The sequence below is a fragment of the Gracilimonas sp. B-17 genome, from assembly GCF_056857935.1.
Window position 1 is genome coordinate 288358 of sequence record NZ_JBSXOA010000010.1, and the last position, 57671, is coordinate 346028.

The window sequence follows — 57671 nt, forward strand, 5'->3', positions numbered from 1 at the left end:
GTCGGAAGAATTCAACGTTTCCGGAAATGTCAGCTTGGAAGTGCGGACGGCGGGAGGAAGCATCAAAGCAATTGGATCCAATGATGATAAGGTCAGAGTTGAGATGTATGTTAGAAAAAGAGGTCGTTATATCGAGCCCGGTGAAGCAGATCTGAGTAAGTATGATATTGAGATAACTCAAAGTGGAAACACCATTAATGCTTTGGCAGAGCGAAAAGGCAATAGCTGGAATAACAGAGATTCCTATTCTATCTCCTTTATTGTCTATACTCCCAACGAAACCCGCACAAGGCTCAGAACATCCGGAGGAAGTGTTTCTGCGAGTAATCTTACCGGAACACAAGAACTGAGAACTAGTGGCGGTAGTGTTTCGGCTGAAGGGATCAATGGCGACATGGTTTTACGCACATCGGGTGGCAGTATTAGCATTACTGATGCCCAGGGTGAAGTTGAGGCAAACACAAGTGGAGGAACCATTCGTGTACGCCAACTTACGGGTAAGCTGGACGCAAGAACCAGCGGTGGCAGTATCAGACTAGAGCAAATTGCCGGAAATGTTGAAGCAAGGACAAGCGGCGGTTCCATCGATGCAGAGATCATCAGCCCTTCTGACCTGATAGATCTTAGAACCAGCGGAGGGAGTATAACTATAAAAGTACCCAAGGAGAATGGTTACGATCTTGACCTGGATGCCAACAGAGTATACGCTGAGCTGATAAATTTTAATGGAAGAGCAGAAAAAGACAGAATAGTTGGAGATTTTAACGGAGGAGGAACCAAGGTCAATGCAAAAACGAGTGGAGGGTCCGTACGTATCGAATATTTATAGTCAGAAAGGGTACAGGTTAAGATAAGTACAGAGGAGCCGGGCCATTTGCCCGGCTTTTTTGTTTTAGGATATATTTAGAATAATTGATCGGCAAAGCACGAGCAGAAATAATTTGTCTGTATACGGATAGTTAATGCCTGATATTTTGTTGGAACCTAATGTCGGTTTGCCGCCGTTAAATCCTTATATTCAAGGTTCGAAAAATTCAGGAAAGATCATACATGTCCAAAACTAAAACGGCCTCTAAAGAAGCAAAAAAGCAGGAAGAAGAACGCCCCATTATTATAAAGGGTGCCCGGACCCATAATCTTAAGAATATCGATGTTGAGATCCCTCGCGGTAGGCTCACAGTAGTTACTGGAGTGTCAGGGTCGGGAAAATCAAGTTTAGCTTTTGATACGATCTATGCTGAAGGTCAGCGCCGTTATGTTGAGAGCCTTTCAAGTTATGCGCGTCAATTCCTGGAGCGAATGGACAAGCCGGATGTGGATTTCATGCAGGGTATTTCGCCGGCAATGGCCATTCAGCAGAAAACGACCTCCAATAACCCTAGGTCAACGGTTGGTACCACCACAGAGATATATGATTATGTTAGGCTGCTTTTTGCACGTATAGGTAAGACGATCTCTCCCATTTCAGGTGAACGGGTCAAAAAAGACTCTCCAAGAACGGCCATAAAAAAACTGTATGACACTCAAGAAGATAGCGATCGTTTTTATGTTGTTCATCCGATCCCTCATCATGACAAGAAAAAGTTGGATGAGGAACTAAAAGTATTGAAAGAAAAAGGATTGACCCGCTTACTTAATATTGATGATGAAAGCCTGATCGATCTGACAACCGATGAGGTCAACCTTAAAAAATTCAAAGCAGATAAGCACAGAGTACTGATCGATCGTCTGGTTTTAAAGGATGATGAGGCAACAAGAACCCGGATCGCAGATTCACTTGAAACAGCATTTCAAGAAGGTGCGGGGAGGTGCTCTATTAAGATGCGCGATGGGGAAGAGCTACATTTCAGTGAGCGATTTGAGATGGATGGCATGGAATTTCATGAACCAACGCCTCAAATGTTTTCATTCAACAACCCATTTGGAGCCTGTGACAAATGTGAGGGGTTTGGAAAAGTAGCAGGCATTGATGAAGACCTCGTTATTCCGGATCATCAAAAAACCATTCGAAACGGTACCATTGCTCCATTTACCTCTCAGAAGTTTAGCATGCATCTGCGTGATCTGATCAAGGTATGTGCCCGTGAAAAGATATCTATTGACACTCCTTATGCAGACCTTCCCAAAGAAGTGAAAGACATCATCTGGAAAGGGAAAGATGAATACATCGGTATTTGGAAGTTCTTCGATGAAATCAAAAATCAGTCATATAAAGTTCATATGCGGGTGTTGTATTCTCGATATAGAGGATATAGTCGTTGCCCGGACTGTGAGGGATATCGTGTTAGAAAGGATGCCTTATATGTGAAGGTAGGGGATCTGCATATAGGGGAAGTTTCTGAGCTGACAATTGGCCATGCCAGAGAATATTTTGATAAACTGGAACTCACTGAGTTTGAAGAAGGTGTTGCTGGGCAGATCTTGTATGAGATCAGAAAACGTTTGAAATATCTGGATGAGGTTGGACTTGATTATCTTACCCTGGACCGACTTGCTAATACTTTGAGTGGAGGGGAGTCTCAACGAATCAGCCTGGCCAATGCTTTGGGGAGCTCCCTGATCGGCAGCTTGTATGTATTGGATGAGCCGACGATTGGATTACATCCACGTGATAATGATCGACTGATCAAGATACTCGAGTCACTGCGGGATATAGGTAACACTGTTTTGGTAGTTGAACATGACCCTGAAATGATCAAAGCTGCTGATAATGTGATCGATATAGGTCCATTTGCCGGAGTACATGGTGGAGAAGTCGTTTTTCAGGGGACTGTGGATAAGTTATTAAAGTCAGATACATTGACCGGAAAATTTCTGAGTGGTAGAAAGGAAATCCCGGTTCCTAAGAAACGAAGAAAAGGAAATGGAAAAACTATTTCACTGGAAGGGGCCTCAGAACACAACCTGAAGAATATCGATGTGGATTTTCCTCTTGGCATGATGACTGTTGTGACAGGAGTATCAGGATCAGGAAAGTCAACGCTGGTGCATGATACCTTGTATGCCGGGATTCAAAAACATATTGGGTCATATAATGATAAAGTCGGTCGTTTTTCTGACCTGTCAGGCATGTCAGGGGTTCATGGGGTGGAGATGGTGGATCAAAGTCCGATCGGAAGATCTTCAAGATCAAACCCGGCTACCTATACCAAAGCATTTGATGGAGTCCGCGACCTTTTTGCAAATACGAAGCAGGCTAAGATCATGGGATACACTCCCGGACATTTTTCTTTCAATGTACCGGGTGGACGATGCGAGAATTGTCAGGGGGAAGGTGTTCAGCGTATAGAAATGCAGTTCATGGCAGACATAGAGCTCACTTGTGAAGTGTGTAACGGGACACGGTTCAGAAAAGATGTCCTTAATGTGAAGTATCGTGGAAAGAATATACATGATGTTTTAGAAATGCCGGTTTCTGAGGCTATTGAGTTCTTTGTGGATGAAACGACGATCGTGAATAAATTGCAGCCTTTGGAAGACGTGGGACTTGGATACCTGCAGTTAGGACAAAGTGCGACCACACTTTCCGGAGGTGAGGCACAACGGGTTAAATTGGCCCGGTTCCTTTCAAAAACATCCACTGATCACACCCTATATTTTTTCGATGAACCAACAACGGGCCTACATTTTGAGGATGTTGCCAAACTTTTGGACTCTTTCAATGAATTGGTGGAAAAGGGGCATTCAGTGATCATTATTGAACACAACCTTGATATCATAAAATGTGCCGACTGGGTCATAGATCTTGGCCCGGAAGGTGGTTTTGGCGGCGGACAGGTAATAGCAGAGGGTACACCAGAAGACATCATGAAATTGGATAAGAGTCATACCGGTCATTTCCTTAAAGATTACTTAGGAACATAACCTAAATGAAAGGTGTAACAGTAGACTAAATAGTATTGTGAATAGGTTCCAATTTCGTTAAAATGACCAGTTGAGGTTACAGCGGTAAAAAAAGCTAAATAACAATAAAAACAAGGGTCAAAATGAAAAATAAAATTACAGTTCTAAGTATAATCACGGGATTAGTTCTCCTGTTTAGCGCTACAGCACAAGCTCAGGTGCTACCAAAGTTCGGTGTTAAAGCCGGCCTTAACTACTCCACATTCAACAATGCTGACGGTGTCGAGTATAAAGCCGGTTTTTTAGGGGGAGTGTATGCTAAATTTAATATACCTGCTTCCCCTGCTGCAATTCAGCCTGAGATACTTTATGCTCAGTATGGAGCAAAAGATGAAGGTTCAGATGCCAAATTCTCAGCGGACTACATTCAAATTCCCGTTTTAGCAAAGTTTGGTTTTGGGGCCCCTGGCGTACCGGTCAAACCTGAAGTATTCTTTGGGCCATATGCAGGCTTTAATATTAATTCAGAGATAGAGGATAGCAACCTAAGTGTTGATGCTGATGAGTTTTTCAAAAACACTGATTTTGGTGTTGTAGTCGGCGCCGGTGTGCAGGTCTCTAAGCTTAATTTTGAGATAAGATACACTGCGGGATTAACCGATGTTTTCGAAGATGACTTTGCTGATGGAGAAAAGAACGGTGCGTTTGCCCTGGCAGTCGGTATTAACTTTTAGATCACCGGTAGAACATTTATGAAATTAAAGGCAATGAGAGATCATTGCCTTTTTTTATTCACCATAAAAACGAATGGGAATATCGACTTGAACAAGGCCCCATTTAAGTGACATGGTGGTTGTACTGTATTGAGCTTTAGAAAATTCTATGGTGAAGGCTTCCACAGGGTCATCAAGATCTGTCACAGGAAACTTCATACGCTTATAATCTCTTTCAGGATTATAATTAAATGCCCCCCATTGACCGAGTTCGTGGTTTAAAATTACAGTAAAGGAATCAGGCTCAGGGATGGTAAATAGTGCATATGTCCCGGGAGAAATGGCTTCCACACCCATGAGGACAGGCTCAGTAATAGTGATCTCAGTGGCTTCATTAGCTCCGGTTCTCCAAACCTCTCCCCATTGTTCAAGGTCTCCGAATATGGTTCGCCCGCGTCTGTAAGGCTGTCCATAAACAACTTTTATATAGGTACTGTTGCTTTTAATGGATGCAATAGCAATGGGACTTTTTCTCGTTTCTACAGTCTCTTCACCACCAGCAGTATTTCTGTTCCCACATCCGAAGATCATAGATGAAGAAAATAGTATTGCAACAATGATAAGTGCGTTATTGTTAAAGGAGCTTTTCATTAAAACTGACCAAATATGAGTTGAGTACGGTTTCTCGTAGGTTCGTATGCAAGACCAACGCCGAAGTCGAACAGGACGTTCGAAACTTTAAATTGTAAGTGAAGACCTCCTCCGAAAATACTCCGACTGGAATCCAATAGATCGTTTGATTCCATATCCGTCAAAGTGTGAGAAAATGCAGTTAAATAAATACTGCTTAAATAAAACGGAACAGTAAGTCCTCCATTGTCAGGGTAAAATAATGGAATAGTATAACGTGTACTAAAACGCCCAATGTGACTGAATCCTTCACCGGAGGTTAAGTCAAAATTTGGGAATTCTTCAACATCAAAACCCAGTGGAACAATAGTATCGTTACTGTATATAGGAGAATCACTTTGTTGCAGAAATTGCAGGTCTAAACGCAAAGACTGATTCCACCTTCGAAGTGGAGATATATAACCAAAGGTGCCGTAATAGGCAGACCATTGATCTGTAAAAAACCGGTTGGCAGGTCCACCCGGAAATTGAATAACAGCCGTTGGTTCATTCAGGGTTTTTTCATAGATCCCGAAGAAAGAAATACCGGATGATGGTTGTATGTCTCTTGAAAGATTTAGAATACCCAGACTTAATTGTGCGAAAACTTCTGCACTATAGCGAGTAGAGAAGTCAGATAACCCATTGGCATTCAGATCGTAATACTTGAACTGTTCGGCATTTATACCAGGGTAAAAACTCAATGAGCTGAAACGGGTATCTCCCCGGAAGGTATAATTAAAGGGTAGTGTAAGTCCAAACCCACGATCTTGTCTCATAATAGAAACTGTATCGTCAACATTGGGATTAGGGTCAGGGATGGCAAAGAATTCAGGATCGCTGTACGCAGATAGCTCAAATCCGGGATAGAACATTTTGTTCATATATGTGGCATCGTACCAAAGTCGGTTTTGGATTCCCGAAACTTCAACGGAGTAGGCTTGTGAGGAAAGTGGGTCAATACTTGAAATTACCGCCCCAACCTGAGCTGTACCTGATTTCTCCTCGTAGGAAGGTAAAATAGTTCGTGGTTTCAGCCAGCTGAAATTACCGCGGTAACTGGTCTTTTCGATAGTTTTGATCTCATCAATGATCTCATTTCCTAATAGTGGTCGGTTAAGTTCTTGGTCTAAATCGTTACCTACCAGAAGTGAAGTGGTTGGCAAAGGTTGGCCGTAAAAGTTGTTTCTATCAAGCAATGCGAGTTTACGTTCGCTATTCTCCTGTACAATGTAGGCGATACGATCACCATCGGGGGAATAGGAGCCTTCAAAAGCGTTGAACAGGGAACTGGTAACCTGAGTAATACTTTTAGTATCGAGATCATACTCATAGATATTCATAGCCGGTGCACCATCCAGTGTGAACATGAGTCTGTTTTCTGTAGGATGCCATTCAGGGTCATGCACCGATGCATCTTTAAAGGCTAGGGTAGGTTCTTCATCGAGGTCCTTTGAGAGGTTATTCTGTTTAGCGATCCATAAGGCCTGTACGCCACGTCTGTTAACAATTACGGCAAGCTGATCAGGTTCTTTAGGGTTGAATTCAAGACTGATCGGATTAGCATTAGTAAACTCCTTAACCACTTCTATTTCACCAGATTCCAACACCTCAACGATCCTACCATTTGTTCCATCCGTTTGAAGTGCCAGTGTGGTTTCACCGTTTGTAGTTGGAGCAAAGGTTCTCTTATTCTGAGTGACCTTATGGTTTTTTTTGGATGACAGGTCTAGCCTGTTTACGTCAGATATGTAGGTGCGTGGGAATAACGGATCTCTTTGGTAGCTGCTATAAAAAAGGATGCCATTATCGAGCTCATAATTATAATCGGATACGCCAAAGGTTTCTTTCAGTAGCTTAAAATCCCCGGTATTTAGATCATATTGGTAAAACCCAACACGACCGTTGTAAAAGGAACCGTAGAATAGAAAGGAATTATCGTCTATCCATTTTGGCGAATGGGTTTCTTCCCCCTTAAAAGGCGTGTCAATGATATCAGACCGTTCAGTGGTATTTACGGGTATATTTGAAATGCGTTTTTCTTCTTCAGCTTCCAGGTCGGATTCGTACATATCATAAAGTTCACCCGGCCAATCTCCGGTTTTCATACGTAAGGCAAAACCATATCCAAGAAAGAAGTTATGATAGTGGTAGCGAATGGCATTTTTTGAAACTTCATCCCCGTATTTGTTTTGCATCCAGTCCACAAAGGCATATCCGGAAATATAGTGTCGGTTGAAGGGCTGCGAATAATCAGATGGAATAAGAGTTTGTCCCATATTCCATCGGTTCGGTCCGGCAAAATTCGAATTGAACCGGTTCATGGTAAACGTGTAGTTTCCACGTCCACCCATAGGAGCCACAGATTCGGTTTCGTAGTAAACGGCAAGTCCTTCATGTAAACCATATGGGGGAAAGCCATGAATAGTACGAGCCAGGTCTGGTGAAAAGAGACTTATGAAGTTGGAAAGGCTGACTTTTTTCTCTTTCAATGGCATTTGAATATTAAAATGAGCAGCATGTACCAATTCATGAGGTAATACGGTCTCAAGCCAATCACCTGACTGTGGGTTCATGCCTTTTCCCCTGATAGAGGGAAGTTCGATCTCAGACCGAAAGTTTATGGATGTTACATAACCGTTTGAGAGGTCGTTATAGTTGTTGAGGATAACGGGAAAGTTCTTGAGTGTACCACCTGTCAGTTCTGAGGTTTTGGCGTAATGACTTTCAAGAATGGCAGCAGACCGATAGGCAAGGGAATCTTCTCCATTGGGAAAGATGATCCTAAAATGTTCGGTTTTTATCTCCTGCCAATCAAGACCACCGGGCCGGTTAACGGTAAGCGGCACATATAATTGAGAGAATGCCATGGATGGAAAGAGGAGTAAAGCAGTCAGAACTGCAGCCTTATATAACTTCATCATGCAGTAAATTTAAATTCAGGCAAATAGTAATAGATCGCCCAATAATGGGAAAAAGCCCCGCCCATTACAAATAAATGCCAGATCTCATGGAAACCAAATGCAGTTGGGATAGGATTGGGTTTTCTGATTGCATATATAATAGCTCCGGCGGTATAAAACAACCCACCCAAAGCGATCCAATAAATAAAGGCCGGTGGAAGGATCTTCCAGATCTGGGGAAGGATGATCACGGAAACCCAACCCATTAAGAGATAGAGTGCCGTTGAAAGCCAACGAGGGGCATTCAACCAAAGTGTTTTTTTGAGAATACCGGCGAGGGCAAAGGTCCAGATACCGATCAGCATACCCCACTGCCATGCTCCCTGAAGGGCAATAACACACATAGGGGTATAGCTGCCTGCAATAACTACATAGATCATGATGTGATCAAAAAGGCGAAATAACTCTTCTGTTTTATTTTGAACGTTCAGAGTATGATAGATACCACTTGAAAGGAACATGAGGATCACAGAGATCCCATATACCAAAAATGACACTTGGTGGGAAAGAGGACTGTTGGAACCGGCTTTCATTAAAAAGATAAGCCAGATGGCTGACATCAAAGCACCTAAGTAATGGGAATATGCATTAAAAGGCTCTCTTGGAGGGTATAGCTGCTGCAAAACAAAAAACGCTGATTTTAAAGTATTACATATCAATATATGATTTCTGGGTCATATATAAATGAATGTAATGATAAGTTTAAAAAACGGCTTATATAAAAAATCGCCAGTAGAAAAATATGAGGGCAAATGCTGTCAGGAACAACATTCCGGCCCAGCTAAGGTATATAAGCCAGTTTTGAGGTTGGTACTGTTCCGTAACCTGTTTCGAGGTTATGAGCTTGTAATTGATGTAGGCGAGTGCCGGCGCTGTCAAAAAAGATAATGAAGTAGCAAGGTCTATGATCTGGGTGAACTGACTTCCCGTAATATAAAGCAGGCCAATTGATATCAATGAGATCAGGATCATAAGGTTTTTGTAAGACAAAACTTTTGAAACCATCACTGAATTTGGGTTTAGCACCCTGATGATCTCACGAGTCACTCTCGGATAGGAATCTGTAACCGTAAGCGTGGTGCTGAACATGGTAGTAAAGGCACAAATAATGATGATCCAGTGTGCCCATTCTCCTAATGTTTGAGTGTAGAGGTCGATGAGTTGTCCGGCAAAGGCTGCTCCGGACGATGAAAAACTTACTCCGGTTCCAAACATGACCATGGCTCCCAGTCCCAGGAAGATCAAAGCCAGTATGGCTGAACCGATATATCCGATGTTGAAATCCAGCAGGCTTTCCCTGAGTGTTGACCGGTGATTGGTCTGCTTGCTGCGCTCGAGGGTCCACAGGGAATGCCAGGCCGCGGCATCGATGGGAATTGGCATCCAACCCATCAAGGCGATCAGGAAGGTGATGCCGGCTACATTCCAGATATATGGGGCTTCGGTGATCGTTGGGGTATGGCCATCAAAAAAGGCAACGGCATAGGCGATCAATGTAGAAAGGCTTAGCACGACCATCACTACTTTGATGAGGGAATCTAAAGCAGAATACTGTCCCTTTATCAATACAGCGATACAGATTGCCAGGATGATCGCACACCAGGCTAAAAGTGGTAAGTCGATTCCGGTTAGCTCAATGGCCAGGCTTGCGGTGACGATGGTCACGGCTGCCTGAATGGCAAACATGGTTCCAACCGTAAAAATAATGTAGATCCATAATGACCAGCCACCCATTCTTTCATAACCTTCGATCAGGCTCTTTTCAGTGGCTGCCGCAAAACGGGGACCAAACTCCAGAAAGGGATACTTCATGAGGCTGGCCAGAATGACCGCCCAAACCAGGGTGAATCCATAGTCCGCACCGGCGCGGGTAGATTGCACCAGGTGAGAAACCCCGACAGCCGCAGCCGCGAGAATGAGTCCGGGCCCAAAGGCGTATTTGAAGGTTGAACTGATCTTGTTCAAAAGAGGAATTAATGGGTTTTAAAGAAGTTTGATGATACATAATCCAAACCAGTCACACTAAATCATTTTAAAAACATTTTTCATTTTGAAGTAGTACCATACTATTCGTAATTAAAGACCTAAACACCAATCTAATTTAAAGTTCATGAAAGCTATATTTACAGCTATTTTTTCGTTGCTATTTGGGGTGATGGCTCACGCACAGGTTTTGAATCCTGAGCCCGTCACGCTCGATTATTTCCTTCCCGATGATGTCACCTACAACCAAAGTATCCCAACACCTGCAGAAATATTAGGCGCGGAATTGGGAGAGTGGCATGTTCGCCATGATCAGCTCGTGAATTATATGTATGCTGTGGCAGAAGCCTCTGATCGTGTGACCATTACAGAATATGGCAGAACGTATGAAAATCGGCCGCTACTTATGCTAACGTTCACCTCACCGCAAAACCACCGAAACATCGAACAGCTCAAGGAAGAGCACCTTAAACTGACGGATGCCTCTGTATCAGACGACCTGGATCTGTCGCAGATGCCTGCGGTTGTGACTATGAGCTATAGCGTTCATGGTAATGAGCCAAGTGGATCAAACGCCTCGCTTGCTGTGGTGTATTACCTGGCAGCAGCACAAGGATCTGATGTCAATAATATGTTGAATAATACGATCATAAACGTAGATCCAAGTATCAACCCGGATGGATTAGATCGATTTGCACACTGGGCAAATACCAATAAAAGTTTAAATGTGTTGGTGACCGATCCACAGAGCCGTGAGTTTGATGAAACCTGGCCCGGTGGCCGTACCAATCACTATTGGTTTGACCTGAACCGCGATTGGATGCCTATGATACATCCGGAATCGCAAGGCCGCGTAGCCAAATTTCATGAGTGGGTGCCACAGGTGTTGACCGACCATCACGAGATGGGAACCAATTCCACCTTCTTTTTCCAGCCCGGAATACCATCCCGAACACATCCTTTAACGCCAGAGCGTAATCAGGCACTGACCGGCGCGATTGCAGAATACCACGCCGAAGCTTTGGACGATATCCAATCCCTGTATTATTCTAAGGAGAGCTTTGATGACTTCTACTACGGTAAAGGTTCGACCTATCCGGATGTAAATGGGTCACTCGGTATTCTGTTTGAACAGGGAAGTTCACGCGGACATGCACAGGAAAGTATTCATGGTATTCTGGAATTTCCGTTCACCATACGCAATCAGTTTGTGACGTCACTTTCTACATTAGAGGCGGTACAGGGACTAAAAGAAGAATTACTGGCTAATACCCGTGAGTTCTATCAGGAAGCAGCAGAAGAAGCTGAAAATGCTCCGATCAAAGCCTATGTATTTGGGGAAGAAGCGGATCAGGCTCGTGGGATGCACTTAGCTGAGATGCTGGAACGCAATCAGATCGATGTGTACGAGCTGGGCAGAGATTATAATGATTTCAAAGCCGGTAAAGCTTACATCGTACCGACGAATCAAAAGCAGTACAAGCTGCTGAAGGCCATGTTTGAGCGCAGAACCGAGTTTACGGATAGTCTGTTTTACGATGTATCTACGTGGACCATGCCGTATGCCTTCAATCTGCCGTTTGCCGAGCTGAACCGTGACTACAACTCCAATATGTTGGGTGCTGATTTTACTCTTGAAGATGTTGAATTGAATGGAGAGCTGGTTGGTGGAAAAGCTGAATATGCCTACGCCTTTGAGTGGGATGAATATTACGCTCCGAGAGCAGTTTATCGCCTGCTTGCAAATGGAGCCAGGGTAAAAGTAGCGGCAAGGCAATTTCAGTCTGTGATACCCAATGGTGCCAAGCAATTTGACTACGGTACCATCCTGGTATCAATGGGGACACAGGATGATCCCGAGAAAGTACATGAGCTGATAAATACTATTGTAGAAGAAGACGGTATCACGGTTTATGAATTGCCAACGGGACTGACCCCATCCGGTATGGACCTGGGTAGCCGTAATTTTGAAAATTTAGAGGAACCCAAGGTGGCAATGATCGGTGGGCAGGGCAGTAGCTCCAGTGAAGTGGGAGAGGCATGGCACTTATTGGATCAGCGCTATCATATGCCATTGTCGATTTTGAAGAACGAAGATATGGACCGCATGGATCTTAGCCGATATAATGTGATCATTGCAAGTACTTACAGTATCTCTGACGGTGCTGCAGAAAACCTGAAGAATTGGGTCCGGGATGGAGGAACCTTACTTGTATTTAAGAATGCTATTCGGTGGGCAAAATCGCATGGACTTGCCAATGTTGAATATGTAGAGCGTGAGGAAGACGAGGACTCTACCGTGACCGTTCGACCGTATGTTAAAGCCGGTGAGGATCGCGGTGCCGGTGTAATTGGAGGAAGTATCTTCAATGCAAAACTCGACCTGACTCATCCAATGGCATATGGTTATAACCGTGAGGATATCACTCTGTTTCGCAACAACACGTTGTTTATTCAAAAGGGAGAGAATCCATACTCAACCCCAGTTTATTACTCTGAAGACGATCCGCTTGCCAGTGGGTATAGCAATGAGGAAAACCTGGAGCTGATCAAAGGTTCCGGTGCGGTTGTAGTTAGTGATTTCGGTGGAGGTAATGTGATCGCAATGACGGATAACCCCAATTTCCGTGCATTCTGGTATGGTACCAATAAGCTGTTTGCCAATGCCATATTCTTTGGAAATACAATAAGCGGAGCAACTACGAACTGATAGGTAATTCCAGTTAATTTATTGGGATAGATAAAAGCCTTGTACATAAAAAATGTGCAAGGCTTTTTTTATTGGGCAACCATACGTCTTAGCGAGCCGTGATACGTACATCGGCTAAGTAGAAAGATAGAGGAAGGAAGCTTGTTTATTCAATCCCGGTATTTAACCGATCTGAATTTTCCATCTTTATCCACAAGATTAGTGTCAGCGCCCGGTATGATATCGGTATTATGGGCAGATTCACAGATCCATTTATCGGTTAATTTCTTAACCACAAAACTGAATATATTTTGTCTGATCGATGTAGGCCCATCATTTTTGTTGGGCGTTTGGTTCTTGAGTCTCATACGTGCATGAACAACGGCTATATCCTCTTTCAGGTATTTTATAGACGTTTCCATTAGCCTCAGGTTTGAGTTCCCAAAGATCTTATCAAACCCAAAGGCGTGTGCCTTTCTTATATCTTCCCTGTTATGCCACCAAAGGCCTACCACATTCACGAATTCAGCTTCTTCGGAAAAGAGGGAAGCCAGGTAATTAGGATCTCTTTCCATCCATGCTTCAACAAAAAGAGCCGGAATTTCATCCGGCTCTGTTGCTACTTTATATGATGTACTCATATGTATGTTTAAGTATCATTTCACTTTTTCACCGTTTATTATCACACCGGTGACATTCGTAACATATTCAAGTGGGTCACCGTTGAACATCACAATATCTGCATCTTTACCTCTTTCAAGAGATCCGACACGATCGTCGATATCCAGAAGCTTTGCGGCATCAATGGTCAGCACTTTGAGTGCATTTTCCTTACCTAAACCGTTGGCGGCAGCCACTCCTGCTTCGTAATGAACCACACGGGTCTTAGGAACATATCCTTCAAAACCACTTTGAAAAGCGATCGGAATGCCCGCTTCGTAAAGTTTGGCAGCTGTTTCCATGGAGGCATTTTTAGCATCTCCACCCGGACGTATCATAGATGGGTGAATGGTCACAGAATAACCACGAGACTTGATCTCATCGATGACCATATAGGCTTCGGCAACACCATCAAGGATCATTGGAAATCCGAATTCTTCCTGAAGGCGAATGGCAGACATGATATCGTTGGCTTTGTGAACCGTAACCAAAGCTGTTTTCTTACCCTCAAGTAAGTCGGCTAAGGCTTCCATTCCCAGGTCTTTACTGTGATCTTCTTCACTGTTTCTCTTTTCGAGATAGGACTGAGCCTTGATCAGCTCTTGCCTTAGCATAGCAATCCCTTTAGCTCTTGTGCCTGGCTTACTAAATGCTCGGCTTAGGTTGTCACCCAAGGTAAAGGCAAGCATTTTAGAGGATTCAATCAGGTTGTCTTCTACAGTACTACCTGTTGTTTTTATGATCATGGTTTGACCACTGATAAGGGCACCTGGTCCATGACCGGTATGAACAGTGGTTACTCCCTGATCACGTAGAAAACTAACAAGTGCTTCCTGAGCATTATAGGCGTCTATGGCTCTTAGCTCAGGCTGTATAGGGTTTGAGGTCTCCAGTTGATCCTGGTCAGCATCAACATTCAAGTGACCGGCCAGGCCAACTACAGAATGAGCGTCAATGAAGCCGGGGGTTACAACCTTGGCCTCATAAACCTTGTAATTGGAAGGTATATTTATACCTGAACCAACCCGTTCAATTTTTCCATCCTTAATAAGGACTATGCCATTAGAAATGGGTTGACCAGCCATGGTATAAACCGTTTCACCTTTAACGGCGATCTGCGCTTTTGCATTAAAGTTAAATGCGAGTAATAATGCCGGTAGCAGTATTAGTTGTTTCAAAAATCTCATTTCAAACCTCCTTTACCATGGTGTGTATGAATGGTACCGGGATAGATCTGATATCCGCCGGTTGCATATTTTTTATCTTCTTCGTTACTGCGATCCCAGACTTTCTGCCCTTCGATCCAGGTTTCCTGAACATGGGTATATACGCTGAAGGGATCACCGTCAAGAATGATGAAGTCGGCATCTTTGCCTTTTTCAAGGGAACCAACCCGGTCTTGAATGTCCATCATAATGGCATTGGCGATCGTTACCGCTCTTAGAGCCTCTTCACGGCTCATGCCTTCCTTAATTCCAAGTGCTGCATGGCGCAGAAACATTCTGGAATCAGTAATGCCATCATCGGTATGAAAACCAACAAGAGCACCGGCTTCTTCCAGCACCTTTCCATTCGAGTTCTTGATCTCGGCAGCTTCAACTTTTCCCCCAAACGAATCGAGGGTGATAATTGATGCCCCCAATACATTATCAGAACCTGCAATTTCATCTGCCACTTTCCAGGCTTCACTAACATGTTGTAAAACAAGCCGGTAGTCAAATTCCTCTGCCAACCGCATGGCAGTCAGAATATCCTGATGCTTGTGGGTATGGTTGTGTACTATGCGCTTGCCTTCCAATACTTCGACCAGAGTTTCCATGCCAATATCGCGAGGTGGCATCTTGCTTTCATCGCCATCTGCAGCGTCTACCTTGGCCTGATATTCCTGAGCCTTGATATATAGATCACGAACCATGGACGCAGCTTTCGCTCGTGTACCTGGAGAAGGAGGATTTCCTCTCGGATTGGTACCATTGGCCATTTTAAGTCCGCCATAAATGGTTTTTTCATCATCTGTGTAAAGCAGCATGTCTTCTATAACATTTGCATCACGCAGTTTAAGATAAACGGTTTGCCCGCTCATCAAGTGTCCTGAACCTGGCATGACGTTAACAGACGTGATGCCTCCTGCAAGGGCTCGTTTAAATGAGGGACTTCTTGGGTCTATTGAGTCCATAATGCGCACATCAGGATGTAAAGTAGCTGAGCGGTCGCCACCGTCTCCATCACCAATGTGAGAGTGTGTGTCGACAAGTCCTGGCATGATTACACTTCCTGAAACATCATGTACATCAGCTCCTCGGGGAATTCTGGTATTAGGACCACCAACAGCAGTGATCTTGCCGTTCTCAACAACAAGAATACCATTGTTGATAGGCTCGCCTGAAATAGGGATGATCTGAGCGCCCTTGAATACTTGAGGAGTAGATTGTGAAAATCCTTCAACCCCAAACAAAAGCACACAAACCAATGCGAGCAATAAGCTTCGTATCGGTTTCTTCATAAGATAATAGTTAGTTAAAATTAGCTGTGTTCAATTTATAAAAAATGAACAGGGAGTAAAGCTACCATTCGTAAAAAGTGGAAAATGGAACAATCTTAGTTAGCTTAGCTTTAAACAGCTAAATATTAAAATGGGAAAAATTTGAGTATGAACACTTTAAAAATAATTGCCGGATCTATTGTGGCCTTCTTTTTTTTATTACTGGTGATAACGTTTACCCTGGACGGTATGATTAAATCCGGTATCGAAGAAAATGGCTCTGAGCTGCTGCAAACTCAAGTCACAGTCGATAAGGTAAATATTTCAGTATTTAATGGAAGGGGTACTATTAATGGGTTCACAGTTAAAAATCCGGAGAATTATAGCGATGAGACGGCGCTATATTTTCAGGAAGCTTCAATTAAGGTTGACATAAGTTCATTATTATCTGATCAGATCGTAGTGAATGAAATTATCGTAAATAGCCCTGAGATCCTCTTTGAACAAAAAGGATTGGGTATAAACCTTAAAACCTTGAGTGATAATATGGATCAGGGGTATGAAGTTTCATCAGAGAATTCGGATACCAATTTGGTAATTGAGCATCTAGTGGTCAATAATGGGAAGGTACTAGTAAGCAGCAGTCTAGGCAGAGAGCGAAAAACAGAGGTGACTTTATCTGAATTCACCCTAAATGATGTCGGGCGTGATGAAAATAATACGGTTAAAAAAAGTGTACAGGAGGTATTGAAACCACTATTCCAAAAGGCCATGCAAGAAGCCATGAAAAGTGGGGTAACCGAACAACTTGAGGATAAGGTCAGAAACCTTTTCGATAACTGACCATTGAATATTGGTGATCAATTAAACCATCAATTATTTGAGTGATAGTTCTCAATTTCTTTCAATCTTTCATTGATCATTTTGCGGGAATACCACTTGCCCTGTACCATCACTCCGGAGTGATCCTGAATGGCAGAAAGATCGTCTAAAGGATTACTATCCAATAATATGAGATCTGCACGCTGCCCCGGACTGATGATACCAAATTCATCCTCTTCAGAAAAATAGTCACCCACATATTTTGTACCACTTTGAAGGATCTCATAGTTGCTCATTCCGGCGACTTGCATATGGGGAAGTTCTCGGTGAATGGAAAATCCGGGAACACTAAATAACTGAGGGGCATCAGTTCCCATAAGGATCTTCACTCCGGCTTTGTTCATTTCGCCAAGAATTCGAGTTCTGAGTTTTGCCTGCTCGTTCGGATCTCCAATGGCATACCCGGTTTGAGGATCTTCAGCAAAGGTGAAATAGTTTTGTCTTACCGCTTTTGGGATGTATTTCAACTCATCGTATTCTTTCATTGCATCGTAATCAGCTGCCCCGATTATGGTTTCCCATAGTGCCATAGTGGGGACGATCCACACATTGTTTTGTTTGGTAAGCCGGATAACCTCAGCCAATTTTTCTTCTTTCTCTTCTCCCTCAAACTGACTTAAATAACTCACGTATCCATCCACATGGTCGATTGTGATCTGCCCGGATTCAATAGCATGTATCACTCCAACGTCTTCAGGAACATGCCCTCCAAAAGTGATGCCCACTTCGTTCGCGGCTTCCACCATGGCATCATACTCTTCAAGAGTTAATCCTGGATGAATTTTCAGCAGATCCCATCCTTGCTCATATTGCTGTATAGCACGTTCTCTTGCTTCCTCAGGGGATGATATACTATTTCCATTAAAGCTTGGTCCTGCCAGATATAGGTTAGGCCCGATGTAGACACCGGAATTTACGCTATCCTTTAATGAAAGCTGACCTTCATAACCCAACATTCCTCTCACTGTGGTGATACCTGCCGAGACATACAGAAACAGCGTATTTTTAACATATTCCTCGGTAAAATACTCGGGAGCATTTGGGCCTGGGTTAGTTGGTGGAACATGCCCATGCATTTCAGCCAAACCGGGCATCAGGTATTTACCAGCTCCATCAATAACTGTTGCTCCTGACGGCAGCGTAATTTCATCAGAAGGAATTACATCAACGATCCGGTCACCATCAATTATCACATTATGGTCCATCAGAATTTCATTATTATCCATAGTGATCACATTTACATTAGTAAATACTGTGATCGGATCTTGAGTTGGACCGGAAGTACAAGCAGCCACAAATAAGCTGATCGCAAGAAGAAAGTATTTCATAATAAAGCTGATTAGTTGATATAGCAGTTCAAATATAATACTTAGGTTGATTGTACCTAATCATATCCCAGACTTTTCTTTACTTCATTTAAGGCATCACCCAAAGTGTCACTAAAAGTCTCTTTTTGTTCACGTATGTCCTCTGGTTTCAATACTTCAAGTTTACGAGCACCTCTGTAAAACCAATACATGCTGATAGCCATCACAGTATGAGCCACATCAAGATGGTTAAACCACGTATGCAGACCGATCTCACTCGTGTAAAAGAAAGCGGCAAGTGTGGCAAAGATCACAGTCAGAAAAAAGATACGGCTACCCTCATTACGGGTTCGCCAATACACCAAAAAGTGAAGAGGCAGAACCACAAGTCCAAGCCCATAAGCAGAGTGAACCTGAATGAAGAAAAAGTTTAAAGTAGAGAAGGTGATCACCGCAAATGTAAGCAGTTCCACTACATTGGCAATTTCCATGAACTTGCCAAATTTCTCATTGATCACCGGCCGTGCATGCATGATCGATGCCCGTTCTATGGCCATCACAGCCAGCATACTAATGAGCCAGCCGGGTAGCTTCCATTCCAGCCCAACCGCATATTGAAAAGCGTGACCTAAGATCCCGCCCAGGAAGGTGGCTAGTGCCATGATGCCAAAGTACCAGCGCATGTATCGATGCACTTTACCCTTTTTATTTAGTTTAATGAGCTTAAATAAGGCGAAAAGGCAAACCGCTGTGATCCACAGGTCGGTGAAGGTTACCATTGGTTCCATGATCGTGATACCGAACACTTCTATGGACGGCTGACCTGAGGCAGATTGTAAAGCTTCGTTTTCCATAAATTTATCAATTAGGGAATCCAAGGAAAATAACAGAAAAGAGGAGATTGTCGAATAGAAAGAATTGGATTGCTGATCAGCAGGGTTTTGATAGGCTGTGGTTGCTCCGACGCAGAGCGTCAGAGCAAGCTTTCAAGGTGAGAGGACGAAGAGTGGTAATTCAATGAGCCAACAAAGTGCTTTTGCTTAGATCAACTGAAGACCCCAATTACCGCCTCGTTCCACACGCTCTGCGCTGGAACGATTGAAACCCTAATTGTACGGTCTAAAATCTCGTTCCAAACGCTCAGGGTTAGATTTATCAAAAGGTAGTAAGTAGAGACGCTGTAAGCCATCATCTCGTTCCATACGCTCTGCGTTGGAACGAATGATAGTGCAAGCACAGCCAATAAATACTAACTTAGTTTATCGACGTAATCGAGTTTCTCCCATGGAAATTGTTCGCGCCCAAAGTGCCCGTAAGCAGCAGTTTGTCTGTATATTGGAGATTTCAGATTGAACCGCTCAATTATCCCCTTTGGCGTACAGTCAAATACCTTTTTGACCTTGGCAGCCAGTTCGGTATCACTCATTTTTCCGGTACCGTAGGTGTTCACATTGATGGATACAGGTTCAGCAACTCCTATGGCATAAGCCAGTTGAACCAGACATTCATCTGCAAGGTCTGCAGCCAGGATATTCTTTGCAATGTGACGTGATGCATAAGCCGCACTTCGGTCAACTTTGGATGGGTCTTTTCCTGAAAAAGCACCTCCGCCATGAGCACCAAATCCGCCATAGGTATCTACGATGATCTTTCGTCCGGTCAGGCCGGTATCGCCATGGGGCCCTCCGATCACAAACTTACCTGTTGGATTTACATGATAGATCGTATCCTCATCCAGCAGGTCTTCAGGTAATACTTTGTGGATCAGGTGTTTCTTAATATCTTCATGGATCTGAGCCTGTTCAACGCCTTCGTCGTGCTGAGTGGACAATACGATAGTATGAATCCGGTTTGGTTGACCATCATCATCATACTCGATGGTAACCTGACTTTTGCTATCCGGAGCCAGGTAGGGCATAAGGCGGGTTTCTTTACGGATGCGAGCTAATTCCCGAAGCAGGTCGTGCGAATACTGCAGCGGCATCGGCATGAATTCCGGAGTTTGACGTGTGGCATATCCAAACATCATTCCCTGATCTCCGGCACCATCTTTATCAACTCCCATGGCAATATCAGGGCTTTGTGTGTGAATGGTGGTAAGTACCCCACAACTGTCTGAATCAAACCGATAGGATGCTTTGGTATAGCCAATATCACGTATCACTTCACGAACAATTTCCTGCACATCCACATAAGACTCGGTAGTAACCTCACCGGAAACTACGGCAAGGCCGGTAGTAACGAGGGTTTCTACGGCAACTCGTGAGTTTGGGTCGTCGGTTAGGAGGGCATCAAGAATGGCATCTGATATTTGGTCGGCAATTTTATCCGGATGACCTTCGGATACTGATTCAGAAGTAAAAAGATTTTTCATGTGTGTAATAAACTTAAAATAAGGTGCTTTCGGTTAGGAATGACTATCGTTTATAGACTCAATAAATTGAGATGCGAAGTTAAAAAAGATTTTGGGTTAAAAATATCAGGAATCGAATAAATCACCGTTAGAGTTACTTGGACTGATATTCAAATATTGATAAGCTTTTTTAGTACAGATCCGGCCTTTAGGGGTGCGCTGCATAAAGCCTTCTTTGATCAGGAACGGCTCGTATACTTCTTCGATAGTTCCTTTGTCTTCTCCAACAGCCACACCCAGTGTGCTTAATCCAACCGGGCCGCCATCGTAATTTTCGATGATGGCTTTGAGGATCCTGATGTCCATTTCGTCCAGGCCGTTTTGATCAACATCGAGGGCATTAAGGGCCTTATCAGCTATCTTGTCGTCGATGGTATCTACATTATCAACCTGTGCAAAATCTCGTGTACGGCGCAGGAGTTTGTTTACGATCCGTGGCGTACCGCGGCTCCTTCTTGCGATCTCATGTGCTCCAGCATCAGTAATATTCATGCCCATCAGGTGTGCCGTTCGGAGGGCGATTCGCTGCAGCAGTTCCACATCATAATAATCCAAGCGCATATCGATGCCGAAACGGGCACGAAGCGGAGCGGTCAGTAAACCTTTTCGGGTAGTGGCACCCACCAATGTAAAATGATTGAGTTCTATCTGAATGCTTCTCGCATTTGGGCCGGAATCGATCACGATGTCCAGCTTATAATCCTCCATGGCAGAGTACAGATACTCCTCGATCACCGGGTTAAGCCGGTGGATCTCATCAATAAAGAGTACGTCCCCTTCTTCCAGGTTGGTTAACATACCGGCCAGGTCACCCGGTTTTTCCAAGACCGGTCCGGTGGTCGGTCGGATCTTCACTCCCATTTCGTTGGCAATGATATAGGATAAAGTCGTTTTACCTAGTCCGGGAGGTCCGGAAAGGATCACATGGTCAAGCGCGTCACCTCGTTGTCTGGCAGCTTTAATGAAAATGGCGAGGTTTGAAATAGCCTTTTTCTGGCCAATAAATTCCTCAAGAGATCCGGGGCGTACGGTCTGTTCAAAAGCTTCTTCTTTCTCCTCAGGATTTAAAAGGGGATTATTCACGTTATGATCGTGTATTTGTTAACGCTAAGTTTATATTATAATACTTAGTTTCCGAGCTAAATGCGCAGCTAATTAATCGAAGCAATCATGAAAAAAACGTCATTATCACCGGATGAAATGAGCCTGGATCCCTCGATCACTCAGAAAGCAAAGATTGCCAAGAAATTAGCAAATCCCAAAAAAAATGAGATCCTTAAACAAAAGGGAATGCATAAAGATCTGCGCTCCAGTAACCTGAAGATATTCGGGAATGATTATTTCTTTAATTATGAGCTTAGCTGGCTGAAGTTTAACGAACGTGTTCTGGCTGAAGCTATGAATGAGAAAAATAAGCTTCTTGAAAGGGTTAAGTTCCTATCTATTGTTTGCTCAAATCTTGATGAATTCTTCCAGAAAAGAGTAGGTGGATTGAAACGACAGCAGCTTGCAGAGGTGAAGGAATTATCTGTAGATGGCATGACACCGACCGATCAGCTTAAATCGGTTCGCAGTGAAGTTCAGGATATGATCGAAACGTATCGGGGATGCTTCTTTGAGGATCTGTTGCCAAAACTTGCTGAAAAAGGCATTCAGATCAAAGGTTATCAGGATTTGACCGATTACCAAAAAAGCGTAGGCGACCGTTATTTTCAGAAACAGATCTATCCTATCGTTACACCTTTGGCAGTAGATGAATCTCACCCATTTCCATTTATCTCAAATAAGAGCTTATCCTTCGCGATCGAGCTGATCAACCGCCGTTCAAATGAAAAGACCTTTGCCCGCTTAAAGATCCCTGCCAATAGAAGCCGTTTTATTCAGGTTCATCGAAAAGGGAATAAGGTTATTTTGGTACCCATAGAAGACATCATCCGTGAAAAAATGGATCAATTCTTTCCGGGGATGGAAGTGATATCAGCTCATATGTTCAGGGTAACGAGAAATGCCTCGGTTGATCGAAATGAAGAGGAAGCTGAAGACTTGCTTGAAACGATCGAGGATGAATTGAGGGAACGTAAGTTTGCAGAGATAGTACGGCTTGAGCTGGATGCGGCGATGCCAAAGCACATTAAGAAGTATTTACTGGATCATCTGAATATTAGCTGGAGTGATGTGTACGAAATGAAAGGGACCATTGGTTTAGCTGATGTTATAGATATTGCAAAACTGGATGGGTTCAATCGGTTGAAGGAGCGGAACTGGACTCCGGTTTTACACCCCGCCTTACGCCATGCCCCTGATGAAGAAATGCCAAGTATCTTTGAAGTGATCCGAAAGGGGGACTTCATGGTGCATCATCCTTACCATAGTTTTGAACTTACCACACAGCGGTTTATTGAAGAAGCAGCCAAAGACCCAAAAGTGCTGGCCATAAAGCAAACTTTGTACAGAACCTCTCAGGACTCTCCACTCATGCACTCATTGATGCATGCTGCTGAAGAAGGCAAGCAGGTGGCGGTTTTGGTAGAGATCAAAGCGCGTTTTGATGAAGAACGTAATATAAACTGGGCACAAAAACTTGAGAACTATGGTGTACATGTGGCTTATGGGATACCGGGTTTAAAGATCCATTCAAAACTGACCATGGTGGTTCGTGAAGAGGGAGATGACCTCAGAACCTATTGCCACATTGGCACCGGTAACTACAATCCGGACACGGCTCAGTTATATGAGGATATGGCCTTATTTACTTGTGAGGAGACACTTTGCTCTGACGTAACAGATGTCTTTAATCTCTTAACGGGTTATGCTCCCGAACAAAAGTTTGAAAAACTCTTTGTAGCCCCACATCATATGCGTCGTCAAATGACAGATCTGATCAATTTTGAGATAAAAGAAGCAAAAAATGGGCGTCCGGCAAGGATAATTGCAAAAATGAACAGCCTTGAAGATCCTTTGATCATCCAAAAATTATATGAAGCTTCTGAAGCAGGGGTAAATATTGACCTTATCGTTCGTGGTGTTTGCCGGTTAATACCCGGTAAGGAGGGGTTGAGCGAAAACATAACCGTTCACTCCATTATTGGGAGATATCTGGAACATTCAAGGCTCTACTATTTTAATCACCGGGGGGAACATAAGTATTTCATCGGTTCAGCAGATTGGATGCATCGAAACTTAGACGCTCGAGTGGAGGTGATCACCCCGATCGAAAATGAGAAGTTAAAAAAATACCTGCAATTCGCATTCAATATCTATTTCAATGACAACAAGCAGCGATGGTTACTTATGACTGACGGAACCTATTCAAGGGCGGAAAAGAAAAAAGGCAGTTCAAAGCTAAGTGCCCATGAGTTCTTCATGAATCATATGAAAGATGCAGATGAACCTATACCAATGGCAGATTAAACGACAGGTCCGCTCAATCTATTTGTTTAACATCTTGAGAATCAGAATAACCCAGCTCTTCATTTAACTTTTTAAGTAGACTGAAAGCCGGGCTTCTGAATACCCCATCAAGCTGATACGTCTTTGTAACAGCGTTTCTTGCTTTTTCAAGTTCTCCGGTATTTACCAGTGCATTGCCAAGATACCAGTAAGCTTTTTCGGTTATCATGCGATTGCCTTCAACCCGATCGATAGCTTGCCCAAATTCGAATATTGCTTGCTCATATTCATGATTGTTGTAATGAATGATGCCCTTATTCAAATAGGCCTTGGAGCCATAAGGCTCTTCATCATAGTTCGTTATCACTTCCATATAAAGGGTTAGTGCACGGTTATCATCACCTGAAAGGAAAGCCTGAAAGCCCAGATTCAGCAACGAGTCTGCAGAAGTTATGGTCATATCTTTAGAACGGATAGCATTTGAAGTCTCGATCTGAGTGGGTCCAATATTTTGTACAACCATTTGGTCGAGACTGACTGCATCATCAACTCGGAATAACTGAACCAGTGCCACTAATATAATAGCAGCTGCTGCAGCTGCATGCCAGATCCATTTAGGTAATTTCCTGACCGGGGTTTGTTCCGGTTCCTCATTAATAAAAGAGTCTGCTTTCTGCTCGATCAGTTCTTTGATGTTGACCTCAAGTTCAAGCAGTTCCAGCAGGTCAGGATCTTTGGCAAATTCATTCCAAAGTTCCTGGATCTCGTTTTCCCCTAAGTTGCCTTTTATATAGGCATCAATTTGCCGCCGAATGTCTTTTTCTCTCGAATCCTTCATTGTTTAAATTTTATGTCAAAATACCAGAATGTATTTCTAATACATTCTGAACTCTTATAGTTAGAGCGATGAGAAAGCAATTCCTTACACTATTTTTGAAATTTTTTTTCGATGCATTCTTTCAGGACATTTATGATACGGTGTTTCTTGGTCCAGGCATTGTTCACAGATATGCCAAAGTGATCTGCTACTACCGCAGTTTCATAACCGGGGTTTTCAAACCAGTACTCTATAAACTTTCTGTAATCAGCCTTTAATGCCTCCATACAGCGCTTTAAAAGCGACATTTTCTCTTTGTCAACCAATCGATGCAATTGATCGGCTTTTGTGGAATGATGCTCCGGCAGGTCTTCATAATTGACCTCCCTATCCTTTGAAAGGACTCTAAAATACTCGTGTTTTGAAGTAGTAAACAGGTAATTTATGAGAGCATCAGGGTGTGTTAATTCGTCATTTCGAATTTTTTCTAATGCAATAAGGAGTGTATTTTGTGCGCAATCCTGCGCGTCTTCGAAGGAAGCATTCAAACGCACAGTAAGGAATTTGATAAGAACCGCAGTGATAACTTTCACCTGTTTTGTTATCATTGGTTCATCATCCTCCAGGACCGCATCAACAAATTTTGAATAATCCATGTTTTTAATACACTTGGTTAAACCAAACCCTAAAATAACATTAGCTACGAAAAGAAAAACAGGAAATTAAGTCTTCAAGAGTGTAATATTATAAGATATGTATAGAGTTCAGCTAAATAATTTTGAAGGTCCCTTAGACCTGTTACTCTTTTTCATCAAAAGAGATGAACTGGATATATATGATATTCCGATCTCTTACATCACCAAGCAATTTTTGGAGTATATAAACCTGCTAGAGGTCCTGGACCTGGATGTAGCCAGTGAATTTATCCTGATGGCAAGTATGCTCATGTCCATTAAGGCTAAGATGATGCTTCCCCGGGAAGATTCTGATGAAGAAGAACTTGATGAAACCGATCCAAGATATGAGCTGGTTCAGCGTCTGCTGGAATACAAGCGGTATAAGGAAATGTCAGAGAAGATGGCAGATATGGATGAAGAGACCCGGAAAAAGTATATGAGAGGGTATCCTGAAGCTGATACCGTGGAACAACAAGCTTCAGGTGAGGCACTTCAGGACGTTACCATGTTCGATCTGATAGCTGCGTTTAAGAAGGTTCTGCAGGATATAGAGAGAAAAAATATTGTACATCACGTTGAAAAAGTGAGTACAACTGTTGAGGAACAATCTGAATTTGTGTTGAATCGATTGCAGGAATATGGAAAGCAATCATTCATGGAAGTGTGCTCAACACTGCAAAATAAGATCTATGTAGTGGTGACCTTTTTAGCGGTGCTTGAGATGATCAAAGAACAACAGATCAATCTCTTTCTTGAAGAAGACCCAACGGAGTTTTATATCGACCTCAAGCCTGTGGATGAGATAATAGGAGCTAATTAAATACTATAAAAGATCAAATAATGACGAAGAATATACTACTTACCATTCTACTTGCAGCCTTTGTTTCATGCAGTACACTTAATGGTTCTAAAAATGAGCAAAAAGCTGATATCTATTCATTTGCGGATGAAATAACAGTTGATGGCCTTTACAATGATCTTGCCGTATTGGCCCACGATTCCTTGCAGGGACGCGAAACGGGCACTATCGGTGAACAAAAGGCAGCCAGGTTCCTGGCAAAACGATATCGGGAAATGGGGTTGAAGCCGGTAGGAGATAATGAGACCTATTTTCAGCATTATGAGCTAATTCAACCTGCTATCGATGAGATCTCTTACATTCTGACGAATTCTGAAAATGGTGAGGTCGTTGAAAGGTCGGTCCATAACAACAATGAATATGGAAATTTTGTGACCATTTTTGGAGGTAATGATCCGCTGGAAGGGCCTGTAGTGTTTGTTGGTGGGGGAATTAATGATGAAGAAACCGGGGTGGATCATTTTTCTACAGATCTTTCAGGTAAGTGGGTTCTTGTATTTTATGAGGAGGGTAAGACCAACATGAGATATCTGCAGTCTGCGCTGGCAAATGAAGGAGCACTTGGCACGATAATAATTGTTGGAACTGACATTGAAGATTTTGAGCAGGAAGCAGAAGGAAGGATGGCAGGGTTTGGTCAGGGAAGAGGGCTTTCACTTAAATATTTGCAAGACAACAACTCAGGTAATGCCCCTGCCTTCAATCGTGTGCACCCACAGTTGGGAGCTGAGATGTTAGGTCTGCAAAGCCTAGATGCCCTCGAAGAAATGCAGCAAAGAATATTTTCTCAGCCCGAATCATTTGAACCGTACGCCCTTAATTACAAGCTGGAACATCGTCCTTCAGTAAACGAAAATGTTGTTGAAACACAAAATGTGGTGGCTTTTCTGGAAGGTTCAGATCCGTCCATGAAACATGAAGTTGTAGTACTAAGCTCACATTATGATCACGTAGGGGTCGGCAGCCCTGATTCAACCGGGGATAATATTTATAATGGCGCTGATGATGATGGAAGTGGAACCACCGCTTCGTTACAAACAGCACAGGCCATGATGAAGGCAAAAAATGCCGGCGCCGGTCCAAAGCGAAGTGTGCTGTTTTTAAATGTTTCAGGTGAGGAAAAAGGGTTGCTGGGCTCTCGTTATTACTCAGATCACCCGATCTATTCCATTCAGAATACGGTGGCCAATATCAATATGGATATGATCGGTCGTGTTGACCCGGAGCACGTGGAAGACAGCAGTTATGTATATATCATAGGTGGGCATATCATTTCATCAGGATTAGATAGTTTGACCCGGGTTGCAAATGAGATGGGCCCAGGTCTTGATCTTAGCATGAGGTATAACGACCTGAACGACCCTAATCAGTTTTACAGAAGAAGCGATCATTGGAACTTTGGCCGCCTTGGTGTTCCTTTCGTGTTTTTCTTTAACGGAACCCATGAAGACTATCACCGCCCTCAGGATCACATCGAAAAGATCACGTTTGAACCCTTTTTACAAAGAACCCAATTGGTATATCATTTGACAGCTTTGTTGGCAAATAGTCCAGGACGGCCGATCGTAGATAATCAGGAATTCATTGAAAAGACACAGGTGCAGCCCAGGTGATCTTATAAAGTATTCAAAATCACATTGGAAGGGATGGGCCCAGGAAGCTCATCCCTTTTTTATTTGCCGATCAGTATGAACGGAGCCCAGTGAACAGGGTGGCTATAGTAAGGGTGAGAGATCATGGCTAACTTGGCATCTCTTAAGGCTTTGGCTTTATAATCAAATAATGGATGCTCATACAGGCCAAACCAATCTAATGTTCGGTTCATGATGCCATAGTCTGCACTCTCATGTGTCTTAAGCATACTGTAAAACTCGGACATGAAATCTGCAGTACTTCGGTCGTAGATGCTCCATAAGCTAACCATCACTGAAGAAGCCCCGGCGGAGAGGAAGGAACGCTGCAATCCAAGCAAGCCTTCACCTGTCACAATTTTACCCATTCCGGTATTGCACGCACTTAAGGTTACAAGATCTGCATTCAGTTTTAGCCCGGAAATTTCCCGGCTGTTCAGATATCCGTCTTCACCAAAAAGAGATTCTACATCAGTTTTCTTGGAAAGTAACAACCCGCTTTGAGAAGGAGTTGATTCGTTCACCTCGGCATGGGTGGCAAAATGGATAAAGCGGAAATCACTCAGATCATGAGACTTTAAGTTAGCCTCGGTAACATCATCATTCTTAAGAATCCTGGAATTAGTGAAATTAACTGAGATGGAATCCACCTCCAGTAAGGTAGAAGGCAAGGAGGCAAAAGAGGCCTGCGAGCTACTCAGACTGGTAAGCCCATCGCCTCCTTCAAAGCCGGAACCGGCAAGAGCCAATAACTCAAAATTTGTAGTCCGGTGTGGGTTATTTATAAATGAATAGATAGAAGCCGAAGGGAGGTATTTAATATGAAAGTCTTCGATCAAATATTGGTTGTTATTGCTTAGGGTTTCGAAGGGAAGAAAAGTAAGTGCTCCGCCGGGTATGATCAGTAAGTTCGAAATTTCACTTCTGCTTTCAGAAACTTCAGAGGGAATAAGTTGACTATAAAGAGAGGCTCCGATCTCTTGTATTTCATTAACCGAAGCTTTGCTTGTGATCGCTTCCCGGAAAGTTCTGATCTTTTCAGTAAAGTACTGTTTTGCTTCCGGTGAACCTTCCGGCATAAGAATACTGCCAGTAATATTATCTTCTGTGATCAAAAGCCGAACCACATGTTCTTCAGTGAAAGCATATTCCAAAATTGCAGATTCAGAATCCAGCATATCCTGAGCTTTCTGGAGGGTAATCGGCTGAGGGTACTTGAAGTCTTTAAGACTTACATTACTTACATGCAGTTCATTCAGAAAACTTTGATATTCGAACTCAAGATCTTTGAGCTCATCCCGTATGGTACTTTTTTTGGTTAGTGACTCTGTTGCAGAAAGTTGATTGTATAATCGGTCAATTTGCTTGGCCTTTTGCTGCTTTTTGATAAGGGTTGATTCATCCAGAGAACTAAGTTCTTTTTCCCGTGCCTCAGCAAGCTCATCTATCAATACTCGGGCCTTGGCAGACTCGATCAGCTCAAAAGCTTTCTTAGGATCATTTCTTCTTGTGATATGCCAAGAGGCCACTTCATTATAAAACCCTGCATGCTGACTAAAAAATCCGGACCGAAAAGCAAGCCCTGCTACATTTGTGCGAAGGGAGTCAATAAGAGAAAAAACTTCTTCAGCTAAGATAAAGGCGCTATCTGAGGAAGCTCTATTATATGCTTTGGCGAGTAGAATGGCGGTGGGAATTTTCTCCGGGACCGTGCTTTCTGAAGATAACTCATAGGCCTGGCGATAAGAAGCTAAACTGGCATGCAGGTCTCCTTCTTTTTCATAAAGTTTGCCCAGAGAATTAAAAGTTCTAATCTGCCGGGTTTTAAATCCTTTTTCTTCAGCAATCTTCCGGGCTTTGGTGATATACTCTTTTGCCGATTGGTAATTTTTTTGATCTGTTTCAAGGTTGGCAAGGTCTAAGTAAATAGAGGATAACAGCCTGGGATCGTTAGCCTCTTCTAACCAATCTAAAGCTTCAAGATAGAAAGCGGATGCATTTTCCGGGTCATTATTTTGAACAGCCACCCGTGCAATACGCAGCAAACTTTCGGCGGCGGAAGCCGGTCGTTCAATTTCACGGTTGATGTCAAGGGATTCGTTATAGTAGGCAAGGGCATTTTCAAAGTCTCCGGAGCGCTCGTACAGGCCTCCAATATTATCCAGAGTTTGGGTGATATCGTACGGGTTGCCCAACTGCCGGGAAAGCTCCAGCGATTTTTGATAGTAAATAATGGCACTGTCCCTTTGTCCCTGCCGCTCAAAATTCCAGGCCAGGTTGTGGTAAGCTACATCCAGCAGATTGGGGTTGCCCAGTTCTTCCCGAATGGCCAGGCTTTGGCGGATGTACTCCTCTGCTTGTTGGTATAGCCCGAGATCCATCATCGTAAGAAAAGATCGGTTTAGAACAGCAGAAAGTCGTGGCAGATCATTTATAAGGGTAAAATATTGAATAGCTTTTTTTTGAAGTTTGAAAGCTCTTTCATAATCTCCTTCATTTTGGTAATAGTATGATAAGTTATTACTAATTCGGGCTATTTGTAACGAGTCTTGCCCCTGCTCTGCTAATTTTAAGCCATTAGATAAATAAAATTTTACGGAGTCAGGCATTTCTAACTTTTCGTAAGCCCATCCTAATAAATTAGCTTTTCTAGCTTCGAGGCTTAAAGAAATATTCAGAGGCTTTTTATTCTCAACTTTATTAAAAACTGTTATCCCTTCTCGTACAAATCCTTGTTCAACTAATGCAGATCCATATTGAAAAGAAGCCCCGATCCAGCTAATGGTATCTTTTCTTTGGAGGTAAAGCTTCATCGCCTGTTTAAAATCTTCTCCAGCCTTATCGTATTCATTATTTCTATGAAAAATACTTCCACTGTCCATCAAAGAGTCAGGCGAGACTTGTTGGGCACTTAAGCCACAATGGAAACTGAAAATTAAAGCGAAACTTAGGATATAAAATCGGATCATAAACTTTTTAGTTTCCATTGCAGTTTGCAACTATATGTATAAACTTGTTCCTTTAGGAAAGAACAACAAATTAAATAAACTACCAATGGAAAAACAGATATTCTATACAGATCCAGACCCAGATACTGAAGGTGGAGACGGCGATGGCGGAAAAGGCGGAGATCCCGATACCGAAGAAACTTAATAGGTTAAAACACAAAAGCTGTACCTGTAAGCTGATCCATTAATTTTTTGGATGAAAAGTCATTCTCTGGAATTATACCAATTAAAAAGTACCCGCTTTAATCTGCCGTAGTTGAAAGCTGCATTACCTCGCCTTCAATGAAGTTGATATCTATAAATGAGTTATAGGTGAAAAGAATACGGGCTATAAATGTTTTAATAAAGCCGGATAATCCGGCTTTTTTTATTCCCCAAACAAAGCATTCACAAAATTGGCGCGGTCAAAGACCTGTAAGTCTTCAATTTGCTCACCCAATCCAATATACTTGACGGGGACACTTAGCTCGTGAGAAACTCCGATCACGATCCCGCCTTTGGCAGTCCCATCCAGTTTTGTCAGTGCCAGCCCGGTGATATCAACGGTTTCAGTGAAGGCTCGTGCCTGTTGTAATGCATTTTGTCCGGTAGAGGCATCCAGTACCAGGATCACTTCATGAGGGGCTCCCTCTACTACTTTGCCCATAACTCTTTTGATCTTAGCCAGCTCTTCCATCAGGGCTTTCTTGTTGTGAAGACGTCCGGCAGTATCTATCAGTGCCACATCCGATCCTCGGGCTTTGGCTGCCGCTACGGTATCGTAAGCAACGGAAGCCGGGTCAGCATTTTGTCCCTGTTGGATGATAGGAACATCCGCCCGTTCACTCCATATCTTAAGCTGATCAACGGCAGCAGCACGGAAAGTATCAGCGGCACCCATGATCACCTTTTTCCCGGCCTTTTTATAGAGATGTGCCAATTTACCGATGGTGGTTGTTTTACCCACGCCATTAACACCTACCACCAGAATAACGTGTGGCTTGACCGGAAATTCAGCATCAAATTCTGCCGGTTTATCCGGGGCATTGTCTTCCAGCAGGTCTACGATCTCCTGCCGCAACATGGTTTGTAATTCATCCTGCGTGACGAATTTGTCTCTGGCAACACGGGCTTCAATTTTCTTTATTATCTCTATCGTTGTGTTGACCCCGACATCAGAAGTGATCAGGATCTCCTCAAGGTCATCAAGAATAGCGCCATCAACTTTGTCTTTGCCAACAAAAGCTTTTCCGATCTTGTTGAGAAGACCGTCTCTGCTTTTTTGGACACCTTCGTCAAGCTTTTCTTTTTTCTTAAGTCCTAATTTTTCTAGAAATCCCATGTCCTAAACTAATTGAATTCTGCACCGCGCATAATGAGGCGGTAGCGATTAAAGTAATCTATCCACGATATGACCATTAATGTTACCGAACAAGCCATTAAAAACATGTGAACATTTGTAACATCCGGGAAAAAAAATACGGAGATCCAGTAAAGAGCCAGTACATTTACTGATATTTTTCCCGACATGATGGCCATTGCCACTTTATCATACTTACTTTTTATGAAATATGAGCCTAGCATGATGGAGATATCTCTAAACATTGCCAGGATCAAAAACCAAAGCGGGATCCATCCGATCCAAACTGTATAAATAAATAATACAAGGGCACATAACTTATCAGCGATCGGGTCGATCATTTTTCCGACTTCTGAGATCGTATTTGTTTTACGAGCTATGAGGCCATCCAGATAATCCGATATTACTCCGTACAGGATCAATAAGCCAGAAGTGGTGGTAACCTGAAAGTCATTGATGTAGTGCAAATAAACAATAGGGAAGGCTACCAAAATTCTGGAAAAAGAGATCATGTTAGACCAGGTCATGACCCGTCCTGAAACCTTCACCTTTTTCCCGTCTATATTTTTGGTGTTTGTAGCCAAACCTTGTTTTTATTTGCGATATTGAGCACCAAATTTACAGTCATTAACACTCTAAAACCAATATGAAGGACCATAAATTACTGGTAGAAAAAAAGCTGAATTCAAAAGAGGTTTTCAAGGGGAAGCTATTACATGTGTTTTATGATGAAGTAGAGTTGCCTGATGGATCAAGATCCTCCCGTGAATGGATCAAACATCCCGGTGCCTGTGCCGTTGTCCCTGTTTATGAAAATGGGGACATCATGATGTTAAGACAGTTTCGTTATCCTATAGGTCAGATATTCTGGGAAGTTCCGGCCGGGAAAATAGACGCAGGTGAGGCGCAGGAGGTAACAGCCAGGCGAGAATTAAAAGAGGAGGCGGGTGTCAGTGCTGAGAACCTGTCTTATGTAGGGCATTTTTATCCGGGAATTGGTTATTCAGATGAGGTCATTCACATTTACGTTGCCTGGAATTTAAAGTCTGTTCCTCAAGAGGTAGATGATGATGAGTTTGTGACTCGCCACAAGCTGCGGTTCAAAGAAGCTGTAGAAATGGTGCATTCCGGTGAGATCAATGATGGGAAAACGGTCATCTGCCTATTGAGGTCATGGCACTGGTGGTTGAAAAATTCTCCCTTTGAAATAGATCAATTGTCTGTTTGAACCTCTTCGGTATAAGCCTCCTGATGCATGATCTCTCCGCCTTCGTAAGCTACATACATAAGAATGCCGGCAGTGATCAAAGCTGTTAAAAGTATCACAATATGCAGACCTGTCTCAAATCTGAGGTTAAGTTTTTTAGCAGCCAGTGCTCCGATACTTAGTAAGCCCATTACAATGGCAAACCAAAACGAAACTTCAGCTGCTTCTTCATGGTCGTGAATGGCATCATGTGATACTCCGGCCACCTCTTCAACAATATCTTCAGCTGACTCCCCGGTCTCAATGGCGACATAACTTCCGACTGCGCCAAAAATAAACAGTACAAAAGCTATATTGCGAACAGAAGCATTACTTTTATACATGCCCCAGATCAAAATGAAGATCCCGATAACGGTTGTAAAGATGGGTATATGATTAACAATAAGGTGTAAATGTGCAGGATTCATGGTGTACTCCTTTGGGTTAGAATTCCTGAGTCTTTTCCACTAATTCTTTGCCTTTTTCCATCCAGTGGTAGATGGTGGGCAGTACCAACAATGTGAGTAGAGTCGAAGTAACCAGTCCGCCGATCACAACAGAAGCTAGTGGGCGCTGTACTTCTGAGCCCGGCCCAACATTAAAGGCCATGGGCAGGAATCCGAGGCTTGCAACCAATGCCGTCATCAATACGGGCCGTAACCGATCAGCAGACCCCTGGATGACAGCCTCTTTCAATCCCTTACCCTGAATTCGAAGATCGTTGAGATGAGAGATAAGGACGATACCATTCAACACGGCCACACCAAAAAGGGCCACAAACCCAATACTTGCAGAAACGGAAAGGTACAATCCACGTACCCATAGAATAAAGATCCCTCCAGATAGTGCGATCGGCAGGTTCAGAAAGATCAGCATGGTGAACCGGAATTGGCCGAACATCATATATAGCAAACCAATGATGATAAGAAGCGATATTGGGACTACAATATACAGGTGGTTCATGGCTCGCTGTTGATCCTCAAATGCTCCGCCGTATTGCAGGAAATAACCGGCAGGAATATCGATCTGACTTTCAATGGCTTCCTGAAGGTTTGCTACATAAGTACCTGTGTCGATGTCTCTAATATTGATACCAAGTATGGCTCGTCTCCAGCTATTTTCACGGGCTATTTCCCGCGGACCTTCCTCAGCATAGATGTGGGCAACCTGCTTTAAAGGTATGTATCCTTCGTTTGGCAACTGAAGCGGAACCTCCATGATATCCTGAAATGAATTACGCAGATTTTCAGGTAAACGAACCACGATATCAAAGCGGCGCTGACCTTCAAAGATCTCTCCGGCAATACTGCCACCAATACCGGTTTCGATCACGTGCTGAACATCATTTACGTTCAGCCCAAAAGATGCCACGGCTTCACGGTCGATCTCAATATTGAAATAAGGCTGTCCGCTACTCTGTTCCAGGTAGTGATTATCCGTGCCCTCAAGTCCACTCAGAATAGATGAAATTTCACGCCCAATCCTGTCTAAAACCTCAAGTTCTTCACCAAATATCTTGACCGCAATATCTGATTTTACTCCACTGGTAAGTTCATCAACCCGCATGGCAATGGGTTGTGTAAAGTTGTAGGATAGTCCCGGTTCTGTTTCAAGATAAGGTCTGATCAGGTCAACAATATCTTCTTTTGACAGTCCGTCACGCCATTCCTCCCGAGGTTTAAGGATCACCCAAACATCTGTTTGATGAACGCCCATCCAGTCATTGGCGAGGTCAGAACGACCGGTTTTGGGAACGACCGTTTTGATTTCTGGGATATTATCAGTGAGTTTGCCGGCAAACCAGTTAGCATTTTCCACTGATTCTTCAAGCGTCACAGAAGGCATCCGAACCTGTTCAACCAGAATAGATCCCTCGTCCAGCTCGGGTAAGAATTCAGTTCCCAAAAAAGGAAGAAGAGTCAGGGATGAAAGGAAGATCACAACGGCAGACCCAATAGTTATGGTCTTTTTATTGAGGCTAAGCTCAAGGAATCTTTTGTATCGTGGTCGAAGCCAGTTGATCACATAATTTTTTCGAAGCTTCACTCCATTCTTAAAGACAATGGCAGTCATGGCAGGAATATAGACCAGAGCAAGGATCAATGAGCCGAATACAGCCGTTGCTACAGTGATGGCCATAGGTCTGAATAAAATACCCTCCATACCTGAAAAGGTCATGACAGGCACATAAACCATTAAAATTATGAGTACACCAAAGAAGATCGGCCGGGCCACTTCGTGAGCAGCTTCACGTATCACTACCAGTTTTGATTTTTCAGACTTATCATGATTGAGCCGGTGAACGACATTTTCCACCATCACCACAGAACCGTCCACCACCATACCAAAGTCAATAGCACCCAAACTCATCAGGTTAGCGGCAAGGCCAAGCTGATCCATTCCAATGAAGGCAAAGAGCATGGAAAGGGGGATCACAGAAGCTACAATGATGGCGCCGGTTATTTCGCCTAAAAGTAATAACAGAACTGCGATCACAAAGAAACCACCTTCTACCAGGTTTGTTATTATGGTATCTGTAGTTCGATCCACCAGGTCAGATTGATCATAAAATTTTTCGATACTCACACCTTCCGGCAAACTCTTATTCACTTCATCGATCTTGACATCAATATCTTCGATCACTTCCCGTCCGTTACCACCACGAAGCATCATGACGATACCGGTCACAATTTCACCATTTCCATCCTGGGTAACCGCCCCCTGCCGAAGCTGCCGGCCTAGGGTAACCTCAGCAATATCCTTCACATAAATTGGGCGATTATCCAGCTCTTTGACAATGATGTCCTCGATATTCTTTGCGGTACTGATCTGCCCAAAACCACGAATGATGTACTGCTCACGGTTGTGCTCCAGGTAATTACCACCGGAAACACTGTTATTGTTCTCGATGGCCTCGGTCAGGTCTTTCAAACCAATACCAAAGTTACGGAGTCTGTCCGGATCCACCTGAACCTCATACTGTTTCACAAAGCCACCAAATGAGTTGATCTCGGTCACACCCTGTACGGTTTTGAGTTGAGGAGCGATCAGCCAATCCTGTATGGTACGAAGCTCAGTAAGGGTATGATTTTGTCCTCTAACCACATATTGAACGATCTCTCCCAATGCGGTTGAAATTGGTCCAAGCTGTGGAGATGAAACACCTTCGGGCAATTCATCTGCTATACTTTGAACTCTTTGACTAACCAGCTGCCGGGCAAAATAGATGTCAGTGCCTTCCTCAAACTCTATGGTAACTGCCGATAGCCCGAACTGTGAAATGGAACGAACTTCCTTGATATCGGGCAACCCGTTCATGGCGGTTTCAATTGGATAGCTAACGAGTCTTTCCACATCATAGGGAGAGTAACGGCCGGCTTTAGTGATAACGAGAACCTGTACGGGGGTTACATCCGGTTGAGAATTGATGGGTATATCCTGCAGGGAAAAGATGCCGCCCGCGGCCATCAAAACAACCAGAGAAAGGGCAACAAATTTTTGGCGAAGGCTGAAGTCAATAATATTGTTTAGCATGGTGTCGCTTATGAAATGTTAGTCTGCAAATTGCTCAAAACGCTCGAGGGCCTTCAGGCTGAATACCTGGGTGATGGCTACTTTTTCTCCCGGTTCGAGCCCGCTATTTAAAATGGCATGTTCATCAGTGATGCGAGCTATACTTACGCTCCTTTTTTCATATTCAAGACCTGAAAGCTGAACAAAGACCGTGGCATCAGATTGTTCGTACTGAACAGCTGTGATCGGTATACTGATGGTGTTTTCCTCCGGTTGAGCCTGGTATGTGAGGCGTACACTTTGCCCGACCAGCGGCCAGTTATTTTCTGTTGTTACAATGGAGTTCAATACTACGGACCTGTTATTCTGATCCAATGCCGGATTGACCGTAGTAACTCTAGCATTAATGGAATGGGCTGAAACTCCCTCGCGGCTGGCCCTTTCGTTAATGGTGAGTGAAGTACCGGGTTTTATGAAATAGGCATCTTCAGGGGCAATGAACCCACGAACCAGAACTTCTTTATTATCGATAATATCGAGGAGTCGTTGATAAGCTGTGACTGATTCCCCCATTTCAATCAAATGTTCGTTCAGAACGCCATCGATGGAGGCGTAAATGGTTAACCTGGCGTTCGGATCAGAGGCAAAAGGGTCCCAGCGTTTGGTCTGGCTTTCAGTGATCCCAACAGCTTTTAAGCGAGCCAGTGCGGCACTTTGCCGGGTTTGTGCGAGTCTCAGGTCAGCTTGTGCCCGCTCCAAATTTCTGAGTGGACTGATCTTATCTTCAGTTAATACCTGCAGGCGTTCAACCTGCTGTTGCTGATAGGTTATCTCAGCGGTAGCTTCCAGATAAGCTGCAACCAGGTTGGCAAATTCCAGGCTTTCAAGTTCCAGAAGTGGATCTCCTTTAGAAACTCTTTCCCCTTCGTGGGCAAAGATGTTTGAAACCCGTCCATCGATCGGGGCACTTACCACTGAGATCCTTTCAGGGGCAGGAAAGACCTCACCCGGCGCCTCAATGGAAAATGATACAGGCTCTGAAGTAACGGTGTAGGTTTGAATTTTCAGGTTATCTGCCTGCTCCTGAGTCAGTTTGATACTTTGCACGGCTTGTTCAGATCTTAGCGATGGAGGTGTTCCAGTATCATTTATGGTAGGCGAGTCTGAGCTACCGGAGCATCCAATGAACATTATAAATGCGGATATAAAAAGAGAAACAGCAGATTTCAGTGAAAAGGGTACTGTGAATTTATTAGGTATTGCTTTCATTGCGGTTGTCTTATCCTAGTTAAAAATGATGTCGGTTTGCAGGTATCTTTCCAGGTCTATCACCGTTAAATAATAGTCTCTGAGGGTTTGATAGTATGTTTCCTGCGTTCTTAGATAGGTTCGCTGCGCCTCAAGCAGGGTAAGCAGGTCCAGCTCTCCAAGGCTGTATCCTTTTTGAGTCATTTGAACGAGCTCCAGAGATTTGTTTTGAATGTTCTCACGAAATCGTTCGATGTTATTCTTGGCAGATTCATAACTGTGCCAGGTCTGTTCGGCCTGTTTCTTGATCAGTAGCCGTTGATCTTCATATTTCCATTCAGTGGCACTTTGTATGGCATTGGCCTGCTGAACCTTAGGTGATTGCCTGCTTGCAAACCAAAGAGGTATGCTTACACCCACCTCAAAACCATAGAAGTCATAATCATTACCGAAGTCTTGCCGGTAATAACTTAAGTTCAGGTCAGGTAAGTAAGAGCTTTTAGCGAGCTTTTTTCCATATACAGAGGCATCAACTTCTCGTTCGATCTGTTGAAGTTTTGGGTGATCCTGAAGTTGATCCATGACTTGATCCTGATCTATATCAACGATCATATAACTGAGGGTGTCGGAAAAACCTATGTCATACGTCTGTTCTTCAGGATCCAGCCCAATGGTTTGAAACAGATCATATCGGGCATTCATGATCTCTTTGAAAGTCGTTTCCTGATTGTTGCGCGCTTCCTGAAGCTGAAGATCTGCCTGCATGGCATCAATTTCTGAGGATTCCCCCATATCTGCACGGGCTTGGGCGGCTTCTCTTAAATTCTCAAAAAGCTGAACCCGTTCGCCAGCCAGATTACCTGACTGAAGGGCATAAGCCAGTTGTGTATAGGCAGTTTTGACATCAGCTTTGACCTGATTTTTCAGATCCTGCAGCTTTAGTTCTAAAGAACTTGTGGTAGCTCGTTCTTGCCTGTTTCTATAAATACCAGAAAGTGGAAATTCTATACTTTGGGAAACAGACCATCTCTGTTCGGTAAATTCACTCTTCTCAATACCCTCTCTCATATAGCTGATTTCCGGGTCTGAAAGACCAAAGCTCAAAACCTCCTGTTTTTCCTGTGCTCTGATCTGATATTGTAGCTGATTGATAAGGGGATTTTGCCGGTAAGCGATCTCAAGTGCTTTTTGCACACTTAGAGCCGAAAGATCTGTTGTATCAGTAGAATTGGGGGTGGCTTGAAACAACATAAAAACCACAAGTAATACAGATTGAAACATGATGATCTACTTTGAGCATTGAATTTCCATTCAAGCTAATCACCAAATCTGTAGAGAAAGTGGATTTAGAATAGGATGCTGAATGTAACACCCTGATCCGGGTTATTTTCAGCTTTGTAATCCAGATCGTGCAGTTCGCAGATACTCTTCACAATAGACAGGCCCAGTCCTGGACTGGAATTGCCATGTTCAGACAGTTTTTCTGCCTTTCTGAAACGGTCGAAAACTTTATTGATCAATTCCTCAGGAATTCCGGGTCCTTCATCACTTACACTAAATTCCGTTTTCCCGGAACTTTTTTTAAACAGGGATAGGTGGATCTTACTTTCTTCAGGAGTGTATTTGATCGCATTCTGAATCATGTTGTAAATGGCAGAATGAATAAGTTCTTTGTTGCCTTTAAAAACAAAATTTTGATCGAGCTCCTTTTCAATTGTCAAGCCTTTGATCTCAATAAAATCCTGCAGTTCTTTAAGTACTTGTTCAATTACTTCTAATACATTGATCTCATCATCCATCTCAAACTGCCTGTTCTCAACCCTGCTTATGAGTAATAAGGCATTACTGAGCCGGGTAAGCCTGACGGCTGTTTGCTGAATTTCATGAAGTCTCTCAACATTGTTATGATCCAGGTTTTCAGCATCAGAGATCAATTTTTCCGCTTTTTGACGAATGATGGAAAGTGGTGTCAGCAATTCGTGTGAAGCATTCTGAATGAATTTCCTTTGATCCTCGAAAGAGGACTTGATCTGGGTAAGCATTGTATTCAAGGCATTGTTCAATACCCGGATCTCATATGTGTTGGGTTCAGGGAAGGGTTCGCCTACCTGAGAGGGTGATGAAATATGCTCAAGCCTGTCCACGGTGTGGTAGAAAGGGGCAAGGATCCTTCCAAAGGCGAATTGATTTACAATATATAAGAGGATCACCCAAATGAAGAGAGCTGCCAGTACACTAAGCATAACCGTCAAACTGATCTTATCCCATGCTGCTACTTCTTCATAGATCTCAAGTAAATAATGATCATTCCCAACAGAAAGCGTGGTCGTTAACTTTCGGTACGATTCAGCCAATTCAGAAACATCAGCATACCGTACTGTATCGACAGTGGAGAAGTTATTTGAATTCAGTGGTATGCTTTCATCAAAATTATGTATCTCTACCCATTCATAAGATCCAAGCCCACCTAGTCTTCTGATCTCATCAAGGCTTTCCGGATCTTCCTGAAGTTGTTGCTGGATTTCAAATTTGTGTTGAAGAAGGTGAAAATCCAGTTCGTCATAGATCGTGGTGTTGACCACATAATAAGTTCCAAAACCGGTTACTATCAGCATGAACAGAGAAAGCAATGAATTGCTGATAAGAATTTTATTATTAAGCTTCATGGCCTCTTATTTTATATCCAACACCATAAACGGTTTCAATAGGGTCGGGTGCATCGGAGTCGGCAAGTTTTTTACGGATGTTCTTCATGTGTGAATTGATGAAATCCAGTGAAAAGCGGTCATCGATCTTATTCCCCCAGATATGTTCAGAAAGGGCAATTCTTGTGACGGTCCTGTTCTTGTTAAGAAACAGATAACGCAGCATTTTATATTCCGTATCGGTCAGATCAATTGGTTTATTTCTGATGGAGACCTTCATATGATCGAGATGTACTGAGAGTTCTCCAATGGTGATCTCATTATCATTGATCTTAAACTTCCGGCGCAAAACAGCATGGATGCGTGCCCTGAGTTCAGGCATGGCAAAGGGTTTAGAGAGATAATCGTCACCGCCAAGTTCAAGACCCTTGACGCGGTCTTCAATCTCTCCTCGAGCTGTCAAAATTATGACAGCCGTTTCATCCGAGATTTTACGCTGCTTCTTTATCATTTTAAGCAGATCCAATCCGTCGCCACCGGGCAGGCTCAGGTCCAGTAAGACCAGATCAAATTGTTCACCCAGAAGCAGGTTTTCTGCCTGTTCAAAATTAAGGGCAGTATCAACGGTAAATTGCTCTTCAAGCAGCTGTTCCTCCAGCTCCTCATTCAGCAAAATTTCGTCTTCAACCACCAGGGCTCGCATAGGTCTTGGGTAAATTTATCATCAATAAAGCAAAGATAGGGCAGAAAAGTGTATAGAATATGAATCAGATAATTCCCTCATCCTTTGCCAGCTCAAACATGCTTTCGTGAAGATTTTCATTATCCAGTTCTCCACGCATGCAAAGTTCGGTTACCTCGAGGCCATTTAGCATCAACACACATCCCATATCACTTAATACAGCATCAAATTTTCGGGGATCCGCTTTACTTAGTCTTTCAACATCAATTCCGTCGGGACTGATCTTCTTGTTAACCAGGATATAGAACAGGTCGTCCGGGTTATCGCCAAATGAAAATTCTTCCAGTCCGGTGTCTTTAAGCTTTAGCATATTGGTCTAAAAAATCTCGTGCTTTTATAATTTCTGTTATTTCGTTTGTGTCGCGGTCAACCACCTGCACTTGAAACAAGCTGATGATAGCCTGGTCTTTTAGGGTTGAGATAACCTCTTCAATTGTATCACACTCCTCAGTTTCGCTCACCAGGTCGTTGATGCCCTGTACGATATACCGGCGCCCCCCGCTTTTCCTATTTTTTGGGGATGAAGATGAATCACTATCGGAATGCGGTTCATCGAAATACTCGCGTATAGCTTCTTCAGTTACGTACCAGCTGACACCCAACTTGCGTCCGCGAAGTCGTCCTTCCCGGAGATAGGTACGTAAGGTCATTTTAGAAATTCCGAGGATCTCGTGCAGATCATCAACGGAAAATAGAGTAAGATCGCCGATCTTTTTAGGCATGATGTAACAGTATTGATTGCATTGAATTTATTAAAACAGGCCTATAAACTAAGAATAATATTTGATTACTTACTATTAGTTATACAAAAGAAAATTGATTTGGTTGAAGGCGCTTCTCCGCCGTATATTGAAAGCAGTTATTGAAAAAACAAGGTGGCGGACTCAAAAAAAGGTTGGCTTTTTTTATGTCTGAAATTTTTTTGTTTGCTGCTTAGGTTGCCATATACATTAGCTCATCTCAGAAATTAGTGGTGCGACCATTACTCCTGATCATCTCCGGCATTTTTATAAGCCTGGGTAATACGCTGATTCATCAACCTTCGGTAATTTGTGAATTCGTACTCACTGACCACAAATTCTGAACGATACTCGCCATCAAAACACTCCACTTTTAATTTATTGGGTCGTTCTGTTTCTGTTATGGTTACCTGAACCTTGCCCAATTTATAGGAGTCTATTTCTTTCATAAGCCGTAATTTCATTATTTTTGCAGAAAGGTAAAGAAATATGATTTCAGCATTTATGTTAAAACTGTAAATAAATGCGTTTAGTGCCAATCTGAAGTCATTATTTTGTATAATTAGATTCATTAAGAAATTGTTGTATCCATGCAGAAGAAAACGATCATTATAATAGCTGTCAGCTTGTTTCTGGGCATATTTGTCTATATCTCACTGACCAATGTTCAATCTCCGGTAAATGATAACTCTCCGGATTGGATACCGATCCATGAGGCACAGGAAATAGCGAAAGAAACAGATAAACTGATTTTTGTAGATGTGTTTGAGATTGGTTGTCGCTACTGCCGAGCTATGGACCGAGAAGTATTTCCTGATTCAACAGTTCGCCAGGTTCTGGACGCCAACTATATACCGGTAAGGTTGGATGGGAACTCCACTGAAATGATCACCTTTAATAAAGAGCAGATCCCATCAAAGGAATTTGCACAAAGTAAAGGAGCCTATGTATTTCCGACATCACTTATATTGGATGCTGAAGGAAACGTTGTTAAGAAAAAAACCGGTTATATGGGCGTGGATGAGTTTCGACAATTTCTATATCAATAATTCAAATAAACTGAGGCAATCATGAGTTTTAAAAAGTTTAGTACGTCAACATTGGTAGTCCTTTCACTGATGCTCGTGGGCATGGGGTGCAATGGGCAACCGGAAGAAATAGAAAAAATGCCGGTGGATGTGAGTGTAGAAGCCGAAAAAGTGGTATCCATTGACGGTATCGGGTGGGGTATCGCATTTCTGCCGGAAGGTGATATGCTGGTCACAGAAAAAAGTGGAAAGTTATACCGAATTAATGGTGGTGAAGTTATGGCTGAGATCACCGATGGAATTCCTTCAGACCTTCAGGTAAACGGTCAGGGTGGATTTTTAGATATCACGCTTCATCCGGACTATGAAGAAAATGGATGGATCTATTTCTCATATGCCTCAAGTGCCGGAAGCGGTGAAGGCAGCAATACAGCGATCATGAGAGCCAAGCTTGAAAATGATGCTTTGGTAAACTCTGAAGTCCTCTACAAAGCTGAGCCAAACTCAACTCGAGGCCAGCACTATGGTAGCCGTATCGTATTTGACAGAGACGGTTATATGTTCTTTTCAGTTGGAGATCGTGGGAACAGAGATGTACTGCCACAGGACATCAATGCAGATGGTGGAAAAGTTTACCGCCTGAATGATGACGGATCCGTTCCTTCTGACAACCCATTTGTTGGTGAAGATGGAATTGATGCGGTCTACTCATATGGCCACAGAAATCCTCAGGGTATGGATATGAACCCGAATACCGGACAGATCTGGGCCAATGAACATGGGCCAAGAGGCGGTGACGAGGTCAATATTATTGAAGCCGGTAATAATTATGGATGGCCTGTGATCAGTTATGGTATAAACTATAATGGAACTGAATTTGCGGAAGACACTGCACGGGCAGGTATGGAACAGCCGGTATTATATTGGGATCCATCTATTGCACCTGCCGGTCAGACCTTTATCACCGGAGATAAGTATCCGGGGTGGGAAGGAGACCTGTTGGTAGCGTCACTAAAATTTGCCTATATCGCTCACCTTGATGTGGAAGGAAACGACATCGTGAGTGAAACCAAGCTGGTAGAAGGTGTAGGCAGGATCCGTGATATTGTAATGGGCCCTGATGGGTACGTTTATTTTACCGCAGAAGGTGACGGGGTGTATCGTTTGGTGCCAACCGTAAGTGATGCCCCACAGGAATAAATAACAGATTTAAAAATTTTTGTAAGGATTTGACCTATAGTCGCTCTAACTGTTATGGAGCGACGGGGGACATATCGATTTCCATTTAGCAGATATCCTGCAGTGAGGATAACCATATTCTTTATTGCAGGTATTCTGCTTTTTTATTTTTATGAACCGGCCTTTACGGTTGTTATATATATTTTTACAGGGTTACTCCTGTTTTATGCTCTTTCTGAATTATTCAGCCGGAAGTTAACTCTGAGACATTGGACAAGTCTATCTTCTTTTTTGTTTTTGTTTCTTATTCTTGTTTTCGGCGTTTTCAGGATGGCAATTGAACGACAAAGCCAAAGTTCAATTGAGATAGCATTATTAGAGCAACTTGACTGGGAAAAGGTGACTATTTCAGGACAGGTCTTATCCATATCCTATACTGCAACCGGAAAGATGAGGTGGGATCTTCAGGTTGATACAACTTATTATAATGGTGTCACCATTTCAGCTTCCCACAGATCAAGAGTTTTAGCAGATGAGATCGATGGGGAAGAAGTGACTTTGGGGGATAGGGTAAGGTTGAGTGGTATGGTTATTCCAATTTCAGAAAAACGTAATCCCCTTGATTTCAATTATAAAGCCTATCTGAGATCCCAGGATATATCAGTGCAGGTGAAAGCTGACAGTTTGTTTGAAGTTTCACCAAATCAAAAGGTCGCAGAGTGGATCTGGTGGAGGGAAAAGGCACTTCATCTTGTCGAGAATAATTTTTCAGATCAAACAGCCCCAATAGCCAAAGCATTATTGATCGGCTTTAAGCAAGATCTTGATACAAGATCAAAGTCTGCTTTTGCAAGGGCGGGGTTGTCACATATTATGGCCGTATCCGGTCTGCATGTGGGATTTATTATTGCACCCTTCTGGGTTATCATTCCATATTTCTGGTCCCGGAAACAAGGAAAAGCAATGGGTTTGTTTCTGTTGGTTATAATTCTATTGAGCTATGCAGGTATTACAGGCTTTTCTCCCTCGGTGAGTCGTGCATCAGTCATGGCATTCTTTTTGACTTATGGCAAACTATACCACAAGATCAACGACTCCATTAATTTAACGGCTGCTGCAGCTATTACCTTATTGATCTATGACCCCGAACAACTCTTTGAAATTGGTTTCCAACTCTCATTTTCTGCAGTTCTGATCATTCTTTTGATACTGCCTGTCATACAGAATCTGTTACCCTATTGGGTGAGGCTCCGGTGGTATGGCAAGCCCCTGATGGTGGTTGTCGTTTCTCTGGTGGTACAATTTGGGTTATATCCCTTGCAAGTCTTTTACTTTGGAGAGATCTCACTGGTCAGTCCGCTTGCAAACGCACTCTTTGTTCCAATGCTTGGGCTTGTGGTTCCTTTGTCATTATTGGCTCTGGGCCTCGCAGCTATAAACCCAATTCTTGGTTTCTGGGTAAATATTCCATCCTACTATTTTCTGGAGGGAATGAGAAAATTTGTGATGAAGGCGGCAACTTGGGACTGGGCGTGGACCACGGCTAAACTCGAGAATCCGTTTTTCTTTGTTTTTTGGCTGATACTCGTATTAGCGATAGCATCGTGGTACATACCCCCATTGCGATGGAAGATGATAAATTTGGTGCTTGCGGCCGGCTGCATATTAGTGGCCTGGAATGTGGGCCAGCAGCTTAAGCCCGCTAAGCTCACTGTAACGTATTTTGATGTGGGTCAGGGTGATGCAGCTTTAATTCAAACACCCAAAGGTAAGAACATACTGATAGATGCGGGTGTATGGTCGCCGGGCTACAACTCCGGAAGGTCCGTGATACTTCCTCATTTAAAGGCAAGTGGGGTTAACAAACTAAATGCCATCGTATTAAGCCATCCTCATTCCGATCACATCGGGGGTATAGTGGATCTGATCAATGAAATTGAGATCGGTAAGATCTATAATTCAGGTTATGAGTACGACTCACAATTATATAAAACCTATCTTGAAAAAGCGGATGAAAAAGGTATTCCTGTTGAAGCCTTAAAGGAGGGAGATGTCTTAAACATAGACCCTTCTGTTTTGATCCTAACTTTGGCACCCGATGGCAAAGTTCATAATTCAGATCCCAATGAGCACTCCGTTATTTTAGAAGTAATATATGGGCGATCGGAGTTTTTGTTTACCGGTGATGCAGGGATGCATCAGGAGCAACGTGTTTTAAATAAATATGATGATCTCCTGAACACGGATGTTTTGAAAGTAGGGCATCATGGCAGCCGTACGAGTTCGGGTCTTGAATTCCTTAATAAGGTAACCCCTGAATTCTCGATCATCTCTCTATCAGAACCAAATAGATACCGGCATCCACATAAGGAGGCTCTGCAACGCCTATCAGCCAGCAGGTCGGAATTGCTATTTACCAGTCTGGAGAAAGCAGTTGTTTTAGAATCAGATGGGAATAAGATCAGACGGGTTCATTGGGATTAGTTGTTAAAGAAAGTTTCTGCTTTCCTGCGTAAATGGAATCCTGTTCTTCTTTTACTATAATAGACCAAATTCAAAATAAAGCTAATTTGGTATGCTCAGGTTTACAGTAGTAACAATATTCACCGTTCTTTTCTCCGGTTTAACACTGGCTCAATCAAAACTTACACATAGTTCGTATGCTCTTACCAATGGCCATATTATTGATCATGAGGCAGAACAAATATTTGATAACTCAACTATTTTGATCTCTGATGGAAAGATCGAGCGAATTTTACAGGGTGGCAGTACCATTCCATCCGGCTATGAAATTATTGATCTGGAAGGTAAATATGTAATGTCAGGCTACATTGATGCCCATACACATTTGAGTTCGTTAGCTTCAGCAGATCGAGCACTCAGATCGGGTGTGACCACAGTCCGCAGTTCAAGTGTGCCATATTTCCAGGATGTAGCGATCAAGAACCTGGTCGATCAAAATTATATCCCCGGGCCCGATATGATTCCTGCAGGAGTGTTTATTACGCCGGATCTTGGAGAATCAATTTTAGCAGACCCGGAGTTGGCTGTTTTGTTTGAAGGCGTAACAACTGAAGAAGCTCTCAGAAAATTAGTGCAGATCAACGTGGAACGGGGAGCAGAGTTTATTAAAACACGTGGAACAGAACGAGCAGGTTTGCCCAATACTGATCCCCGAAAGCAAACTTATACGGAAGAGCAGCTGCGTGTGGTGGTGGAAGAAGCTGCTAAATATGACGTTCCCATTCAGATCCATGGACATGGTGACGAAGGTTCATATGCAGCTGTAAGTGCCGGGGCAAGAAGTATCGAGCACGGTACCTATCTAAGCGATGAAACACTGGAGTTGATGGTTCAAAAGGGAACCTATTTTGTGCCCACCTATAGTACCGTTTATGACCTAACCCAGCCGGGGGGCGACTACGACAACCCGGTTCTAAGAAACAGGGGGCGCCATATGCTTCCTGAACTTGGTAATACCGTTCAGCGCGCCCGTGAAAAAGGCGTTAAGATCGTAACCGGTGCCGATACAGGATATGGACCGAATAGTTTAACCCGTATCAGTCATGAGATGACCTTTTTTGTGGAACTTGGTTTTACTCCTTATGAAGCCATAAGAAGTGCTACCTCAGTAGCTGCAGAATTACTTCGCATAGAAGACAGAACAGGTCAGCTGACACCCGGATACGAGGCGGACCTGGTCGTTCTTAACAGCAATCCGATCGAGGATATGAAAGCCACACAAGATGTTATCCTTGTTATGAGTAACGGGCACATGGTTTTCAATCGATTGCCCTTTCAGATCACAGAGTAAGTTTTTTGGTGAAATTTAAGGTGCATCAATAAAACTCTGTATCGGGGGTTTAATGCATGTCTTTTTGGGAAATAACCGGTATTATTAGGGGAGAGAAATGAAATACCTTAACGCACCTTAAAAAACTTAATGGCCGATCAGGAACGACCGAGCTTTGAAGAAGCTTTAAAGAAACTGGAAACCATAGTAGATGAACTCGAAAACGAGGACATCACCCTTGAAGACTCAGTAAAACTGTACGAAGAGGGTGTAAAGATGTCTCGATTCTGCACTGAGATCCTAGAACAAGCTGAGCTTCGAATTGAGCAAGTAAATGAAGCTGATACCCAATAATAAGATCAGATGACTAATTATGGAGAGCATGAAGCCGAAGCCGGGAACACTGCTTGCGAGCATTGATTCTCCTTCCGATCTAAAGAAATTATCCCCCGAGCAGCTGCAGGATGTCTGTGATGAGCTACGGCAGTATATTATTGACCAGGTATCAGTGAATGGAGGTCATTTCGGAGCCAGTCTTGGAGTTGTTGAGTTAACCACTGCCCTTCACTATGTATATGATACCCCAAAAGATCTGTTGGTCTGGGATGTGGGGCATCAGGCATACGGCCATAAGATCTTGACCGGCCGCAGAGATCAATTTCATACCAACCGTCAGTATGGTGGTTTATCAGGTTTTCCAAAAAGATCCGAAAGCAAGTATGATACCTTTGGCGTAGGCCACTCAAGCACCTCCATTTCAGCAGCGTTGGGAATGGCCGTGGCAAGAGACCTGGATAGATCAGATAAAAAAGTTGTGGCAGTAATAGGAGATGGGGCCATGACTGCCGGCCTTGCGTTTGAGGCGATGAATAACGCAGGAGCCATGAATAGTGATATTCTGGTGATCTTAAACGACAATAATATGTCTATTGACCCCAACGTAGGCGCTTTGAAGGAATATCTCGCCGACATTACCACCAGTAAGACCTTTAATAAGATGAGGGATGAGATCTATGACATGCTGGGGCATTTTAAATCGGCCGGTGAGAAGATGCGGAAGATCGCATCAAAGCTTGAAAATGCAGTTACTGCTGCTTTAACGCCCGGCGCACTGTTCAGGGCACTTGGTTTTAAATACTATGGCCCCACTGATGGGCATGATGTAGAAGGCCTCCGGCAGATACTGGAAGATCTGAAAGAAGTCAAAGGGCCAAAATTACTGCACATTGTTACGGTTAAAGGGAAAGGGTTTGCCCCGGCAGAACGGGAACAAACCAAATGGCATGCCTCCAGCAGCCCCTTTGATAAAATAACCGGAAAATCGCTGGTAAAACCTGTGGTGCAGACAGTTAAGCCTGCTCCAAAATATCAGGATGTATTTGGCGAGGCATTGGTGGAATTGGCAGCAAAGGATGAAGAGATCGTAAGTATGACTCCGGCCATGCCCAGCGGTTCAAGTTTACTGCCCATGATGAATGCGTTTCCTGACAGGGCGTTTGATGTAGGAATTGCTGAACAACATGCGGTTACTTTTGCAGCCGGATTAGCAGCCGAAGGCAAAAAACCCTTTTGCGCTATCTATTCCTCATTTCTGCAACGTGGATATGATCAATTGATACATGATGTGGCTATTCAAAAGTTACCGGTTGTATTTTGTATAGACAGAGCCGGATTAGTGGGAGCCGATGGGCCAACACACCACGGATTGTATGACGTAGGTTTTATGAGGAATGTGCCAAATATGGTTATATCCTCCCCACTCAATGAGCAGGAACTCAGGGATATGATGTATACGGCTTCCAAATTTGAAGAAGGTTCCTGGGCCATCCGATATCCCAGAGGCCGGGCTACCGGAATGGAAATTGAAGGATTCGAGGAGATTGAAATAGGAAAAGGGGTGAAGCTTCAGGATGGAGAAGATATAGCTATCCTCAGTTTTGGTCCCATCGGTAAATATGTAACAGAAGCCTCAGTAAAGCTCGGGCAGGATGGGATTCATATTGGTCATTTTGATATGAGGTTTGCCAAACCCCTGGATACTGAACTCATTGATGAGATCTGTGAGTCATATGACAGTATCATAACCTTGGAAGATGGTGCTAAACTGGGTGGTTTTGGAAGTGCGGTAGCAGAATATATTGCTGAAAAGGAAAACAGCCCAACCTTTAAAATAATGGGCGTCCCTGATCGTATAATAGAACACGGTACCCAGGAAGAGCTTCATGATGAAGTGGGTATTGGAGTTAAAGGTATCGTTGAAACGGTACAGGACTATTATGATAAGAAGAGGATCAGGATTTGATAAATAAAGCGTTACTAATATCGATGACCCTGGCAGCTATAATGGTAACCGGCTGTCTGAATAATACACAACCCAAGTTCTACAATGCAGTTCAGGGTGTGGTTGTAGATGGCGATGGGCCGGTTCAGGGAGCTGAGATCCACGTTCAGAATTTTTATACACCGGATGATATCTTTTCGCCACAGAACGTAGATGAAGGTTTTGAGATCAGTTTCAATTCCAGTTCCACCGGTGAATTCAAAGGAAATCTATATCGGTTCAGATCCGATTCTTTACTTTCTAATTTTTTTACGGCTGAGCTTGATTCCGGTGAACATGTGGTTACCATACCGGCTGAACTGTTAAGTGATGGTATCTATGTCTATGAGATCATCACGCCAAGCAATGACAGCTTTAAAAGATTATTATTTACAGATAAAACTGATTCACTCCTCTATAGGTCCGAGCCATTCACGACCACCAATGCAGATGGTGAATTCCTGATCAACCCCAATATGCTTGCCTTTGGGGCTGACTTCGTTACCGCAGATAACAGTGAATTCGTTGTTACTGACAGTATTGCATTCAAAATTGTAGTAGACAGCGTGCTTGTTGAAACAAGAAAAGTGAAGGTCAGGCCCAATCAGGAAAATTTCTTTGAGTTCTCGCTCGACTAAATTCTTAACGATTTGATGAAATATACCCTTTCCGATTTTGATTACGATCTGCCTGAAAAGTTGATCGCTCAATCCCCTGCAAATCCAAGAGACCATGCCCGTTTATTGGTCTATGACCGTAAAACCGGCAAGATCACGGACGATCATTTCTATAATATTGGTGATCATCTTCCGGCTCAGACAAACCTTGTGGTCAATAACAGTAAGGTCGAAAAATGCAGGCTACTGTTTGATGACGGGAAGAAAGAAATTTTTGTGACCTCAGCTCGCAACAATCGAGCCGTTGAGGCAATGGTGAGGCCGGGAAAGAAATTTAAACTCAATAAGACGGTCAAACTTGCAGAAGGAGTTACAGCTAAGGTGACCCATGTAGCTGATGACGGTTTACGTACCCTGGAGCTATCTTGTGATCTGGATGATCCGCGGATCGAACCTTACAAATTCACTCCGTTTCCACCCTACATAGAACAAGATGAATCCTTGTCGGAGGAATATCAGACCGTATATGCCAAGGATATGGGAAGTAAGGCTGCGCCTACGGCCGGCCTTCATTTCACAGAAGATCTCATCAAAACACTTCAGGATCACGGGGTCAATAAAACTGAGGTGACATTACATGTTGGATTGGGAACCTTTGCACCCGTCAAGACGGAAGATATCTCTGAACATAAAATGCACAGTGAATGGTTTCAATTAGAGGAACAGCGATGCCGTGAACTCAATGAAGCCGGGCACATCTCAGCAGTTGGCACCACCAGTGTTCGTGTGCTTGAAACAGCCTCGGATGAAAGCCGAAACTTCGAACCGCGCTCCATGGAGACAGATATCTTTATTACACCGGGCTACAAATTCAAAGCGGTGGATGCACTCATTACCAATTTTCACTTGCCCAAAAGTACGCTTCTGATGCTGGTATCAGCCTTTATGGGCTTTGATGAAATGAAAAGGGTGTATGATCATGCCATTCAGAATGACTATAGATTTTATTCATTTGGCGACGCAATGCTCATTTTATAGTCTTAACCGTTTCTTCATTTAAGAGGGGTAGATTTGGGCCGTTTGCTTAGAATGAGTGCCTGCAATAAGTTACACCCCTGTAAATAACTGCAAAGTTATTATGTTTTTTACTCGAAATGAGTCGAAAAATTAAGTAACTTTCTGACCTTGTTTCATTAAGTAAGTATTGTTTGTTAGAGACTAATTCATGAAGGGAGATAGAACATATCTCAATCCCATTTTCAATTAATCGATTATTTGAATTATAAATGTCTGATGTAAAGAAGATTAAGCGAGGAGTTGATATCAAGCTTGTTGGTGAAGCTGATAAGGAATTTGCTCCGGATAAGACTGTAAAAACGATCGCCATCAAGCCTGTAGATTTTAACGGAGTAAGGTTCAAGCCTACCGTTAAAGAAGGCGATGAAGTTAAAGCCGGAACACCGTTGCTTTACAGCAAAGACAGCGAACAGGTTAAGTTCTGCTCTACGGTTAGCGGCGAGGTTGCCCAGGTAGTACGTGGTGCAAAACGGCGGCTATTGGAAATTCGTGTGCTGGCTGACAGCGAAACGGAATACATAGATTTTGGCGCGGCTGATCCTAACACGCTGGAGAAGGAGGCGATCATTGAAAAAATGGCAGCTTCCGGGTGCTGGCCTTTTCTGAAACAGCGTCCTTATAATGTAGTTGCTGATCCTGAAAAGACTCCAAAAGCTATTTTTATTTCAGGATTTGATTCTGCACCACTGGCTCCTGATATGTCTCTGTTACTTGAAGGCCAGGAAAAGGAATTTCAGGCCGGTATCAATGCACTCAAAAAACTAACTGACGGTAAGATCCATTTAGGATTGAATGCCAAAGAAACACCGAGCCCGGTTCTGGCAAACGCTGAAGGGGTGACCATTACCAAATATGATGGTCCGCATCCTGCCGGAGTAGTTGGAGTTCAGATCGCCCGGGTCAGCCCGATCAATCGTGGTGAAACAGTTTGGACCATCAACCCGGAGCACGTGGTTATCATAGGTCGTTTGTTCCTTGAAGGGAAGTTCGATGCAAGGATCAGAATTGCGGTCACCGGTTCAGAAGTGAAGGATAGAAAATATCACAATACCATTATCGGTGCCCCGGTCAGTAATTTCATTGAAGGAAATATCACTGAGGGTAACAACCGGATCATTTCCGGTAATGTATTGACAGGGACCAAAATCGATGAGGAAGGTTACCTGAGTATATACGAACGTCAGGTTACGGTTATACCTGAGGGAGATGAGCCTGAACTGTTCGGCTGGCTGATCCCAAAAACAGACAAATTTAGTATCTCACGCACTCTTCCGTCTTGGATACAGAGGAAATTTGGAGATAAAAAATATGAATTAGATACCAATACTCACGGTGAGCGCAGGGCATTTGTGGTTTCCGGTGAGTATGAGCAAGTATTTCCATTTGATATCTATCCGGTACAGTTGCTAAAGGCTGTGATCACGCAGGATATTGAAAGAATGGAGCAGCTTGGGATCTATGAGGTTGTTGAAGAAGATATGGCACTTTGTGAAGTTGTTTGTACTTCCAAGATGCCGGTTCAAAGCATGCTTCGGGAAGGTCTCGATCTGATGCGTGAAGAATTAGGTTAGTGATTTTAAAAAGTGAAGTTATACAGAAGTAACGAATGAAAGCATTACACAATTTTTTAGAGAAAAACATAAAGCCCAAATTTGAAGAGGGTGGAAAGTTTGAAAAACTCTGGCCGGTATACGATGGTTTCGAAACTTTTCTATTTGTTCCTGCGCATCCAGCTGAAAGTGGCGGTGCCCATATACGGGATGGAATAGATCTGAAACGAACCATGAATACGGTGATCATGGCCCTTATCCCAACCTTATTATTTGGGATGTGGAATATTGGTTACCAGCATTACCTTGCGCTGGGTATGGAAACCTCCTTTATGGATGAATTCATATTTGGTGCCATTAAGGTTTTACCGATGGTTGTAGTATCATACGGTGTGGGACTCGGTGTCGAGTTCCTGTTCTGTGTGATCAAAGGTCATCAGATCAACGAAGGTTACCTGGTGACCGGTATGTTGATCCCGCTTATTATGCCGGTAGACCTTCCGCTATGGATGCTGGGGCTTTCAGCCGCTTTTGCCGTTGTGATCGGGAAAGAGGTATTCGGTGGAACGGGAATGAATATTTTCAACCCGGCGCTTATTGCAAGGGCATTTGCCTTTTTTGCTTACCCCGCATACATGTCAGGAGACAGTGTCTGGATCAATACTTCCGTACAGGAAGGTCAGGCAGTGGTTGATGGTTTTTCAGGTGCTACCATCTTAGGCCAGCTTGCAACCACAGGAAGCACTACGTATTCAGCTATGGATGCTTTTATAGGAACTATACCCGGTTCGGTTGGTGAGACTTCGATCATTATGATATTGATCGGGGCAGCTATACTTATTTACACCGGGATAGGCAGCTGGAGAATTATTTTGAGCGCATTGGCCGGTGGTGCTGCAATGGGATTGATCTTTAATGCGGTAGCCCCATATGCTATCACTGAAGTTCAGCAACAGTTTATGGCTGTGCCTTACTGGCATCAACTGATCGTGGGTGGTTTTGCTTTTGGTATCGTCTTTATGGCAACTGACCCGGTATCGGGTGCGAGGACGAATACAGGTAAATGGATCTACGGATTCCTGATCGGATTTCTTGCCATCATGATCCGCGTATTCAACCCTGCTTATCCTGAAGGAGTGATGCTCGCTATTTTATTTATGAACACAATGGCGCCACTTGTTGACCACTATGTACTTCAGGCAAACATCAAGAGACGTCAAAAACGAACTTTAAAAACAGCTGAGGCTTAAGAGTCATGGATGTAAATAAGAACAGTTACACATTTATGTTTGCGGCCGTAATGGTTGTTGTGGTCGCTGCACTTTTATCATTTGCTGCAACTCAGCTAAAACCTCTGCAGGATAAAAATGTAGAGATGGAGAAGATGCAAAGTATTCTAAGGTCTATTGAGATCGAAGGAAGCCGGGAAGAATCAGCTGAAGTATTTCCGGATTACATTACCAAAGAATTAGTTATACAGAATAACCAATTGGTTGAAGGCGTGGATGCTTTCAATATTGATATGGCCAAGGAGATCCGAAAGCCGATATCAGAAAGACAAGCGCCTTTATATATTGCTGAAAAGAATGGGGAGACCTATTACATCGTACCTTTGAGAGGAACCGGCCTATGGGGACCGATCTGGGGGTATATATCCCTAAAGGGTAATTTATCCACCATCTACGGTGCCGTATTCGATCATCAGGGAGAAACTCCCGGGCTTGGAGCAGAGATCAACACCGAATCTTTTCAGGATCAGTTCAAAGGCAAAGAGATACTTAGCGACAATGGTAGTTTGGTTGGTATCGATGTAAGAAAAGGTGATGCCAGCGGTGAAAATGAAGTAGATGGCATCAGTGGTGGAACTATCACCTCAGACGGAGTTGAAGCAATGATCTCCGATAATCTTCAGGCATATATACCATTCCTTAAGGATTATACAGGGTATTCCGGAACTGCAACATCGAACCAGCCTGAAAACAACCAATAACAAAAGATTATTAAATAAGGCGCAACCCAATATTTAAAGCGTTATGGCAGAAGCAACAGAAACAATTGAAGAAGAAGTAAAGGATCAGGCGGAGGTCATTGAGGCTCCGAAAGAACCTTTATTTTCGAAGAAAAATCGAAAATTAATATCAGATCCGTTCAACGACGACAACCCAATTACTGTACAGGTACTTGGTATTTGTTCGGCTTTGGCGATTACCGTAAAAATGTACCCGGCTTTGGTCATGGCCATATCGGTAATTTTCGTAATGGTGTCGGCAAACGTCATTGTATCGCTTATGCGAAACCTGATCCCGAACCGTATTCGAATTATTGTGCAGCTGGTAGTTATTGCATCGCTGGTAGTATTGGTCGACCAGGTACTCAAGGCCTATGCATTCGATGTATCTAAAGAGCTTTCGGTATTCGTAGGTTTGATCATTACGAACTGTATTATCATGGGTAGGCTGGAAGCATTTGCCCTGGGTAATGGCGTTTGGAAATCATTCCTTGATGGTCTTGGAAATGCCTTTGGTTATGGAGCTATTCTATTGGCCGTAGCATTTTTCAGAGAACTATTTGGAACCGGAACGTTATTTGGGTATCAGGTAATACCGGAAGCCTGGTATGCGTCAAACGGCGGGTATTATGTGGATAATGGGTTCATGCTACTTCCCCCAATGGCGCTTATTGTTGTAGGTGTCATCATCTGGGTACAGCGTGCAAGAAATACCAAATTGATCGAGGAGGCTTAAGAGAATCATGCAAGAGTTAATCAATATATTTGTAAAAGCTGTTTTTGTTGAGAATATGATCTTTGCCTACTTCCTGGGCATGTGTTCATATCTGGCCGTATCCAAGAAAGTAACCACAGGTGTAGGTCTGGGTTTAGCCGTGATCTTCGTATTAGGCATCACGGTTCCCGCTAACTATTTGCTCGATAATTATGTGCTATCAGAAGGTGCATTAGCGTGGATCAGCCCGGAATTTGCAGATGTAGATCTTAGCTTCCTGTCGTTTATCCTGTTCATAGCTATTATTGCATCTATGGTTCAGCTGGTTGAAATGACCGTTGAAAAATTTGCACCGGCACTATATAACTCGCTCGGGATCTTTCTGCCCCTTATCGCTGTTAACTGTGCTATCCTTGGTGGTTCCCTGTTTATGCAGGAAAGAAACTACGCCAATATCGCAGAAGCTTCTGTGTTTGGCTTGGGCAGTGGAGTAGGCTGGTTTTTGGCCATTGTAGCTATTGCAGCCATCCGCGAAAAGATACAATATTCAAACGTTCCGGGACCTCTCAGAGGCTTAGGGATCACCTTTATCGTAACTGGCCTGATGGGCATTGCCTTCATGTCGTTCATGGGTATCAAGTTATAATCATTATATAAGAAGAGCTTTTAAAAATGATATCAGCAACATTAGCATCTACAACCCTGATCGTATCAGCAAGTGTCATCGTTTTCTTTTTGGTGATATTTGTATTGGTATCCATCCTGTTAACAGCAAAAGCCTATTTAGCTCCTTCAGGTCCCGTTCATATCAAGATCAATGATGAAATGGACCTCAAAGTTGATTCCGGCAGCACGCTTTTGAGCACTTTAAGTGACAACAAGATATTTCTTCCATCAGCATGTGGTGGCGGTGGTACTTGCGTGC

At 43.2% G+C, this 57671-nt stretch carries 48 protein-coding genes (2 of these 48 only partly in view); 23 read left to right on the forward strand and 25 right to left on the reverse strand.

Annotated elements, in window-relative coordinates; translation table 11 throughout:
• The 3 genes from AC13FX_RS04580 to AC13FX_RS04590 all read left to right on the forward strand — a co-directional run.
• Positions 1-829: the 3' portion of a DUF4097 family beta strand repeat-containing protein gene (locus AC13FX_RS04580; RefSeq protein WP_482879309.1), read on the forward strand. The gene continues 116 nt to the left of window position 1, outside the view; the window shows 829 of its 945 coding nt (coding positions 117-945); its start codon lies beyond the left edge, outside the window; its stop codon occupies positions 827-829.
• 221 nt (positions 830-1050) lie between these two features.
• Positions 1051-3864 (forward strand): excinuclease ABC subunit UvrA, encoded by a 2814-nt coding sequence (gene uvrA / locus AC13FX_RS04585; protein ID WP_482879311.1) that lies wholly within the window; start codon positions 1051-1053, stop codon positions 3862-3864.
• Between the two features lie 122 nt (positions 3865-3986).
• Positions 3987-4577: a porin family protein gene (locus AC13FX_RS04590; protein ID WP_482879312.1), complete on the forward strand. Its 591-nt coding sequence runs from the start codon at positions 3987-3989 to the stop codon at positions 4575-4577.
• 54 nt (positions 4578-4631) lie between these two features.
• Here AC13FX_RS04590 and AC13FX_RS04595 read toward each other — a convergent pair whose 3' ends face one another.
• The 4 genes from AC13FX_RS04595 to AC13FX_RS04610 form a co-directional block, all read right to left on the reverse strand.
• The gene (locus AC13FX_RS04595) at positions 4632-5207 is read right to left on the reverse strand and encodes a DUF2911 domain-containing protein (RefSeq protein WP_482879313.1); all 576 of its coding nucleotides are present in this window, start codon (positions 5205-5207) and stop codon (positions 4632-4634) included.
• Positions 5207-8149 (reverse strand): TolB family protein, encoded by a 2943-nt coding sequence (locus AC13FX_RS04600; protein ID WP_482879314.1) that lies wholly within the window; start codon positions 8147-8149, stop codon positions 5207-5209. Before AC13FX_RS04600 ends, AC13FX_RS04595 begins: the two co-directional genes overlap by 1 nt.
• Positions 8146-8811, reverse strand: a complete 666-nt coding sequence (trhA, locus tag AC13FX_RS04605; RefSeq protein ID WP_482879315.1) for a PAQR family membrane homeostasis protein TrhA — start codon at positions 8809-8811, stop codon at positions 8146-8148. Before trhA ends, AC13FX_RS04600 begins: the two co-directional genes overlap by 4 nt.
• A 91-nt stretch (positions 8812-8902) precedes the next feature.
• The gene (locus tag AC13FX_RS04610; protein ID WP_482879316.1) at positions 8903-10153 is read right to left on the reverse strand and encodes an Nramp family divalent metal transporter; all 1251 of its coding nucleotides are present in this window, start codon (positions 10151-10153) and stop codon (positions 8903-8905) included.
• Between the two features lie 145 nt (positions 10154-10298).
• Between AC13FX_RS04610 and AC13FX_RS04615 the strand changes: the two genes are divergently transcribed.
• Complete coding sequence (locus tag AC13FX_RS04615) at positions 10299-12881, forward strand: M14 metallopeptidase family protein (RefSeq protein WP_482879317.1); 2583 nt, start codon at positions 10299-10301, stop codon at positions 12879-12881.
• Positions 12882-13030: 149 nt separating this feature from the next.
• Here the strand turns inward: AC13FX_RS04615 and AC13FX_RS04620 are convergent, their stop codons facing one another.
• Genes AC13FX_RS04620 through AC13FX_RS04630 form a run of 3 tightly spaced genes read right to left on the reverse strand, consistent with a single transcriptional unit; the run spans position 13031 to position 16023 of the window.
• Positions 13031-13501 (reverse strand): YybH family protein, encoded by a 471-nt coding sequence (locus tag AC13FX_RS04620; RefSeq protein WP_482879318.1) that lies wholly within the window; start codon positions 13499-13501, stop codon positions 13031-13033.
• A 15-nt stretch (positions 13502-13516) separates the two neighbouring features.
• Complete coding sequence (locus tag AC13FX_RS04625; RefSeq protein ID WP_482879319.1) at positions 13517-14707, reverse strand: amidohydrolase family protein; 1191 nt, start codon at positions 14705-14707, stop codon at positions 13517-13519.
• A complete protein-coding gene (locus AC13FX_RS04630; protein ID WP_482879320.1) occupies positions 14704-16023 on the reverse strand; it encodes an amidohydrolase family protein in 1320 nt (439 codons plus the stop codon). The genes AC13FX_RS04625 and AC13FX_RS04630 overlap by 4 nt, the downstream gene beginning before the upstream one ends.
• 147 nt (positions 16024-16170) lie before the next feature.
• Here AC13FX_RS04630 and AC13FX_RS04635 point away from each other — a divergent pair, with 147 nt between their 5' ends.
• On the forward strand, positions 16171-16845 hold the full coding sequence (locus AC13FX_RS04635) for a DUF748 domain-containing protein (RefSeq protein WP_482879321.1): 675 nt from the start codon (positions 16171-16173) through the stop codon (positions 16843-16845).
• Positions 16846-16874: 29 nt separating this feature from the next.
• Here AC13FX_RS04635 and AC13FX_RS04640 read toward each other — a convergent pair whose 3' ends face one another.
• The 4 genes from AC13FX_RS04640 to ruvB all read right to left on the reverse strand — a co-directional run bounded on the left by AC13FX_RS04640 (position 16875) and on the right by ruvB (position 21687).
• Positions 16875-18212, reverse strand: coding sequence for an amidohydrolase family protein (locus AC13FX_RS04640; RefSeq protein WP_482879322.1), 1338 nt, complete (start codon positions 18210-18212; stop codon positions 16875-16877).
• A 56-nt stretch (positions 18213-18268) separates the two neighbouring features.
• Entirely contained in the window at positions 18269-19045 is a 777-nt protein-coding gene (locus tag AC13FX_RS04645) for a DUF6962 family protein (RefSeq protein ID WP_482879323.1), read from the reverse strand.
• 395 nt (positions 19046-19440) lie between these two features.
• The gene (gene metK, locus AC13FX_RS04650; RefSeq protein WP_482879324.1) at positions 19441-20565 is read right to left on the reverse strand and encodes a methionine adenosyltransferase; all 1125 of its coding nucleotides are present in this window, start codon (positions 20563-20565) and stop codon (positions 19441-19443) included.
• A gap of 105 nt (positions 20566-20670) precedes the next feature.
• The gene (gene ruvB, locus AC13FX_RS04655; protein WP_482879325.1) at positions 20671-21687 is read right to left on the reverse strand and encodes a Holliday junction branch migration DNA helicase RuvB; all 1017 of its coding nucleotides are present in this window, start codon (positions 21685-21687) and stop codon (positions 20671-20673) included.
• An 87-nt stretch (positions 21688-21774) separates the two neighbouring features.
• Between ruvB and ppk1 the strand changes: the two genes are divergently transcribed.
• On the forward strand, positions 21775-24015 hold the full coding sequence (ppk1, locus tag AC13FX_RS04660; RefSeq protein ID WP_482879326.1) for a polyphosphate kinase 1: 2241 nt from the start codon (positions 21775-21777) through the stop codon (positions 24013-24015).
• 13 nt (positions 24016-24028) lie between these two features.
• On the opposite strand, the gene AC13FX_RS04665 is transcribed toward ppk1, so the two are convergent.
• Both AC13FX_RS04665 and AC13FX_RS04670 read right to left on the reverse strand, forming a co-directional pair.
• Positions 24029-24832 (reverse strand): tetratricopeptide repeat protein, encoded by an 804-nt coding sequence (locus tag AC13FX_RS04665; RefSeq protein WP_482879327.1) that lies wholly within the window; start codon positions 24830-24832, stop codon positions 24029-24031.
• 89 nt (positions 24833-24921) lie between these two features.
• On the reverse strand, positions 24922-25467 hold the full coding sequence (locus AC13FX_RS04670; protein WP_482879328.1) for an RNA polymerase sigma factor: 546 nt from the start codon (positions 25465-25467) through the stop codon (positions 24922-24924).
• A 97-nt stretch (positions 25468-25564) separates the two neighbouring features.
• Between AC13FX_RS04670 and AC13FX_RS04675 the strand changes: the two genes are divergently transcribed.
• A complete protein-coding gene (locus AC13FX_RS04675) occupies positions 25565-26308 on the forward strand; it encodes a segregation and condensation protein A (protein ID WP_482879329.1) in 744 nt (247 codons plus the stop codon).
• A 20-nt stretch (positions 26309-26328) separates the two neighbouring features.
• On the forward strand, positions 26329-27960 hold the full coding sequence (locus AC13FX_RS04680; protein ID WP_482879330.1) for a M28 family peptidase: 1632 nt from the start codon (positions 26329-26331) through the stop codon (positions 27958-27960).
• Positions 27961-28019: 59 nt separating this feature from the next.
• Here AC13FX_RS04680 and AC13FX_RS04685 read toward each other — a convergent pair whose 3' ends face one another.
• The 3 genes from AC13FX_RS04685 to AC13FX_RS04695 form a co-directional block, all read right to left on the reverse strand.
• Complete coding sequence (locus AC13FX_RS04685) at positions 28020-30965, reverse strand: CHAT domain-containing protein (protein WP_482879331.1); 2946 nt, start codon at positions 30963-30965, stop codon at positions 28020-28022.
• A gap of 388 nt (positions 30966-31353) precedes the next feature.
• Positions 31354-32307, reverse strand: coding sequence for a signal recognition particle-docking protein FtsY (gene ftsY / locus AC13FX_RS04690; protein ID WP_482879332.1), 954 nt, complete (start codon positions 32305-32307; stop codon positions 31354-31356).
• An 8-nt stretch (positions 32308-32315) separates the two neighbouring features.
• A complete protein-coding gene (locus AC13FX_RS04695; RefSeq protein WP_482879334.1) occupies positions 32316-32909 on the reverse strand; it encodes a CDP-alcohol phosphatidyltransferase family protein in 594 nt (197 codons plus the stop codon).
• A 62-nt stretch (positions 32910-32971) separates the two neighbouring features.
• On the opposite strand from AC13FX_RS04695, the gene AC13FX_RS04700 reads away from it, so the two are divergent.
• Positions 32972-33553 (forward strand): NUDIX domain-containing protein, encoded by a 582-nt coding sequence (locus AC13FX_RS04700; RefSeq protein WP_482879335.1) that lies wholly within the window; start codon positions 32972-32974, stop codon positions 33551-33553.
• On the opposite strand, the gene AC13FX_RS04705 is transcribed toward AC13FX_RS04700, so the two are convergent.
• The 9 genes from AC13FX_RS04705 to AC13FX_RS04745 form a co-directional block, all read right to left on the reverse strand.
• Entirely contained in the window at positions 33538-33999 is a 462-nt protein-coding gene (locus tag AC13FX_RS04705; RefSeq protein ID WP_482879336.1) for a DUF2231 domain-containing protein, read from the reverse strand. The two genes, AC13FX_RS04700 and AC13FX_RS04705, sit on opposite strands and share 16 nt — an antisense overlap.
• A gap of 16 nt (positions 34000-34015) precedes the next feature.
• Positions 34016-37105 carry an efflux RND transporter permease subunit gene (locus tag AC13FX_RS04710; RefSeq protein ID WP_482879337.1) on the reverse strand — a complete coding sequence of 1030 codons (3090 nt, stop codon included), beginning with the start codon at positions 37103-37105 and terminating at the stop codon, positions 34016-34018.
• Positions 37106-37123: 18 nt separating this feature from the next.
• A complete protein-coding gene (locus AC13FX_RS04715; RefSeq protein ID WP_482879338.1) occupies positions 37124-38353 on the reverse strand; it encodes an efflux RND transporter periplasmic adaptor subunit in 1230 nt (409 codons plus the stop codon).
• 15 nt (positions 38354-38368) lie between these two features.
• A complete protein-coding gene (locus tag AC13FX_RS04720) occupies positions 38369-39613 on the reverse strand; it encodes a TolC family protein (protein WP_482879339.1) in 1245 nt (414 codons plus the stop codon).
• Positions 39614-39678: 65 nt separating this feature from the next.
• Complete coding sequence (locus AC13FX_RS04725; protein ID WP_482879340.1) at positions 39679-40998, reverse strand: sensor histidine kinase; 1320 nt, start codon at positions 40996-40998, stop codon at positions 39679-39681.
• Entirely contained in the window at positions 40988-41680 is a 693-nt protein-coding gene (locus tag AC13FX_RS04730) for a response regulator transcription factor (protein ID WP_482879341.1), read from the reverse strand. Before AC13FX_RS04730 ends, AC13FX_RS04725 begins: the two co-directional genes overlap by 11 nt.
• 64 nt (positions 41681-41744) lie before the next feature.
• Positions 41745-42029 (reverse strand): hypothetical protein, encoded by a 285-nt coding sequence (locus tag AC13FX_RS04735; RefSeq protein WP_482879342.1) that lies wholly within the window; start codon positions 42027-42029, stop codon positions 41745-41747.
• Complete coding sequence (locus AC13FX_RS04740) at positions 42016-42441, reverse strand: helix-turn-helix domain-containing protein (protein ID WP_482879344.1); 426 nt, start codon at positions 42439-42441, stop codon at positions 42016-42018. Before AC13FX_RS04740 ends, AC13FX_RS04735 begins: the two co-directional genes overlap by 14 nt.
• A gap of 260 nt (positions 42442-42701) precedes the next feature.
• A complete protein-coding gene (locus AC13FX_RS04745) occupies positions 42702-42908 on the reverse strand; it encodes a hypothetical protein (RefSeq protein WP_482879345.1) in 207 nt (68 codons plus the stop codon).
• A gap of 141 nt (positions 42909-43049) precedes the next feature.
• Here AC13FX_RS04745 and AC13FX_RS04750 point away from each other — a divergent pair, with 141 nt between their 5' ends.
• The 14 genes from AC13FX_RS04750 to nqrF form a co-directional block, all read left to right on the forward strand.
• On the forward strand, positions 43050-43508 hold the full coding sequence (locus tag AC13FX_RS04750; protein ID WP_482879346.1) for a thioredoxin family protein: 459 nt from the start codon (positions 43050-43052) through the stop codon (positions 43506-43508).
• Between the two features lie 21 nt (positions 43509-43529).
• The gene (locus tag AC13FX_RS04755) at positions 43530-44687 is read left to right on the forward strand and encodes a PQQ-dependent sugar dehydrogenase (protein ID WP_482879347.1); all 1158 of its coding nucleotides are present in this window, start codon (positions 43530-43532) and stop codon (positions 44685-44687) included.
• A 54-nt stretch (positions 44688-44741) separates the two neighbouring features.
• Entirely contained in the window at positions 44742-47150 is a 2409-nt protein-coding gene (locus AC13FX_RS04760) for a DNA internalization-related competence protein ComEC/Rec2 (protein ID WP_482879348.1), read from the forward strand.
• Between the two features lie 91 nt (positions 47151-47241).
• Positions 47242-48480 (forward strand): amidohydrolase family protein, encoded by a 1239-nt coding sequence (locus tag AC13FX_RS04765; RefSeq protein WP_482879350.1) that lies wholly within the window; start codon positions 47242-47244, stop codon positions 48478-48480.
• A gap of 129 nt (positions 48481-48609) precedes the next feature.
• Complete coding sequence (gene xseB / locus AC13FX_RS04770) at positions 48610-48813, forward strand: exodeoxyribonuclease VII small subunit (RefSeq protein ID WP_482879351.1); 204 nt, start codon at positions 48610-48612, stop codon at positions 48811-48813.
• A gap of 19 nt (positions 48814-48832) precedes the next feature.
• The gene (gene dxs / locus AC13FX_RS04775) at positions 48833-50761 is read left to right on the forward strand and encodes a 1-deoxy-D-xylulose-5-phosphate synthase (protein WP_482879352.1); all 1929 of its coding nucleotides are present in this window, start codon (positions 48833-48835) and stop codon (positions 50759-50761) included.
• A complete protein-coding gene (locus tag AC13FX_RS04780) occupies positions 50758-51417 on the forward strand; it encodes a hypothetical protein (RefSeq protein WP_482879353.1) in 660 nt (219 codons plus the stop codon). The genes dxs and AC13FX_RS04780 overlap by 4 nt, the downstream gene beginning before the upstream one ends.
• A gap of 15 nt (positions 51418-51432) precedes the next feature.
• A complete protein-coding gene (gene queA, locus AC13FX_RS04785) occupies positions 51433-52434 on the forward strand; it encodes a tRNA preQ1(34) S-adenosylmethionine ribosyltransferase-isomerase QueA (protein WP_482879354.1) in 1002 nt (333 codons plus the stop codon).
• Between the two features lie 248 nt (positions 52435-52682).
• Positions 52683-54044 carry a Na(+)-translocating NADH-quinone reductase subunit A gene (locus tag AC13FX_RS04790; protein WP_482879355.1) on the forward strand — a complete coding sequence of 454 codons (1362 nt, stop codon included), beginning with the start codon at positions 52683-52685 and terminating at the stop codon, positions 54042-54044.
• A gap of 35 nt (positions 54045-54079) precedes the next feature.
• Positions 54080-55273 carry an NADH:ubiquinone reductase (Na(+)-transporting) subunit B gene (locus tag AC13FX_RS04795; protein ID WP_482879356.1) on the forward strand — a complete coding sequence of 398 codons (1194 nt, stop codon included), beginning with the start codon at positions 54080-54082 and terminating at the stop codon, positions 55271-55273.
• Between the two features lie 5 nt (positions 55274-55278).
• Positions 55279-56013: an NADH:ubiquinone reductase (Na(+)-transporting) subunit C gene (gene nqrC, locus AC13FX_RS04800; RefSeq protein WP_482879357.1), complete on the forward strand. Its 735-nt coding sequence runs from the start codon at positions 55279-55281 to the stop codon at positions 56011-56013.
• A gap of 43 nt (positions 56014-56056) precedes the next feature.
• Positions 56057-56767, forward strand: a complete 711-nt coding sequence (locus tag AC13FX_RS04805; protein ID WP_482879358.1) for an NADH:ubiquinone reductase (Na(+)-transporting) subunit D — start codon at positions 56057-56059, stop codon at positions 56765-56767.
• 7 nt (positions 56768-56774) lie between these two features.
• A complete protein-coding gene (gene nqrE / locus AC13FX_RS04810) occupies positions 56775-57392 on the forward strand; it encodes an NADH:ubiquinone reductase (Na(+)-transporting) subunit E (RefSeq protein ID WP_482879359.1) in 618 nt (205 codons plus the stop codon).
• Positions 57393-57418: 26 nt separating this feature from the next.
• Positions 57419-57671 carry the beginning of an NADH:ubiquinone reductase (Na(+)-transporting) subunit F gene (gene nqrF, locus AC13FX_RS04815; RefSeq protein ID WP_482879360.1) on the forward strand. 1070 nt of this gene lie beyond the right edge of the window, so 253 of the gene's 1323 nt are visible here — the first part of the coding sequence; it begins with the start codon at positions 57419-57421; the stop codon falls past the right edge of the window.

What these genes read in the sequence shown, in the direction of transcription:
- uvrA (WP_482879311.1), top strand. Translation starts at nt 1,051, where the DNA reads ATGTCCAAAACTAAAACGGCCTCTAAAGAAGCAAAAAAGCAGGAAGAA.
- AC13FX_RS04590 (WP_482879312.1), top strand. Translation starts at nt 3,987, where the DNA reads ATGAAAAATAAAATTACAGTTCTAAGTATAATCACGGGATTAGTTCTC.
- AC13FX_RS04595 (WP_482879313.1), bottom strand. Translation starts at nt 5,207, where the DNA reads ATGAAAAGCTCCTTTAACAATAACGCACTTATCATTGTTGCAATACTA.
- AC13FX_RS04600 (WP_482879314.1), bottom strand. Translation starts at nt 8,149, where the DNA reads ATGATGAAGTTATATAAGGCTGCAGTTCTGACTGCTTTACTCCTCTTT.
- AC13FX_RS04615 (WP_482879317.1), top strand. Translation starts at nt 10,299, where the DNA reads ATGAAAGCTATATTTACAGCTATTTTTTCGTTGCTATTTGGGGTGATG.
- AC13FX_RS04620 (WP_482879318.1), bottom strand. Translation starts at nt 13,501, where the DNA reads ATGAGTACATCATATAAAGTAGCAACAGAGCCGGATGAAATTCCGGCT.
- AC13FX_RS04625 (WP_482879319.1), bottom strand. Translation starts at nt 14,707, where the DNA reads ATGAGATTTTTGAAACAACTAATACTGCTACCGGCATTATTACTCGCA.
- AC13FX_RS04630 (WP_482879320.1), bottom strand. Translation starts at nt 16,023, where the DNA reads ATGAAGAAACCGATACGAAGCTTATTGCTCGCATTGGTTTGTGTGCTT.
- AC13FX_RS04635 (WP_482879321.1), top strand. Translation starts at nt 16,171, where the DNA reads ATGAACACTTTAAAAATAATTGCCGGATCTATTGTGGCCTTCTTTTTT.
- AC13FX_RS04640 (WP_482879322.1), bottom strand. Translation starts at nt 18,212, where the DNA reads ATGAAATACTTTCTTCTTGCGATCAGCTTATTTGTGGCTGCTTGTACT.
- AC13FX_RS04645 (WP_482879323.1), bottom strand. Translation starts at nt 19,045, where the DNA reads ATGGAAAACGAAGCTTTACAATCTGCCTCAGGTCAGCCGTCCATAGAA.
- metK (WP_482879324.1), bottom strand. Translation starts at nt 20,565, where the DNA reads ATGAAAAATCTTTTTACTTCTGAATCAGTATCCGAAGGTCATCCGGAT.
- ppk1 (WP_482879326.1), top strand. Translation starts at nt 21,775, where the DNA reads ATGAAAAAAACGTCATTATCACCGGATGAAATGAGCCTGGATCCCTCG.
- AC13FX_RS04665 (WP_482879327.1), bottom strand. Translation starts at nt 24,832, where the DNA reads ATGAAGGATTCGAGAGAAAAAGACATTCGGCGGCAAATTGATGCCTAT.
- AC13FX_RS04670 (WP_482879328.1), bottom strand. Translation starts at nt 25,467, where the DNA reads ATGGATTATTCAAAATTTGTTGATGCGGTCCTGGAGGATGATGAACCA.
- AC13FX_RS04675 (WP_482879329.1), top strand. Translation starts at nt 25,565, where the DNA reads ATGTATAGAGTTCAGCTAAATAATTTTGAAGGTCCCTTAGACCTGTTA.
- AC13FX_RS04680 (WP_482879330.1), top strand. Translation starts at nt 26,329, where the DNA reads ATGACGAAGAATATACTACTTACCATTCTACTTGCAGCCTTTGTTTCA.
- AC13FX_RS04685 (WP_482879331.1), bottom strand. Translation starts at nt 30,965, where the DNA reads ATGGAAACTAAAAAGTTTATGATCCGATTTTATATCCTAAGTTTCGCT.
- ftsY (WP_482879332.1), bottom strand. Translation starts at nt 32,307, where the DNA reads ATGGGATTTCTAGAAAAATTAGGACTTAAGAAAAAAGAAAAGCTTGAC.
- AC13FX_RS04700 (WP_482879335.1), top strand. Translation starts at nt 32,972, where the DNA reads ATGAAGGACCATAAATTACTGGTAGAAAAAAAGCTGAATTCAAAAGAG.
- AC13FX_RS04705 (WP_482879336.1), bottom strand. Translation starts at nt 33,999, where the DNA reads ATGAATCCTGCACATTTACACCTTATTGTTAATCATATACCCATCTTT.
- AC13FX_RS04710 (WP_482879337.1), bottom strand. Translation starts at nt 37,105, where the DNA reads ATGCTAAACAATATTATTGACTTCAGCCTTCGCCAAAAATTTGTTGCC.
- AC13FX_RS04715 (WP_482879338.1), bottom strand. Translation starts at nt 38,353, where the DNA reads ATGAAAGCAATACCTAATAAATTCACAGTACCCTTTTCACTGAAATCT.
- AC13FX_RS04720 (WP_482879339.1), bottom strand. Translation starts at nt 39,613, where the DNA reads ATGTTTCAATCTGTATTACTTGTGGTTTTTATGTTGTTTCAAGCCACC.
- AC13FX_RS04725 (WP_482879340.1), bottom strand. Translation starts at nt 40,998, where the DNA reads ATGAAGCTTAATAATAAAATTCTTATCAGCAATTCATTGCTTTCTCTG.
- AC13FX_RS04730 (WP_482879341.1), bottom strand. Translation starts at nt 41,680, where the DNA reads ATGCGAGCCCTGGTGGTTGAAGACGAAATTTTGCTGAATGAGGAGCTG.
- AC13FX_RS04735 (WP_482879342.1), bottom strand. Translation starts at nt 42,029, where the DNA reads ATGCTAAAGCTTAAAGACACCGGACTGGAAGAATTTTCATTTGGCGAT.
- AC13FX_RS04740 (WP_482879344.1), bottom strand. Translation starts at nt 42,441, where the DNA reads ATGCCTAAAAAGATCGGCGATCTTACTCTATTTTCCGTTGATGATCTG.
- AC13FX_RS04745 (WP_482879345.1), bottom strand. Translation starts at nt 42,908, where the DNA reads ATGAAAGAAATAGACTCCTATAAATTGGGCAAGGTTCAGGTAACCATA.
- AC13FX_RS04750 (WP_482879346.1), top strand. Translation starts at nt 43,050, where the DNA reads ATGCAGAAGAAAACGATCATTATAATAGCTGTCAGCTTGTTTCTGGGC.
- AC13FX_RS04755 (WP_482879347.1), top strand. Translation starts at nt 43,530, where the DNA reads ATGAGTTTTAAAAAGTTTAGTACGTCAACATTGGTAGTCCTTTCACTG.
- AC13FX_RS04760 (WP_482879348.1), top strand. Translation starts at nt 44,742, where the DNA reads ATGGAGCGACGGGGGACATATCGATTTCCATTTAGCAGATATCCTGCA.
- AC13FX_RS04765 (WP_482879350.1), top strand. Translation starts at nt 47,242, where the DNA reads ATGCTCAGGTTTACAGTAGTAACAATATTCACCGTTCTTTTCTCCGGT.
- xseB (WP_482879351.1), top strand. Translation starts at nt 48,610, where the DNA reads ATGGCCGATCAGGAACGACCGAGCTTTGAAGAAGCTTTAAAGAAACTG.
- dxs (WP_482879352.1), top strand. Translation starts at nt 48,833, where the DNA reads ATGGAGAGCATGAAGCCGAAGCCGGGAACACTGCTTGCGAGCATTGAT.
- queA (WP_482879354.1), top strand. Translation starts at nt 51,433, where the DNA reads ATGAAATATACCCTTTCCGATTTTGATTACGATCTGCCTGAAAAGTTG.
- AC13FX_RS04790 (WP_482879355.1), top strand. Translation starts at nt 52,683, where the DNA reads ATGTCTGATGTAAAGAAGATTAAGCGAGGAGTTGATATCAAGCTTGTT.
- AC13FX_RS04795 (WP_482879356.1), top strand. Translation starts at nt 54,080, where the DNA reads ATGAAAGCATTACACAATTTTTTAGAGAAAAACATAAAGCCCAAATTT.
- nqrC (WP_482879357.1), top strand. Translation starts at nt 55,279, where the DNA reads ATGGATGTAAATAAGAACAGTTACACATTTATGTTTGCGGCCGTAATG.
- AC13FX_RS04805 (WP_482879358.1), top strand. Translation starts at nt 56,057, where the DNA reads ATGGCAGAAGCAACAGAAACAATTGAAGAAGAAGTAAAGGATCAGGCG.
- nqrE (WP_482879359.1), top strand. Translation starts at nt 56,775, where the DNA reads ATGCAAGAGTTAATCAATATATTTGTAAAAGCTGTTTTTGTTGAGAAT.